A 54,558-nucleotide genomic window follows, 5' to 3' on the forward strand; every position below is an offset into this window, starting at 1 on the left:
ATCGGATGCGTTGGAGATCAGCTCGCGCAGGAATACTTCTTTGTTGGAGTAGAGGCTGTGAGCCATCAGGCTCAGCAGTTGTTTGACTTCAGTCTGAAAGCCGTGGGTTTCGGCATGAACACTTTGGGTCATGGACCAATCCTCAGAAACATCGGGTTGAACATATGCCCAACCTAGATGGGGACGGCCAATCAAATATCAAGGGGGCGAATGTGCAATCCTGCTCATTCGCCCCCTTTTTCCATTCAACTGCCGATTTTCTGATCAAGCCGCAATGATACAGCCCTATCCCGCCCCTTATTTGAGGCGCTGACGCCCCATCAGGGAGTGGGAGAGCGTGGTGCCATCCACCAGCTCCAGCTCTCCGCCCACCGGCACACCGTGGGCGATGCGGCTCACCTCTACCCCGGCAGCACGGGCCATATCAGCGATATACCAGGCGGTAGCATCCCCCTCGATGGTGGGATTAGTAGCGAGGATCAGCTCACTGATGTGCTCTTCCTTCAGACGGCGCTCGAGAATATCGAGCCCCAGCTCCTCCGGGCCGATGCCGTCCAGCGGCGACAGATGGCCCATCAGCACAAAGTAACGACCGGAAAACTGACCGGTCTGCTCGATGGCCGCCACGTCCGCCGGGCTCTCCACCACGCAGAGCAGGCCATTCTCTTCCCGCTTGGGATTGGCGCAGATATCGCAGCGGTCGTTCTCGGTAAAGGTGCGACAGTGGCTGCAGTGACCAATCTCGGTCAGGGCGCGAGAGAGCAGCTGGGCCAGACGCAAACCGCCGCTGCGCTCACGCTCGAGCAGGGTAAAAGCCATCCGCTGGGCAGACTTGGGCCCCACCCCCGGCAATACCTGCAGGGCTTTCATCATCTCATCGAGCAGGGGACTGAACTTCATAACACTCCTTACACGGGCCTGCCCCTCGCCACCACCAGGGCCACGACGGGTCAGCAAAACAGGATAACGCCAATGGCGCAGGACTATACCCGAGCCGGCCCATGACTGCCATTTGCTTTGCTGGCCAGCGCAAAAACGCGGCGCTTATACTTGGTCAAAGACAAACGGGTGGTGTAATAAAAGATCGCTCCCCTCATCAGGACAAGGAGGTTAAATGGAGACACAACATATAAAGCCTCTGGTCCGCCGAAACGGACTAACCCTGATCTGGGCCGGGGGGCTCATCACCAGCCTGATGCTATTACTACTCTGGTTGCTTGTGGAAGGCCGGGTGCTCCCGGCCTATATATTGTTGCTACTGAGTGGCATGATGATAACCTTGATAGGCTGGTTCAAGCTCAATGAGCCCCCGATCAGCCTATCCCTATGCCAGCACTCCCTCCACTATCACCACAAATATGGCGGCTGGGCACTGAAGTGGCACAACATCCAGCGTATCGATCAACCCAGAATCCATGTTGGTTGGGATCTCCAGCCCCTGCCCTATATCGGTTTCAAGATAAAACAGTATGACGAGTTTCTGACACTGATCACTCCCAGACTGGCCGTGCATCTGTTGACAGAGCAGCGCCCTGTGTTGCTGCATGCCCTGCATAATGAGCAGCTCCATGGGCAGCCAGTGCATACAAATGACCCCTTACAAGGCATCGACTGGCTGGAGGAGAGTCACTTTTGCTCCCCGCAAGGGCTGCACTACGATGGCGCATTGGCCATGCTGGCTCAACGGATGATTCGCATGCGCCACTTGCTCGGTTATGACCTGTTGATCCCGGTAGGCAGCCTGGATCGGGAACCGGATGATTTCCTCAAACTGCTGCGCCAATACAGGCAGGAGGCGATCGTCTCTCCACTACCTTCATCAGAGCCACACGCTCAATAACCCCCCTGCCAAGTGGTTGTCGCTACGTCCCAGGCACTAAACGGTGAGCTATCCAACGCGGTTGTAACACCCATTAGACGATTGCAGAGAGTGCTGATGAGAACTACCGATTCCCATAACACTAAATACTCATACCCTGAAGTAACCACCCTTCACCATGTGGTGCGGTGTTTATTTGAACAGTTAACTGCCATGGGTCATGGCAGTTAAAGAGGCTCATTTTTCGACATTGGATGCCAAAACGCTCAAGCGCTCTTGGCAACACGTTTTTATTTGTAATGGCTAACCAAAATCTAATTACCATACAAGTAACCCGAATTGCCGACGCACCTCCTACAGCGAATCATCACTTTTATTTAAGCCTTATTTTTTATACACTTAAATACATGTCGGGAGATTATTGTATGGCTTTACCCTCAGATCACGAAGGATATCGAGCCGAGTAAAACCAATCAGGAAGCAGAACACGTGTCCTCGAGAAGCAAACAAACCGTCAAGCTTGATGATGTCGCGGCCCTGGCCAAAGTGTCCCCCTCGACAGTCTCACTTTATGTACGTCATCCAGACAAGGTAAAAGCCAATACCGGCCATAAAATTCAGCGTGCCATTGATGAATTGGGTTATGTGCACAACAAAATTGCCAGTCAGTTTACTGCCGGGCGAAGCTCGGCAATGGCAATTATCGTTCCTTCCATTTCCAATATTACCTTTAGTACCTTTGTACAACAGATTGAACATATCGTGAGTGATGCAGGTTTTCAGCTCTATATCGCATCTCATGATCACTCCATGGAAAAAGAGGAGCAGCAGATCCGCTCCATTTTACAATGGTCTCCTGCTGCCATAACCCTCACTGGCGCTAAGCACAGTGATACTACGATTCGTATGCTGGAGCACAGTGCGGTGCCTGTGGTTCAAGCATGGCAAATCGGTGAAGCCAGTCCGTTTGTCGCGCAGGTCGGTATCGATCATTTTCAGGTGGGTTACGATGCCGCATCTTACCTGATACGCTCCGGCTGCCATAAAATTGCCTATTTCACGACCCGTTTTAACGATGACGTGCGTGCGCAGAGCCGCTACAGCGGCTTTTGCCAGGCACTTGAGACGGCGGGTATGGATCCCTTGTTGGTCGAAATCCCTTACAGCGACAATATTTATCCCGCCGCGCGCGAGCTACTCATCAAGACACTGCTCAAAGAGCGAAAACTCGACGGCATTTTTGCATCAAACGATACCATTGGTACGGCATTGCTGATGGAGGCGATTGCACGCAATATCCCGGTACCAGAGCAACTCTCTATCATCGGGTTTGGCGATTTTCCAGGTAGCGGTTATCTGGCACCCGTGACCTTGTCCAGTATCAATATCAATATCCACTCTGTTGCCAGCCAGGCTGCATCCATGATGTTGCGGATGGCTCGCGAGCCCGATTATAAGGGCGAGATCATTGATGCCGGATTTGACTTGATCCCCAGACAGAGTACCCGGTTTGTTTTGTGACCAAGCCAATATAGTCACACCATGAACCATCACAAAACCATGGCCTTGATAAATAGCCCATGAAGATAAATGCCCCCCATGTATCTACCAGAACACTATCCGTTGCGTCAGATATTTTTAAGCAGGACACCAGTCACTGCCTGCGCTACAAGGTTTTGGTTAAGTAATATCGTTGATGAAACACCGGGCACTTTTCCAACGTCATGACGACTGAATACCCCCGCGCTTGGTAAAAAGGCTTTGCTTGAAAGCTAAAAGTATCGAGCTGTGAAAAACAGCAGCCGCGCTCGCGGGCAGCCTGCTCCATCGCCGCCAATAACCGGCCTCCTACACCGCGCCCCCGCAGGCTACTGGCCACCCACAGATACTCGATATAGAGCCAGTTACCGTAGGTATGGCCGCTGCATCCTCCGGCACGACGTTGCTGCTCATCCTGATAGAAGATGGCAAGTGGGCGACGTATCTGTTCACCGACAAACTCACGATTGGTTTTGATCAGGTTGTCTCGTAAAAAATCTATGTCGTCCTGGCTGGGGTTTTGCACAACGTCAAGAGTGTCAATCATGCTGCTCTGCTCCTCTGTTGAAACATAATGGCCGTGAACATTGTCACGGCCATGGGTTATCCGGGTCGCATCCTCTATAGCGAACGCCGGTGCGATTTACTCCAGATCCTTTAGCTCGGCAAACAGCGAAGCCCAGGGACTTTTGGCACGATAGAACACCGGGGGCTGGCCAATCGGTGCAGGCAGAGTGACCCGCTGGCCCCCTGTAAAGCGCTGGCCGCTCCAGACATGCGTCCACTGCTCACCTGCAGGCAGGTAAGTTGTCCACTCACGCACATCCCCTTGGTGAACCGGTGCCACCAGCAACTCTGACCCATAGAGGTATTGATCCTGTATGACGTAGGTCTCGGGATCATGTTCAAAATGCAGCATCATGGCACGTTGAACCGGATACCCTTTCTCGGCCGCTTCATCCACCAGGCTACGCAAGTAAGGAGTCAGGTGGCAATAAACTCGGGTCATCCGGGCAAAATGCGCCAACGTGCTGCCATCCTGGTCAAACTGGAAATTCTCATCAGGGCGGTTACCTTCGTGGGTACGCATGACTGGGGTAAAGGCAGCCATTTCAACCCAGCGGTCAAACAGCTCCTTGGTTCGACGGTTGCCAAACAGTGAGGTGTAGCCACCGATATCCGAGTGGTGATACGCGTTCCCCAACATACCGGAGGAGAGCGCCCCCGAGATCACCGTGACCAGACCGTCGTGACGGCTGAAATCGACACATTGATCGCCTGCCCACAGTAGCGGGCAGTATTGCTGCACCCCGGTGTAACCGGCTCGCATAAAGAAAAGGGCATCACCGGTTTGGCCGTTCATCGCGATCGCTTCAGCGTTGCACTGGGCCCACAGAGTCGGCCAGGCATTGTGCATCAGCTTGGCATCGACACCGTTGTGCAGGTAGATGTTATCGGTCGGCAGGTACTCGCCAAAGTCAGCCATCCACCCCTTGATCCCCATATCCAGCATGTTTTTACGCAGCACGGTATCACGGAACCAGGCCATGGCGTCTGGATTGGTAAAGTCGACACAGCCGCAATAGAATTCGCCAAAGTCGACCAGCGCAACCTGACCATCCTTGTCCAGCGCCATATAGCCGAACTCTTTGGCGATTGGAAACAGCTTGCCATCTTCACACAGGTAGGGGTTGACGTAGGCCATGAACTCGATGCCCTGGTCATTGAGCGCCTTGATCCTGGCGGGCAGATTGGGGTAGCGATCCTGATGGTACTGCCAATCCCAGTCCCAGAACAGGCGCTTGCCAAACGAGGTGACCCGCAAGCCGCACCAGTCTTCACTCCACAGACCCGAAACCTTGATACCATGGTCAAGGGCGTTTTCCAGACGACTGAAGGTATTGACCTCCCCCCCCTTCAGACCAAGGATCGCCCCCTTGTAAACCCACTCCGGCAACCTGGGCTGGCGGCCAAACCGGGCGGACAGTTTTTCGATAATGCCCAGATAGCTCTCTGCGGTGCGCAACTCGATGGCCTGCGGGATCGCCCACACTTGCAGCTCATGAAACCCTTCGTGACGAAAATCGAAATCGGCATAAGCGGTGGTGTCGATATGGCAGCTGTATTTGCGAGAGGAGACAAACGTGGGTTGCGGATAGTTGGTGTGGTAGTAATCCCCACCGGCTTTGCCCATCACATCGGCTTTCCATTTGATCTCGCTGTGGGGATGGCGACCAACACCGGGCTCTGACGTCCACAACGGAAAGTGACGGCCACGCAAATCAAAATAGGACATCTGCTCGCCACAACCCCAGACATGCTCTTTACGTTCGGCCGGCAATCTGACCCAAAAGCGGTTATATGCCTCGTCCAGTATGGTCGGATAAAGCATCACATCATCGCCATCACACACCACAGCCACCTGTAGCAAAGCCGGGGTCAAGGCATTCGGGGCAAAAACGAACAGGTTGTTGTCAACCTGTTCGATATGAGTCAATGCGACGCGAGACTCGATGTAGTCTTCGATGTCAAAGTTGCCGCGATAAATTTCCATTTTTTCCCGGCCCTTGCCTATATAAAACGCTGGGGCATCCGCTTGATGAGAAAATAACAACTGCTGCTGGTGCTGAATCGTTAACGCCTGTGACGAAAATTCGAGTTGCATTGCATAAGCTCCTGTTTAGTCGGGCCATCCCCGCTTGCTCGCAAACACAATAATAGCGCTACGATTTCATTTCAATCGCGTAAAACCCAAACAGCGATCTCGATCACCAATCAACACCCGCCACATGAAAAGGTTTGGCTCGCTTGCAAACACTATTTGTAAGAGAATCCTTAACCACCAGCGCAATCTCTCGATCTGGATCCCACTTTTCAACAATCACACTTGCGCCAATAATCGCATCGCTACGATTATTGGGCTGCCGGATGGATTCCACACTATGGAGAATAAAATGGTTGTTCAGGCGCATATCGAAAGCAGACTGCCTTTTAGGGAAAAACTTGCCTATGGCGTCGGCGATTTTGGTTACAACTTTGTATTGAATATCACCACCCTCTACCTGCTTAAATTTCTGACCGATGTAGCAGGTATCAATGCGGCGTGGGCAGGCGTCATCTTTTTGGTGGCGAAAGTGTTCACCGGCTTCACCGACCTGGGCACCGGCATTTTCCTCGACACCCGCAAGAGCTTCGGACCTCGCGGCAAGTTTCGTCCGATGCTGCTCTGGACCATAGTGCCCCTGTTTGTCTGCAACATGTTGCTGTTTTGCAATTTTGAGCTCGACAGCGAGACCAAGACCACCCTGTTCATCGTCTGCTTTATGGCCTTTGGCCTGTTCTTTAGCTTGGGCAATGCCAGCTATGGCGCCATGGTGCCCTCTATGACCAAAAATGTTCAGGATCGCGCAGAGCTGGCAGCATGGCGTCAGGGCGGAGCCAACACCGGCCTGTTGTTAGCCACCGTCGGTTTCATGCCCATCGCCATGTTGTTTGAATCCCAGGAGACCGGCTACATGGTGGCAGCCCTGGCCTACACCTCGGTCGGCTTGGCGGCGGTGCTCTTTTGCTACCTCAACGTCAAAGAACACCACACCATCATAGGTAATGACCCTGACCAGATAGTCGAGAAGCCCACCATCAAGGAGGGGCTCAAGGCGGTACTCAAGAACAACCAGTTGCTGGTGCTGGCAGTAGCCAACCTGCTGACCCTCTCCGCATTCAACGTCAAACTCACCGTGCAGGTCTTCTACGCCCAGTACATTCTGGGTGATGTCTCCATGGTCTCTTACATGAGCTTTGTCAGCATGGGGTGCATCTACCTCGGGGTGTTGTCTGTGCCTGCGCTGGTACGCCGCTTCGGCAAAAAACCTGTCTATCTGGCCGGATTGTGCCTGTGGATCTCCGGCGACATTGCCAACTACCTGTTCGGTGGCACCGTCATGAGTTACGTGCTGTTCACCTCGCTGGCGTTCTTTGGCACCTCTTTCGTCAACAGCCTTAACTGGGCATTTGTCTCAGATACCGTTGAGTACGGTGAGTGGAAAACCGGTACCCGTACCGAAGGCTTGGTCTACTGCGGCATGACCTTCTTTAGAAAGTGTTCGCAAGCTATCGCAGGGTTCGTCCCCGGGTTCGCTCTGGCACTGGTTGGCTATATGCCCAATGTGGAGCAAACCGATGCCGCCAAAGCCGGGATCACCGGACTGATTTTCATCTACCCGGCAAGCCTGGCCATCGTAACGGCACTGGTGATGGCCCTCTTCTACACCCTCAACGAGCAGCGCTATCAAGAGATCATCGCCAGCCTTGGTGCCCACCGTGTGGCGACCACCCAAAGCTGACTCTCATGCAACTGGCAGCGGCGTGCTGGCCACGCTGTTGCTCTCTTCAAGGATGTGATCCCATGACATATCGCAATGTGGCAAGTGACCGTCTGGCATGGCAGGAAAAGATGGCCTACGGAGTGGGTGATCTCGGCTATAACTTCCTGCTCAACTGCACAACTCTCTATTTGCTGATCTTCCTGACCGATGTGGCAGCCATTCCGGCAGCATGGGCCGGAGCAATCTTTCTGGTTTCGAAGTTCTTTACCGCCTGCACCGATCTGGTGACCGGCAGCGTGCTGGATAATCGTTCCGAGCTCGGCCCCAGAGGTAAATTTCGCCCCTTCCTGCTCTGGACCATAGTGCCACTGGCTCTTATCAACACCGCCCTGTTTACCAGCGTTGAGCTCCCGGTCATCGCTAAAACAGTGCTGTTTACCCTGCTGTTCATGATGTTTGGTGCCTTTTACAGTTTTGGCAATGCCTCCTATGGCGCCATGGTCCCGGCCCTCACCAAGCGACTCCAGGACCGAGCCGAGCTCGCCGCCTGGCGCCAGGGGGGAGCCAATACCGGATTACTGCTCTGCTCGGTAGGGTTCATGCCGCTGGTATTGCTGTTTGACAAGCCACAGGTCGGCTATAGCGTTGCGGTACTGATTTATTCGGTCATGGGGGCTGCAGCAGTACTCTTTTGCTACAGCAGAGTTCGTGAACGCCATGTGCTGCCATCGGTTGTCAACGAATCGGGGTTTTCGGCAGTACAAACCAACGCACGGGCCGTGCTGGCAAACCGTCCGCTGGGCATCCTGGCGCTGGCCAATCTGCTGACGCTGGCAGCGTTCAACACCAAGCTGATTGTTCAGGTTTTTTACGCCCAATATGTGATTGGCGACGTATCGATGATCGCCTACATGAGCTTCATCAGCATAGGGTGTATCTACCTGGGGGTATTGCTGGTTCCCTTTGCCGTGCACCGTTTTGGCAAACTACCTGTCTATCTGGCCGGTATTGGCGTGTGGATATGCGGTGACCTGCTCAACTACCTCTACAGCGAGAGCGCTCTCGATTACATCCTCTTTACCTCCCTGGCCCTGTGGGGATCCGCTTTCGTCAACAGTCTCAACTGGGCGTTCATCTCTGACACCGTCGAGTATGGGGAATGGAAAACCGGCATCCGCACCGAGGGGCTGGTCTACTGCAGTCTGACCTTCTGCCGCAAATGCTCGGCCGCGCTTGCGGGCCTCATTCCCGGGCTGGTGCTGGCATGGTCAGGCTATGTTCCCAACGCGACGCAAAGCACCGAGACCCAAAGCAGCATCGCTAATCTGATGTTTCTCTACCCGATCTGCGCCCTGATTTGCGCTGCAGCCTTGATGTTGCTGTTCTACCCGCTCACTGATGCCCGCTATCAACAGATCGTCCGGGAGCTGGCACAACGCCATGCCCTTGCTTCTCCCCGGAGACCCCATCACCGGATACATGAGCAATCTACTCCATCGCCTGACAGCCATCTTCTTCGCGCAGGTCAGAATGGGGGAATTTAACATGCTGTTTTTATTGAATTAATCCTTAATCAAATCAGACAAAGAGAGCGGTATTCCTATGTCATTCAACAGTGAAAACCTGGCCAAGCTCGATATCTCGGCGCTGCGTAGCCAACGCTGGTATGCCCCCGACACCATCCGTGCCTTCGCCCACCGTCAACGCAGTCAGCAAAGTGGCTTGAACCGCGACGAATTCATGGGCAAGCCAGTGATCGGGATCATCAATACCTGGAGTGAAATGAGCCCCTGCCATAGCCACCTGCGTGAGCGCGCCGAGGCCGTCAAGCGAGCCGTCTGGGCCGCGGGAGGCTACCCCGTTGAATTGCCCGCGCTGTCGGTCGGGGAAGTATTGGTCAAGCCGACCACCATGCTCTATCGCAACTTTCTTGCGATGGAGGCAGAAGAGCTGCTGCGCCAGCATCCGATCGATGGGGCTGTGCTGCTCGGCGGTTGCGACAAATCCACGCCAGCCCTGCTGATGGGCGCCATTTCGATGGACTTGCCTGTGATCTTCTGCCCCGCCGGCCCCATGTCGAGCGGCAAATGGCGCGGTCATGTCACCGGTGCCGGTACCCATACCAAGAAGTTCTGGGATCAATTGCGCTTGGGGGCCATTACCCAGCATGACTGGATCGAGCTGGAGGGGGCGATGACTCGCTCCATCGGCACCTGCAATACCATGGGCACAGCATCCACCATGACCTCCATCGCCGATGCCATGGGCTTTATGTTGCCGGGGGCCAGCTCCATCCCCGCCGCTGACTCGCGACACGTCCAGATGGCAGCCCAATGCGGCCAAATCATCGTCGACATGGTGTGGCATGATCACAAACCTTCCCGCTGGCTGACCCGAGCCAACTTCCTCAATGGCGTAGTGGCCTACATGGCGCTCGGCGGCTCCACCAATGCCGCGATCCACATGATTGCGATGGCCAACCGGGCGGGCATCAACCTCACTCTGGAAGACATGGAGTCGGTGGCACGGGAAGTCCCTGTGCTGGCCAATCTGTTTCCCTCTGGTGATCAGTTGATGGAGGAGTTCTTCTTCGCCGGCGGTCTGATGGCCCAGCTGAAAAAGGTGGAGTCATTCCTCCACCTCGATGCGATCGGGGTCACCAATCGTCCCGTTGCACAGTGGATTGCCAACGCGACCTGTTATGACGACAACGTGATCCGCTCGCTAGATAACCCTGTGGTACCGCTCTCCCGTGGATGTGCATTGACAGTATTGCGCGGCAATCTGTGTCCCAACGGGGCTGTGATGAAATCATCTGCCGCCAAACCCGAACTGCGCCACCACAAGGGCCCTGCCATCGTCTTCGACAGCCATCAAGAGCTCTCGGATCGCATCGATGACCCCGCCCTGGAGGTAACCAAGGAATCAGTGATTATCCTGCGCAATGCCGGCCCGGTCGGCGCGCCGGGCATGCCGGAGTGGGGCAACCTGCCGATCCCGAAAAAGCTGCTGCAACAAGGCGTCACTGACATGGTGCGGATTAGCGATGCCCGCATGTCCGGTACTCACTATGGCACCTGTATCCTGCACGTTGCCCCTGAAGCGGCCATTGGTGGCCCACTGGCACTGGTACGTACCGGTGACCTCATCGAGCTCGATATCGCCAATGGCCGCCTCAACATGCTGGTCAGTGATGAAGAGCTGGCCGAGCGCCGCCGCACGCTCAAACCGGTACACAAAGTTTATGAACGCTCTTATGCCGCACTCTATCAACAACATGTGACCCAGGCCGATCAGGGCTGTGACTTCGATTTCCTCCAGGCTGGCAGCAAAGTGCCCGAGCCCCCGATTTTCTAAAGGAGCAAACAATGAATCCGTTCAAACTTGCGATTACTCAAGGTCCACGCCCACTGGGCACCTGGATGATGACTGGCAGCGATACGGTGGCGGAAGCCATGGCGACTGTCGGTTTCGATTTCTTGGTGCTGGACCAGGAACATGTGCCGGTCGATAGCCTGGATGCGATCCGTATCGATCGCGCCATTCGTGCCAGCAACCCGGCCACCACCCCACTCTACCGCCTGGCCTGGAACGACACTGTGTTGATCAAACGGGCGCTTGATGGCGGTGCAACGTCGCTGATGGTGCCGTTTGTCAACAGTGCAGCAGAAGCCCGCAAAGCGGTAGAGGCGGCCTACTACCCTCCCCTAGGCAAACGCGGCTTTGCCGCGGTGCATCGTGCGTCCGGTTACGGTGCCGACCCCGAATTCGTGCGTAAAGCCCGGGAAGAGCTCTGCCTGATCCTGCAAATTGAGACCCCTGACGCCATTGATGCCATGGAAGAGATGGCCATTGAAGGAGTGACCGGCTTCTTTATCGGCCCCGGCGATATGAGCGCAGCCATGGGCCATATTGGCAATCCCTCTCACCCCGAGGTGCAAGCCAAGATCCGTGAAGGGCTGGAGAAGTGCCAGCGCTTGGGATTGCCTTGCGGGATCGTCGGTGGCAACCCCGAGCTGGTGAACAAATATCAAGAGATGGGTTTTAGCTTCGTGGCGCTCGGCTCCGACATGAGTTACCTGCTGGCTCGCGCCCGTGAACAGCTCGCCGCGATCCGGGGGGAACGTCTGAGCATATCCGGTGGCGAGGTTTACTGATGAAGAGGCTTCACCGCCAAAGCGGCCCGCTTGATCTGGAGCTCATCCCCGAGCTCGGTGGCGCTATCAGCAAACTGACCTGGCATGGCAGGGAGATCTTGCGCTCCCTGCCCGATGGTCAGAACGTCACGGTCAACCAGGGGGGCTGTTTTCCCCTGGTACCTTACTCCAACCGTATCGCTCATGGACGGTTTCACTTCGCCGGATGTGATTACGCCCTGCTGCGTAACTTTGGCGATCATCCCCACTCAATTCATGGCAACGGCTGGCAGCAGCCATGGCAAGAAGGGGATGCAGATGATGACTCTGTCGTGCTGACCCTGCACCATGACGCACAGGGAGCATCCGCGGCGCAATGGCCCTGGCCTTATCGGGCAACTCAGCGCTTCACCCTGCAAGAGAATGCGCTGCATATCATACTCACTTACCACAATCTGGCCGATCACGCTGTCCCGGCTGGGCTGGGCTTTCACCCCTATTTTCCCCGTGCGGCGCACGCCGAGATCCAGTTCGACGCAGGCGGTGTGGTACTCAACGACCACAAGTTCCTGCCCACTGGTCTCGCGCCAGTACCGACCCAATGGAACTATCGCACTTGGCGCAAACCTGAACCCGCCAGTGTCGATAACTGCTTCCATCACTGGAGTGGCTGTGCACGGGTGCGCTGGCCAGATGAGAAGCTGATGGTGACCCTGAGCTCACCCGATGCGCCTCACGCCATCCTGTTTCTGCCGCCCGCCGATCGTGACTTCATCGCCATCGAGCCGGTTTCTCATATCAATGATGCCATCAACAACGGTGGCTTTGGTGACCCTGCGCTGGCCATGGCCACTGTGCCAGCCAATGGGCAGTTGCAGATCTCCATGCTGCTTGAGGTTTCTCACTATGCCTAATCCTGCTCTGCTACTTGCCGACTACCGCGGCCATCTGCCCGAGTGCCCGACCTGGAGCACTGATGAACAGGCGCTCTACTGGACCGATATTCTCGAGCGTTGCCTGCACCGCTATCACCCCGAAAGCGGCGCCATGACGACAATCCCCTTCCCCGAAGAAGTGGGCTGTTTTGCCCTGCGCGAACAGGGTGGCTTTATCGCAGCGATGCGCACCGGGATCTATCTGTGTGATCAACACGGGCAAATTGAGCGTAAAGTCGCCGATAACCCCAATAACCCAGCGCTGGCCCGTTTTAATGATGGCGGTACCGATCAGGCGGGTCGTTTCTATGCGGGCACTTACTGGAGCCCACGAGATTACAACGGCGCCCTGCTATGCCGGGTTGATGCCGAGCTGCAGATGTCGGTGATCCAGTGCGACATTCTGGGAGCCAATGGCTTGGCATTCAGCCCAGACATGCGCTGGATGTACACCACTGATACCCCCAACCGCCGCCTTTATCGCACTCCGTTGGCCCGCGACGGTTCACTCGGTCAACGGCAACTGCTGCGCGAGTTTGCAGCCCGCGCCGACGAAGGGCGCCCGGATGGGGCTGCAATCGATGTCGAAGGATGCTACTGGAGCGCCCTGTTTGATGGCCATCGTATCGCCCGCTTCTCTGCAGAGGGGGTATTGCTGGCCGAATATCCCTTGCCGGTACGTTGCCCCACCATGGTCTGTTTTGGTGGTGAAGACATGAAGACCCTCTTCATCACCACCACTCGCGAAAATATGGACGCCGCCGAACTGGCAGCACGTCCGCTCTCAGGTGCGCTGTTCAGCATGCGTGTTGACATCGCCGGTCTTGCTAAACCCACATTTAAGGAAAACAACGGATGAAAACTATCGGCTTTATCGGTCTTGGTCTGATGGGCGAAGCGATGTCAAAGAACATCGTCAAAAAATTTGATGGCAATGTGTTGGTATTCGATATCAATCAGGAGGCTGTCGCCCGGGTGGTCGATGCAGGCGCCATCGCCTCCCCTTCCATTGCCAGGTTGGCAGCCGATGCGGATGTGATCATCTCCATGGTACCGCGCTCCGAACACGTCAAAGCGGTCTATACCGAACTGCTGCCACACCTTGGCCCCGGCAAGATCACCATCGACATGTCCACCATTGACCCGGCAGTGTCAATCGCCTTATCCCGCCAGGTAGCAGAAACCGGTGCCGTGATGCTCGATGCGCCCGTGGTCAAATCGGTCCCTGCCGCCGTGGCTGCCGAGCTCGGGATCTACATAGGTGGCGACCTGTCCGCCTACAAAAAGGTCAAGCCATTGCTAGCCATGATGGGCAGCAACCAGATCCACCTGGGGGGCAACGGCCGTGGTTTGATCATGAAGGTGCTGCACAACACCTTGGTCGCCCAAATTCAGAACAGTGTCAACGAAATGCTGGCCACCGCCGATCATTTCGGCATCGATAAAGAGAGCTTCAACACCGCCGTCTCTTACGGTGGCGGCAGCAACTTCTATCTGACCAGCAAGATAGGTGCCCTGATCGCCGAGAACTACAACACTGTCTTCTCGCTGGAGAACATGGCCAAAGATATCGGCATTATGAAGAACCTCATGGGCGAAGAAGCGCTGACCCTGCCCGGAGTCGAATTGGTGAATAACATTTACCAGCAAGGCCTGAATAACGGTTTGGGCCGTGAGGATTTCTGTGCCACTTATAAGTTGGTAAAGCAAAACATTCAATAGCTGGCTGATAAAAACCATCGCATGAGGTAATTAATTTACCTCATGCCAATCGCTGCACGATTTAATATCAATTTACCATTGGCGAGTCAATCACTATGCGTATCCACCCCAAAATATGCTTAATCCCTCTTATATGCTGCAACGCAGCTTTCGCAGGCGGTTATTTTGAAAGCCGTGAGGCATTTAACTTTGCTACCGACCAACATGAGTTATTGTTGCGACTCGGCTATAACTGGGAATCTGGTGCCGGCATTATGGCCAGCAATGCGTATAATACCGATAAACTAGACAAGCTAAAGCACAGTTATAACGAAATTGAAGGGTGGTATCCGCTATTAAATTTAACCACCAAACTCTCGGTCAATGCCGGTGGTTTGGTTAACTCCTCTAGCTCTGGCTCTGGTGGCTCTGCGTATCTGGATGGAAAGTACAACTTTACCGATAACTTTTCCGTTATTGCACGATACCGTTACAATCATCAAAATTATCTAACTACGGATCTTGATGGTTATGGCGATAATAACGATACCAATGAATACGCACTGTATATTGTCAATAAAATAACACCAGCTTTGACCCATACTTTTGAATCGCACTATTTTTCTCGCGTCAATAATTTCAACAGTGCTAATGGGAAAGATCATCACTGGGAGCTAACCAGTCAAACCCGCTATCGAATCAATCCACAATGGATGCCTTATCTGGAATTACAGTGGTACGATAGAAATATTGCCTATGATGCAGAGGCATACCGGATCCGTATTGGTGTTAAATACTTTTTCTAATGTTGCCAGATGAATTCAATCTATGACTCACGGAGAGCAGTTATGAACTATTCCCAGCAAGTACAATATCACTCTATTGCCGGCAAGGTCGCCGTTATCACAGGTGGCGCCAGTGGCATTGGCGAAGAGTTGGTGCGCGCCTTTGTCAGCCAAGGTGCCAAAGTCGCCTTCCTCGATTTTGATAAATCTGCAGGCGAAGCACTCGCGCATGAGCTCGACTGCCTGTTTCTGTTTTGCGATGTCACCGACCTGACTCTGCTCAAAGCGTGTTTTACGACCATTGAACAACAGCTGGGCAGTGTCGATATCCTGATCAACAACGCGGGCAGCGATGATCACCATAAAATTGAGGATCTGACCGAGGAGTATTTCGAAAACCGCATCAATATCAATCTGCGTCACCAGTTGTTTGCGATCCAAGCCGTGCTGCCAGGCATGGAGCAAAAAGGGAGCGGCAGCATCATCAATATGGGATCCATCAACTGGATGCGGGGCCGCCCCGGGAGAGTCTGCTACTCCCTGTCAAAAGCCGCTATCCATGGTTTTACCCGTACCCTGGCGCAGGAGTTGGGCGCAAGAGGCATTCGGGTTAACAGCCTGGTCCCAGGCGCAATCCGTACCCCCAAACAGGATGCGATGTGGGCGCAACTCGACCCTGCCGCGGTGAACCAGTTTGTCGAACTGCAAGCTCTCAAATTCCGTCTCGATGGCTCACATTGTGCTCGCATGGCCCTCTTCCTGGGTTCTGACGAATCCAATGGCTGTACCGGCCAAGATTTCATTGTTGATGCAGGGCTTACTCTGAACTAGGGCTCTGTCCCAAGGCTGTCTGCTTGAAATGATGAGGTTTGAGCAATATCTGGCTGGCATGGCATTCAACCATGCCGGGCAATCCAGAAGAGGCAAATGCTGCAGATATTGCTTGTTTTTATAGATACGCGCTTGGCTAGATGGGACAGGTCTCGATGCAAATGGGGAAAACGCCATTAATCCGAGCAAGAGTGGTCTCCATGACCCTCTCTTACATCTGAGGGTACCGGAAGAAGATCCCACCATCTTCAGAATGATGCGATCAACTGATATGCAAACCACCAACAGTTGAGATAGTCGGGGCGCATAATAAATCATGCATAAAGAAAAACCCCTGCTCTAAAGCAGGGGTTTACTGTTTGGCGGTGAGGGAGGGATTCGAACCCTCGATACGTTGCCGTATACACACTTTCCAGGCGTGCTCCTTCAGCCACTCGGACACCTCACCAAATTTTTGCTCACTGCTTTATGTGCTTGAGCTGCACATTCGCTTGCGGACCATGCCGCGACGACGGGGCGTAATGTAAGGGATACGATGGCTTTTGGTCAATGCAATTTTTTACTTTTTGCGTTCGTTTGCTCAATATCCGAACCAAGTGACCAAAAATATGCCGTTTCGTATCCCTTTCAATCAATTTACTGCCGCTTCGTGCAAATGTTCACCTTTGAGCGCCTCTTCCAGCGAGCCGTAAAATTCCAGCTTGCCGGGTTGCGGCCGCACCTTGGCACGGGCCAGGGTCTTGAGCGGTTGGAACTGCAACTCGGCCACCCGCAACTCGACACCGGCTTTAGCCATCTGCTTGCCAAAGTGGAGGAAGGCAGACAGGCCGCCCGCATCGAGGATGGAAACCGCCTCCATCTGCAACACCAGCACATGGTGCCCTTTCACTTGCGCTTCCAGCTCGGCAAAGACCCGTTCGGCCGCTGCGAAGAAGAGCGGGCCGTTGATCTTGTAGAGCAGGCCGTTGTCCGGCACCTCGCGGGCATAGCGTTTGTGCTCGGCCAAATCGTGCAGTTTGGTCATCTTGGCGATTTCGCGCATAAAGAGCAGGGAGGCCAGGATCACCCCGAAGGTGATGGCGATGACCATGTCGAAAATGACGGTGAGTGACAGGCAGACCAGCAGCACCAGCACATCGGATTTGGGGGCGCGACGGATCAGCTCCACCACCTTGTGCGCTTCACTCATGTTCCAGGCCACGATGAGCAGCAAGGCAGCCATGGCCGAAAGCGGCAACCAGGAGAGCCAGGGGGCCAGCACCAGAATGGCGGCCAGCACCACCAGCGCATGAACAATCCCCGAGATAGGGGACGTAGCACCGGCACGCACGTTGGCGGCAGAGCGGGCGATGGCAGCGGTAGCGGTAATGCCGCCAAAGAAGGGGGCGAAGATGTTGCCAAGCCCCTGCCCCACCAGCTCGGCGTTGGAGCTGTGTTTGCGACCGGTCATGCCATCGAGCACCACGGCGCAGAGCAGCGATTCGATCGCCCCCAGCATCGCCATGGAGAAGGCGGCAGGCAGCAGCCGCTCAACAGCCGCCAGGTTCCATTCAACTGGCAAGCCATCAGGTCCGGGCAAGGCCCAGGGCATCACCAGGGTCGGCGCGATGGGCGGGATCCCCATCCCTTGGGTGCCGTCGGCCAGGGTATAGCTGAACTTGCTGCCGATGGTGGCCACATCCACCCCAAAGTAATGGAGGCCAAAACCCAGACCTACCCCGACCAGCACCGCGGGCAAGTGGCCGGGCACCGGCAGACGCAGGCGTGGCCAGAGCAGCAGCACGGCCAGCGTTGCGACCCCCACCAGGGTATCGCCCCACTGCCAGCTTGGCAGGGCGGCGGCCAGCGCCTCGACCTTGCCCAGATAGGTATCCGGCATCTCGGGCACGCTTAGGCCAAAGAAGTCCTTGATCTGCAAGGTGGCGATCACGATGGCGATACCACCGGTAAAGCCCAGCGTCACTGACGGGGGAATGTACTCGATAAGGCGGCCAAGACGGGCCATCCCCATCGCCACCAGAAAGAGGCCGGAGATGAGCGTCGCCATCAACAGACCACCGACCCCGAACTGCTGGGCGACCGGATAGAGGATCACTACAAAGGCAGCGGTTGGGCCGGAGATGGAATAACGGGAGCCACCGGTCACAGCAATCACGATACCGGCGATGATGGCGGTATAGAGACCGTGTTGCGGCGGTACACCGCTGGCGATGGCCAGCGCCATGGCGAGCGGGATGGCGATGATGCCCACCGTCACACCGGCGATAAGATCACGGCCGAAGCGGGCCATGCTATAGGGTTCATCAATACAGGACTGGCGTAAGGCTATGGCGAGCTTCACGCTATTTAAAGAGGCTTGCTTGTGCATGTATATCGTAATACCAGAAGAGGGAGATAAAGGCCGGAGAGATCCGGCGCCCGATCATCATCAAGGGCCGGCAGGGCTGTCGACGCGGCGATGGTATCCTGCGTAACCTTACTCCAGACGGGCCATTTTTTCGATGGGCAGGATCAATGAAAAGCACTCTGCCCCATGATTTGGCCCATTTACCGCCAAATCGCCGATCTTGACTCCAGCTCTCCCCCTTTTAGCCACAAAGATTACCATTTGAGCCTCACCTGGTTGCCAGCACGTTCACGACATCATGCTGGCATAATCAGGTTGATGCGAACCGAGCCAATAACCCCTGCGTCGGTTGGGGGCGGCGATGGCAAGAGACTGATTGTGCTGAAAATAAACCGCAAAGCACAACTTTTGGGCAAACAATCCGAAAATCCGGTTTTCGGGAAATTCGCGGGTTGACACCCGCCGCCCTGGTCATTAATATTCGCCCCGTCTTAACGAGACAGGCAATTCCTCCTTAGTTCAGTCGGTAGAACGGCGGACTGTTAATCCGTATGTCACTGGTTCAAGTCCAGTAGGAGGAGCCACTTTTCCCTCGTAGTTCAGTCGGTAGAACGGCGGACTGTTAATCCGTATGTCACAGGTTCAAGTCCTGTCGAGGGAGCCACATTTGAAGCCCAGCTTTCGAGCTGGGCTTTTTCATATCCATCTCTCCATTGTTTCAAGCTGAGCCAGCTCCCCCTCACCGCTTGCTCTGCCACATTCCCCTCGCAGTGAACGATCCACTCTCCCTGTTTTCTCTCAACTCAAATTCGACTAACTTCCAAAACGTCCAACTACAGCCAAGTAGCTGGTTCCTTGTGCCTTGGTTACCTAGCCACCGGCAGGTCCTCCCAGCGGGTGGTGTAGCAGGGGCTCGGGTGCTCTTGTCGCATCATCCACTCAGGCAACCCCGTACCTTGGCTGGCAAAGCCTACGCGCCCCAATCCCTTGGCTTTGATCTGGTCCATCACTGCCATCAGCGCATCTGATTGAGCGGAGGACGGGGCAAAGAGATCTGCCTGTTGTTGCCCCTTGGGGGTGAACTCACTCAGCATGACGCCCCCCTTCTGATAACGGTAACCGTCGCGCCAAATCTGCGGTAGCAGCACGTTCACTTGCTGCAGCAGCAACCGGGTATCATCGCTAGGGCAGACCAGCCGGACGCCAGCCTGCTCACTGTAGTAAGGGGCTCGTTCATCAAAGGGGCTGGTTCGCACGAACAGGTGCACCCGCTGGCAACACATCCCCTCGGCCCGCAGCTTCTCGGCTGCGCGAGCCATAAAGCCTGACAACGCCTGGGCCATTTCTCCACGGTCGGTCACGCGCTCACCAAAGGAACGGCTCGAGAGGATCTGCTGCTTCGCCGCCGGTTCAACGGTCAGCTCTGCGCAAGGCAGGCCACGCAACTCCTGTACGATCCGCTCGACCACCACGCCGTATTGGGCGCGTAACCCTTTGGCGTCGCTAGCCACCAGGTCAGCAACGGTATTGATACCTTGTGCCACCAACTTGGCCCCCAAGCGCCGTCCTATGCCCCACACCTCGTCCACCGGGGTGATAGCCATCAGCCGGGCACGGCGCAGCTCGTCACGCAAGTCCACGACGCCGCCCGTGGCAGGCCACTTCTTGGCTGCATAGTTGGCCAGCTTGGCGAGGGTCTTGGTGGGTCCGATCCCAACCCCTACCGTGAGGCCGGTCCACTGCCACACTCGCTGCCGGATCTGTTGCCCATAGGCTGTCAGGTCCCCGGCAAACGACTCCGACAACGCCATGAACGCTTCATCGATGGAGTAGACCTCAAGCTCAGGGGCCATGGTCTCCAACGTGCTCATCACCCTGCCAGACATATCGCCGTAGAGCGCGTAGTTGGAGCTGAATGCCACACCGCCATGCGCCTCGAACTGCTCGCGGATCTTGAAGTAGGGCCCGGCCATCTTGATACCCAGCGCCTTGGCTTCGGGGCTGCGCGACACCACGCATCCATCGTTGTTGGAGAGCACCACGATCGGGCGGCCACGCAGCTCAGGGCGAAACAGCCGCTCACAGCTGGCGTAGAAGTTGTTTACATCAACGAGCGCTATAGCCATCACGCTGCCTCAGATTGCCAATCACATGGGTGACCACTCCGAACAACTCCAGGGAGAGGCTCATACAAGGGTCGATAGGCGCGAACGCCGGATTGGCTGGCAACAGCCGCAACCTTGGCTTGAGCTGCAAGGTCTTTACCGTGAAGCCGCCATCGAGTAGTGCAATCACCACATCACCATGGCGCGGGGTGAGGCTCTTATCGACCACCAGCAAGTCACCGGGAAGATACCGACCCCGGTCATGCTCTCCCCCTCGGCGCGCAGATAGAAGGTGGCTGCAGGGTGCGCCACGCAATGGGTGTTGAGGTCCAACTTCCCTTCCAGATAGTCGCTGGCTGGGCTGGGAAAGCCGCAAGAGGCGCGGTGCAAGAACAGCGGGATGGTCACCTCGGCGGGTGATGGGTCTGGGGTTAACAGCTTCATAGCAAAAGCCTGTGTTTATATACAGGCATTATAGCGCACCTCCTTTGAACCAGCGCAAGTCCTCATCCACAGATGCATGAATCACACGCACACTCACAGTTCCAATGCTTCCACCAACAAAAGGGCATAGCAGGAAAAGCTCACCGCGTGCTAATTTTTGCTTTCTGGCTAGGAACCCCGTAGATAATACCGTCAAGGCAGAATGTGGTTTCCCAGCCTAACGTGGCATGTTCATTCCCATTTGTGATAGCTGTTAGGGGGCATCTCCATAGATATAAAGGAATCCTGCAGCCAACATTTCACCTTCGAGATGCTGTTTCACTGTGGTGAAACTTGGCAACGCATCCAATGCACAAACTTGCCTGAACAAACCGAGAGCTGGCTGGCCTACCGTGAACTGGCAACGCATATTCTCGATCCGCTGGTAGAAGCATTTGGCCACCCATTGCTGACCTATGGGTTTTGTGGAGTAACACTGCGCAAAGCTATTCTTTCCAACGCCTCCCCCGGTATAGCCCCCACACTCGATCAACATGCGGCCTGTGAACTCAATCAGCGAGGAAGCGTTATCTGTCCTCGGCAAGGGGCCGCGGTTGATCTGATATACCTAGGGAAGAACAGCTATCAGGTAGCCCTTTGGTTGGCGCAACACACCCCGTTTGATCGTCTCTATCTCTATGGCCCAGACCGGCCACTGCATATCAGCTATGGGCACGAACAAAACCGCGCCTTGGTCGAACTCAACACTCACCATGGAAGACGAATGCCCAAGCGGCTGACACTCACCCAACTCAAAGGAATGTGCTGATGCTGACCCCCGAGCGCTTCACGCAACTGGTCGCGGCCCTGCCATACAAAAAAGTGCTGCCCGACGCGGTCTATCTGCACAAAGAGACCCTGGCCACGACCTGCCCACAGCTCTACCGTTTTGTCTGTGCGGTAGCACAAGCGCTCAAACTCCCGGAGTGTGAATGGGATCTGGTCAAGTTGGCAAAGCAGGAGTTTCGGCTGTCACTGCTCAGCTACCCCACCTTCTTCGAAGAGGCCTACCCCAGCCTCAAGCAGAGCGTGACCGTTGATCTGGCCAAACTAAGCCATACCGTTACCCGCTACGACAGCCAGGACAATCCCCCCATTCTGCACCGCAAAGAGTGCATGCTGACCCCCGATCATCCACAAGTAGAGATCTGTCGCCAGATCACCGAAGAGGGGGAGTTGGCGGGACTTTACGATCATCCCCGTATGATTGGCTTCAAAGCATCGTGGGAGCGGCTTATCGCAAGACACGGCTACCAACTGGTTGATGGGCGCCTGTTTCGCATCTCCGCCCTGCCGCCCGAAGAGGGGGGCCCACAAATTGATCGCCATAAAACCGCGTTGGTTCGCCATGAACTCTCGGCCCCCATGAAGATGCTGGCACGCCATGGTTATCTCAACGGCGACTATGCGCTGTTTGATTACGGTTGCGGCCGAGGGGATGACCTGCGGGAGCTGGAAGCACACGGTATTGATGCGCTGGGCTGGGACCCGAACTTTCGCCCGGATGGGGAGAAGGTGGTCTCCCATCTGGTCAATCTCGGTTTTGTGATCAACGTGATTGAGGATCAAGATGAGCGAATGGAGGCGCTGCTCGGCGCCTGGGAGCTGACCCAAACCCTGCTGGTCGTCTCGGCCATGCTGGCCAACGACAGCTTTATTGCCCAGTTCACTCCTTATAAAGATGGCGTTATCACCTCGCGCAACACCTTTCAGCGCTACTACAACCAAAGCGAGCTCAAGCACTACATAGACAGAACATTGGATGAAAATGCCATCGCCGTGGGGCCAGGCATCTTCTATGTGTTCAAAGACAAGCTCGAAGAGCAGCGCTTTTTGGCACAACGTCAACGCCGAAACCACAGCTGGCAACAGCTGACCTCGCCCACGCCCAACCATCAGGCCGCAGCAGCACTACTGATCACTCGCCATCAACCGCTGTTTGAAGCCTTCTGGCAGCGGGCGCTGACCCTTGGCCGAATTCCAGCCACTGACGAGTTTGAACAAAGCGACGAGTTAAGAGAGATAGCAGGCAGTCATCGCAAAGCCATGACCCTGCTTGGCCAGCATTTTGACCTTGCCCAGTTAAAGCAGGCCGAGCTGGAGCGGCAGCAAGATTTGCTGGTCTACCTGGCACTCAACCTGTTTGGCAAACGCCAAACCTATACCCACTACCCCAGCGAGCTGCAGCGGGATATCAAAGCCTTTTTCGGTGGCAACCCGCAGGCACAGCAGGCCGCCAAAGCACTGCTCTACCAGATTGCGGATATCGCCCTCATCAACCAAGCCTGCGAGCTGGCCCATCAACAGCTACCCAACAGCCTGCTCTATCCCAGCCATTCACTGCTGCTACACAAATGCTTTATTGCGCAATTACCGCCGCTGCTGCGTGTCTACCTCGGCGCGGCTTGCCAGCTCTACGGTGACTTGACCGATATCGACGTGATCAAGCTGCACATCCGCTCCGGCAAGGTGAGCCTGATGGGGTATGACGACTTCAGCAAACCCATCCCCCATCTGGTGGAGCGGGTCAAGATCAAGATGGCCGATCAGGAGGTCGACTTCTTTGACTACATCAATGAGCAGACCCGGCCACCGCTGCTCAAAAAAAGCTATCTGATGGCACCGGATGATCCGAGCTTCAAGGCACAACGAGCGCTGGAGCAAAGATTGAGCAAACTGCTTAGGATGGACCTGGAAACGGAGCATCACTTGAGTCGCCAACAATATGAATCAGCTCTCAAAGAGCAAAAAAGGCGAATTTCAGGCTTTCGTATTTGTAGCGTAAAAGAGTAAAATCAGCGCCCCAAAATAACGTAAAAACCACTTATTCCTCGCTAAAACCTAATCGACAGTCTTATAACAACATACAATTACGTTAATTTTGACGTAAAGCACGACTTCAAGTAGGACTAGCCAGGAGCATCATCATGAACCACTTTGACGCTGACTACTGCTACTCATTCCCCGCAGTGCGTGGGATACAAGCCGGTCGCCCCTTCTATATCGCGACCTGCCCGATGCGCATCATCCCCAAAATTTTCAACTTCGATGAGAGCGAAGTCCCCCCTGAATTGCGGGCGCAACGCACATTGAACAAATCCCGGATCCCGGAAATGGTGCGATACCTCTTGGAAAATCCCAAGGATTACGTCTTCTCTGCCTTGACTGCGTCAATAGCTGTTGACGTCGAGTTTGCTGAACATCCCGGCTCCAACAATCTGGGCACTTTACGGGTGCCCATGGATGCACAGATCCTGATCAACGATGGTCAGCACCGCCGCAAAGCTATCGAAGAGGCGTTGGTAGAGCGCCCCGAACTGGGTCAGGACAACATCCCTGTCTTGTTCTTTGTCGACGAAGGGTTAACCCGAAGCCAGCAAATGTTTGCTGATCTCAACAAGTACGCGGTCAAACCCAGTCCGTCACTGTCAACGCTCTATGACCATAGAGATCAAGGCTCTGAGCTTGCTCGCCACCTGGCTACCAGCATGGAGCCCTTCGTCGGGCTTACTGAGATGGAAAAGTCGAGCATCTCCCAGCTCTCCAGCAAACTCTTCACCTTAAGTAGCATCAAGCAGGCAACCCGAGCCCTACTGGGCAAGGGACCTAAAGAGGGCTGCACAGATGAAGAGGCCAAGCTGGCGGCTCTCTATTGGAAAGCGGTCTACGACCAGATGCCTGATTGGCAGATGGCCAGTCGCAAAGAAGTATCGCCAGCCCAACTCCGGCAGGAGTATGTACATGCTCACGGCGTCGGCCTGCAAGCTCTCGGTATGCTCGGCCGCTTTTTGATAAGCGAGCATCCTGATACCTGGCAAGCAGACCTTGGTAAGCTCAAGACCATTGATTGGCGCAAAACCAACCCGGAATGGATTCGCAGAACCATGTCACATGGCAAGCTAAGCAAATCCACCACAGCGCTCCAGCTTACCTGTAACGCCCTTAAAACATCACTCAACCTTCCCCTCACCCCCGAGGAGAAGGTACTTGAAGCTCAGGTTGTCTCTCAATGAACCCCTTGATTCAGGCCCATGATCTGGCCGATTACGAAGATTTCATCAATACCGAGCCCTTTGCCGGCCGCCCACTGGCCGAGTATGTAGCTGAAGTACAACGTATCTACTGCGCTGACAAACGACCCTGGGTCATTGGTTATAGCGGAGGTAAAGACTCTTCTGCTGTGCTGACGCTGGTCTATCTGGCACTGCTGGGGTTACCGCCCGAAATGCGCCACAAAGATGTCTTTGTCGTGTCATCAGACACCCTGGTCGAGACCCCTGTTGTCGTCGATTTGATCATTCGGACCATGGATCAAATCGAAAAGGGCGCCAAACGCGATGCGTTACCCATTACCTCTCACCCTGTCGTACCCAAAACCCATGAGACGTTTTGGGTAAACCTGCTCGGCAAAGGCTACCCTGCCCCGACTCGCAGCTTTCGCTGGTGTACCGAGCGAATGAAGATCAACCCGGTCAGTGACTTTATCAAAGACAAGGTCAGCCAGTTTGAAGAGGTGATCGTTGTGCTCGGCTCTCGCAGCAGCGAGAGTGCTTCCCGTGCCCAGGTCATTGCCAAGCACAAGATTGATGGAACCCGTCTTGCCCGCCATACCACGCTGGCTAATGCCTTCATCTACACCCCTATCGACACTTGGGATGTTGAGGATGTCTGGAAACTGCTGCGCGGCGCCTTCAAATACGCGCCAGATGATGTGGAGGAGTGGGAAAATCCCTGGGGCGGCAATAACCGCCCGCTCTGGACTCTTTATATGGACTCCTCAGGTCAGGGTGAATGTCCATTGGTCATTGATGACAGCACCCCCTCTTGTGGTAATTCACGCTTTGGTTGCTGGACCTGTACCGTGGTCACCAAAGACCGAGCCATGGAGAGCCTGATCCAAAACGGCGAAGACTGGATGCTACCCCTACTCAAGTTTCGTAATCAGCTAGCTCTGACGACAGACCCTGCGCAAAAAGATACCTACCGTAACTACAAGCGCCGCACCGGCAAGGTGAGCTACCAATACGCCAAAGAGGGTGAAGAGCTTAGCGCAGAGCGCAAGCACGTCCCCGGCCCTTATTGGCTGAGATACCGCCAAGAGTGGCTTAAAGAGCTGCTCGAGATGGAGCGTGACCTCAACCTGCGTGGCCACACCATTACTCTGATCACCAAGCCGGAGCTGCATGCAATTCGCCAGGAGTGGTTAACTGACCCTAACGAACCGGATTGGAATGACTCACTGCCAGCTATATATCGGGAAGTGTATGGCGAAGACCTCGACTGGCTAATCGACGATCAGTCACGCTTCAACGCCAGCGATGCCGAGCTGCTGGCACAACTAAGCCAGGGCTATGATGTCGAGCCCGAAATGGTGATGAAGCTGATAGAGCTCGAAATATCCCTTGAAGGGCTTAGCCGCCGCCAGGGCGTTTTCGCCAAAATAGGCACCATTCTGAAACAGGATTGGGGCAGCCTCGAAGCCATTGAGCAGAAACAGGCACAATTACAAAAGCGCAATGAGCGCGATCTCTATCAAGAAGAAGTGGAACAAATTGAACAGTCGCTTGCAGAATTGCAAAAGCAATTGGCACAAGCCGACGATATGGCGGCACTGTTTAGTGAGGCAGTAAAAAATGATCATTAAGAAGTTGGTCTTACATAATTTTCGTGTGTTTCGTGGTCACCACGAAATAGAGCTGACCCCACAAAAACGTGGAAATGAGATCATTGATAGGCCTATCGTGCTGTTTGGTGGCCTCAACGGTGCAGGCAAAACGTCGATTTTGTCAGCCATCCGTTTAGCGCTATATGGACGCCTGGCCTTCGATAACCTGATCCACAATCAGGACTATATTGACCAACTTACTGCACTGATCCATAACGGCGTCAGCGTCTCTCAGCAACCTAAAGATGCCTCGATTGAACTCGTGTTTACCTATAACCAGGGTGGCACTGAGTCTGAATTTACCGTTATTCGCAGCTGGAATCGCAATAAAAAAGATAGACTCAAGCTGCTGCAAAATGGGGTCGAGCTGGACGAGCTTAACTATGAGCAGTGCCAGGGTTTTCTCAATGAGTTAATCCCGCACGGTATTGCTGATCTCTTCTTTTTTGATGGTGAGAAAATCGCCTCATTGGCAGAAGATGAATCGGGCAAGATTCTGCAGACCGCGGTACGCCGCCTGCTGGGCCTTGACCTGATTGCCAAACTGCGAACCGACCTTGGCATCTACTTAAAGCAACAAGGAGCCAAAGAGCTGGGGACCCAACAACAGCACAAATTGGCCGAGCTGGAGCAAAATAAAAAGCTGTTTGCCAAACAGGCTGAACATTATCGATTTGAAGCCGACTTGGTGATGGCAAGGATTGGCCTGATTACCCAGGATATTCAGAAATATGAAGCCATGTTGGCAGCACAAGGTGGTGCATTTGCGCGGACAAAAAATCAGGAGCAGCAGAAAGTTGCTGAACTGGTAAAAGAAAAAGAACAGCTTGAAAAGAATCTGCGCCATGAATGTGATGGCTCCCTCCCCTTTGCGCTGGCCCCCAACACCATGGCCAAACTGCAGCAACAGCTGGCCAAAGAAATAGAGATAAAAAGGGCTCGCAGCTTTTCCCAAGAGCTCAATCTTTTTCTCGAACAGCTTAAAGCCAATATCGGCTTTAAAGGTAAAGAGACGCTGGCCATCACAACCCAGGCGATCGAAGAGCAGCTTGACAGCTTTATGGCCAACAAGCCGCAAGGTGAAGTCCTCTTTGACATCTCTGAGCGCGAGACTCACGTCATCATCGCGGCAATCAGTGAGGATTGCCAACGGGCTTGGAGCAAATTTGATGCACAGCGTCGTGAATTGGCCGAGGTTGAACATCAACTGGAGCAAGCAGCCAGCAATATTGAACGAGCACCTGATGATGAGCAGCTGATGGATATTTTCCAAACCCTGCGAGACATGGACAATCAACGGCAAGAAGAGCGCCACAAATACAAGGCTCTGCTGGAACAAGCCAAACAAGCGGTAATGAATCAACTGGATTGCGCCCGCCAGATCCAGAAATTGCACGATAAAGCCAGAGAGCAATATGGTGCCGTGAGTGCAGTGCAATATGCCAATGAAACCATCAGTTTACTGGATGAATACAGCGATGTATTGACCCAGGCCCGGGTTAAAACGCTGGAGCAGAATTTTGAGGTGGCCTACCGAAAATTGGCCAGAAAAGAAGATCTGCAGATTAAGGCCAGGATCAATCCTCACACCTTTGATGTGGAGCTGGTAGACGAAGCTGGGATTGCTATCAATAGAAAGTCGCTCTCTGCCGGTGAGAAGCAAATTTATGCCATCGCGATCCTGGAAGCCTTGGCTAAAACATCTGGTAGACAACTGCCGGTCATTATTGATACCCCGCTGGGGCGCCTTGACTCACATCATAGAGACAAGCTGATTCATCACTACTTCCCCTATGCCAGTCATCAGGTGATATTACTGTCGACTGATACCGAAGTGGATGAACGCTATTTTGCCAGTGCTCTTGCTGATGATATCTCTCATGCCTATCAGATCCGCTTTGATGCGCTGACCAAGTCATCAAAACTGACCAAGGGCTATTTCTGGAAAGAGAGTCCTGTCCAAGTGCAAGCCAAGGAGGTTTGTTAATGCTCCCGAATCGCATGCAGCTTACCCGCCAAACGGAAGAGCAGCTTAAACGACTTAAAGCCAATACAGGGATCACGCCCAATGTGGCCGCACGTCTGGCTTTTTTCCGCTCAGTGGAAACTGATTTTCGCTACCACCCTGATCATAAAAAGCTGGATGGCAACCTGGTACTCGACAAAATCACCTGGCTGGGAGAAACACTGGTTGTTACCGAGCTCACCCTCCAGATGATTTATCCTGACCTGGATCATAAAGAGTGGATAAAAGCCTGGGCTGCTCATGTGGAAGATGGTATAGCTTCACTACGTAATCACCGTAGTCTAAGCGATTTTACCAAAGCCATATGACTGAAAAAAAAAACGTAAAAATCTTCCATGGACGGAAGATGAATACAGATTAGCCTTGATTGTTTATCAGGATCTTAAGCGTTGTGGAGAGAAAATTAGTGCTAGCAACCCCAAAGTTGTTGCACTTAGTCAACTACTCCAAGTACTCGATATCTATCCAAGATCAGAGAGAGGCGAAAATTTCCGGGAGCCTGATGGTGTCAGGTCCCGGATTTCATATTTTAAGCGAATGGATGATGGTGAATCATATAGTGATCGAGAAATGCAGTTTCAAGTATGGAAAAAATATTACAAGTCGGGATTATGATATTTATAGCATCCATATTTTTGGTGCTGCATTTGCGATCATCTCACCTCTTTCCACGATCCAGGCAACACTCCACATTTGTCCGCTGTTAAATTTTTCATATATTTTCTTGGTTTCTGGGAATACAGAGCCCTTATATTCGATGACTTTATCAATGAAAACTTTATTTTTTATTGATTGATTTATAGATTTATTTAACAGGGTCATATTACCAATGCAATAGATGAAGTCATTTATTTGCGTCCCTTCAGAAGGATGAAAAACCCCCTCTTTTTTCCATAATTCAGGCTGTTGTGGAATAACATGTTCTAAATGTACTTCGGAATAATTAGGGATTGACTCACCATTAGCATGCCAAATATAGAATTTTGATAGAATATATTTTGCCAGCTGGTTATCTTGAGTTTTGAATTTTTTCATCGCCTCAATAAATGCGTCATCACCGATTTTATCTTTATGAGCATAGAAGGGCATTAACACATCATTAAGTGTAGCTTCTTCTTTTTTCATCTCTCGGATAACAGAGTCAAATACCTTTTTTGCACCACCGACAGAATAATCGCCAATTGTGATCCATCTAAAGAGAAATGAAAGACTAACCCGAGTTATTTCCTCTAAAAATTCCGGTCTATTATTTATAGTGTACATAATTAATGGGTAGCAGGTAGTGTACTTCATTGTATTTATTTCACCACAGAACCCAAGATACTTTTCTTTATTATGCTTACATTCAGGAAAAGCAAGATTTTCTGCTGCATATTCTGAAAATTGACTCGCTTTCTCTAACAAATCGCCTGAAAATGAATCAACATCTATATTCTTACTATCAATATATTTGCTAATATACTTGTAGAGTTCTTTCTTAGTTGTATTTATGCCTCTTATTGCCTCCCAATACACTCGAAGAAAATCCACAGGTGATAAACGACTAGACTCTACTAGATTTATCATGTCATCCCAATTTGCAAGCAATCGATCACTCTGCTCTTCATCACCAGCAGACTTCATCAATATTTTGTTTTTAACTAAATCCGATACACTTAAATCCATCCCTTTTGAATTCAATGACTCAAATAATAAAAATGCGTCATAGTCTGTCTTCACTTCTATAGTTATGAACTTTAATTTCTTAACCATATGAACAAGCAGACTATTTAGCTTAGAGATCGCGTCATCTCCAGTAATAGTATCTTTAATTAAAGAAAAGAATGTTTTCTTTGTTTTAATCAATCGTTTATCTGATTTGTTAATTCTTAATTGTTCATCACTATGAAGAACATCATCTAAGTTTCTTACTATATGCTGAAAGCATAAATTATCTTTCTTATTTAATTTTAGGAAATAATTATCAGGTTCACTCGCCTCTCTAAGTCTATTGATCGCAATAGTCGTAATTCTGTTGGCCTTTTCGAGATTTTCCTTATTTCTTGGTGTGTCTTTAAATATTTCTGGATAGCTAGGAAATGCTTTTGATATTGACACAATGACGGCAAATAAAATTGAAAAAGTAGCTAATCGTTGTTGACCATCCACTATGTCAAATAAATCATCTTTAGTATCATTTTTTTTAAGAACTATCGTTCCCATAAAATATTCAGAAGACTGATCATGAGCATTATTAAGATCAACCCAAAGAGTTTCCACCTCATTTGGAGACCAAGAATAATCTCGTTGATAATCAGGAACAACATAACTAGTCTCAAGACCAGATAGGATTTTTTCAAGATTTTTACTTTCAGGTATTATTTCCATTTTTCACACCAAATATTAATTATTAATTATTTCCCAAAACGCTCTATCCCGCATCATAGAAACCTTTTTATCTCCATCGATATAGAGACTAAAGTGCTTATCCAGTTTGCGGATGGTTTCCATTAATTGTTCTTGCTCGGTCTTATCATCTTTATTAAAGATGGCCTTGATATCGGCATTCTTGATCTCGGCGACGCGATGCACCACCCAGGTCAAGATATAAGAGCCGTAGTTGTTTTCCCCGGTTTTAAAGTGACTCAAGTCCTGGGTTGAGAGGATCACCCCTACCCCATACTCACGCCCCTCTTTCAGGATCTTGCGCAGGCTGGGGAAGTCCTGCGACATAAAGTTGTCGGCCTCGTCGACCAGGATCATCTTGGTGATCTGGCGATAATCGCCGTTTACTTGCGGCTTGCCGCGTTTTTGCATCTGCGAATAAAAGAGATCCAAGGTCAGGGCTACCACCAAGTTCTGGATCTGGGGTGAGTAGCCCGCCAGCTCGATCACCGTCACACCATCGAGTAGCTCATACAGGGAGCTCACCTCCTCCGGCATGGTTTCAAAGATCTCGTAAGTGACCAGTGAGTCGAGCGCCGCGTAGAGAGAGTCCTCCTCCACCTTTTCCTGCTCAAGATAGAGATCCCACACCTGAGCCAAGGTGGGCGCAGGCCTTGACCAGGTGCTGGCATCAGCTCTGCTGATCCCCGCCAGCTCATAGGCATCGAGGATTAACTTGCGCAGCCGCAGCTGCTGTTTGGGCCCGAGGCCAAAGGCTTTGGCCAGGGTCTCGGCAAACCCGGTCGCGGTATGCACCGGCAGCATCGGCATATCGCCATAGAGCGAGAGCGGATTGTACGGCAAGCGATACAACCGCAGCCGCTTGCTCTGGTTGGCCTCACTAAAGGCATCATCCACATAGTCAGATTTGTAATCGAAGATCAGCAGACCGATACGTGCCCCCTCGACATTGTTGTCTTGCTGGCGCATCAGCTGGGTGATCAGCGACTTGGTAAACTGGGTTTTGCCGGTGCCCATGGTGCCTATGATGCCGGTATTGGTATTCATAAAGCGGGCGGTATTGGTCGGCTCCCAATAGAGCGGCGTTTGCCGCAGCGCCTCGTGGCCAAACAGGATACGCATAGGTTCTGTCGGCTCGATGGTCAGTCCCGTTTCCACCGCTACTGGGGTAACCGGATCGGTGTTTTGGGTATCAGTGGCTGCTGCCAAGAGCGCCATATCCACCGCCTGATTGCCCCCTTCTTTTGGCTGCGGTTGAGAGCCAGATTCAGGCTCCGCCACCTCTTCTCTAGGCCCCAGCAGATATTGTTTGTCGACATGGCACAGGGTCACCAGCTCATCAAGCGCAGGGGCGCTACAGGCCTGAATAAGGCTACCCAGCAAGGCGTAGGGCAGTTCAACCTGCAATATCCCCCGTTCGGTCATCTGGTAGTGAGGCACAAAGAAGCTGTCGTTTTCGATATGGGCGACCACAAAGCCTTCGGGATAGTCGGGCACGCAGGCCAGGGTATATTCCCCTTTGAGCCACCACTCCCGCTCGGTCAACAGCGGTGCAAGCTGCGCCGGCTGCATCACCTGATAGAGGCAAAGCTTGTCGACCTGCATCAGCACCTGGCGAATAAAGAGACCACGGTAGAGCCGCGCAGCCAGGGTATTGGGACCAAGCACCTCTTCCATCAAGTAACGTTTAAGCTCCAACGCCTGTTGCCCGGCATAGGCAAAGTCAGGTCTGACACCGGTCTTGACCTCCAGAGGCAACAAATAGAGTTGCTTGCCCTTGAAGCCGACAAAGAGCACGTCATCGGAAATGGCCCCTTTGCGATACCCATGCACCTGACGGGAGAACTCGCTGTCGCTCATCTTGAGGCCAACATTGCCGGAGACGCGGATCATCTCGGCCACGGAGAGGGGGACCCAGCAGATATCGGATTGCCGCAACAAGGCCGAGACAAACTTGTAGGCACCTATGATGCCGTTCTTCTCTTTGCGCTCCTTGTCGTTGGCCGTGAGCATCTTGAGCAGCCACTCGCCGTTGAAGGCATTGAATTCGGAGAGCAGCGTCTCCCCTTGTCCGTGACCCTCTTTTTGCAGCAAGCGTTTAAAGAGGTCGACCTGCTTGGTCACCGTGATGGCGTCATAACCGGCCGCACTGGTGTATTGATCCGAGTAGTGGATCAGCACCACATCCTGCTGACTGGTGAAGAAATCGAGAGTCACCTTGGGATCGATGATGGTGGTCCACAGTGCGCTGTCATAAGAGCGGGTCAGCAGAGCCTTGAAATCAGCACTGACCGCCAGCCCCAGACTGGTTTCCAGATACTGGGCATTGCTCTGGCTGGCCGGTTGCCACAGGTTGCCCAGCAGGCGGGCCACCCGCAGCGACTGCACCCCTTGATAGGGCACACCACGCAAACCAAAGGCGGTGAAATAGGCCGCCCCTTTCGTTTCGGCCGCTTCCCCGGCGATCAAGCCATCACACAGCACACCACTCAGAGCTTCATCGGTATTGATAGGATGGCACTCTACCGGCTCCTGGTTGCGGAAGAACGCCAGGTGGGCATAGGCAAACTGCTCGCGCTCATTGGGCAGGGTGAACTTGCTGTAGGTCAGACGACTGCGGATCAGGTCGATCAGCATATCGGCCTCAGCACGCAGCGCAGTGGTGTTCAAGCCAAGCCAGGCTTTCAGCTCGTCATAAGCGGCCGTTTCGGCAAAGCGGTCGAAGTCATTGAATTGCAACCGCTCATCGTAGAAGTTCACATGAATGGCGATCGCCTGCTCTTTGTGCAGCTTGAAGTGTTCGATCAAACCGAGGAAGAGCTCTGCCGCACTCGCCTGATTGATGGCATTGACGATCAGGGTGCTCTTGGCACCGGCACTGAACAGACGAGAATAGGCCTGGGTAAACTCGGCCAGTTTGTCGCGCACCAGACGCTTGATGTAGCTGTAGCTCTCCTGCTTTTGTGGCACCACGTCGAGCCAGAAGCTGTTCTCCCGCACCGGCAGCAGATGAGCGTAGCCAGAGTCATTGTCATAGACGAAAGGCAGCAAGCCAGATGCAACCAGGCGCTCGCGGGTCACCTCTGGCAATTCGGCAAAAGAGCTGACGCCATCTTCATCGCGATCGGCTTTTATTTCGGCCACCAATTGCAGGTGATAGGCAAGTACCAAGGGGTGCAGCGGGCTTAGGCGTTGCCACTCATCCTGGCGGCACAGGCCAATGCGCATCAACTGTTTGTGCTCGAGCGCCAACACCGCATTGGTTGGTATCTCGCTTAGCGCCGCTTCGTAGGCATCCAGCACCCGCTGTACCAGGGCGCAATAGCTATCGCCCCAGGCCACCAGGCTCGGCAAGGTTTTATGGTGTTGCAGATAGTCAAACAGGGCGGCATAAGCGCCATGTAAATCAGGGAACCTTGCACTAATCGCCGCAAGTGGCATTGGTTCGGCAGTCAGACCGATATACAAGGCCCGCTCATCAACCATCCGTGCTTCGAGATTCAGCAGCTGCTGGCGGATACCGGCCACGCCACTTTCGCTGTTATCGAAAATGATCTTGCCTTTGGCCCGCAGATACTCGGCATTACGGTCATCTCTGAGCAGCTTGGAGAAACGATCCCGGTCAAACAGCAGCGGAACGCAGATGCTCTCATCGGCGGCCGGGCCTTCAATATTGATGGGCAAGCGACGCTCGCCATTGACCAGCTCAAACTGGATCTGTTCGCTCTGCTCGGCCAGCGCATCAAAGTTCACCCAGCCACAGGCGCTGCAGTCCACTTCACCCTCATCATCAGCCAGATGCATGATGGCGTTTTGCTCTGGGTTGACCTTGAACTTGTTCTCTTCCAGCAGCAGGGTCAGCCACTTCTTGCCCGCATCTACTCGGAAGCAGTGCAACAACTCATCGAAATAGAAATCTCCCTGCTCTACCACCAGACAGCGGAACTTGTACTCTTCGGAGCGGTTATCGCGTTTGAGCTCAAGGCTAAAAAAGGTGGGTTCTCCTGTGACGGGCAAGGTCACCGTCGCCCAGCAGCGTTTACCACCGACACGGCTGACAGAATAAGTGACCGCATTTTTGAGCGGCCCATTGTGCATCAGTTTGAACTGGCTCTCGTCCAGATCATTACCGATGAAGGTAAAAGAGAGGTTGAGGATTTTCTCCCCCGGCGGGAGCTGGATCAGCAGGCTCAGGTCGCGTTGTCCCGCCTTGCTCTGGCTTTTGGCTCTTTGTTGCAGTGAGCCACTGTCAACGGCCACCTCTTCCAATAGCAACTTTTGCGCTTTGTTGGCTTCAATCTCTTTGAGGTAGGCCTCGAATTCCAGATCACGCCAGCTCTCATCCTGGAAATGCTGGCGGATAAACTTGGCGCTGAACTCTTTCAGGACACTCTCGAGCTGATCGAGATCATAATGCTCAACCGCATCTTCAATCTCGCGTCGCAGCTTGCGGTTTGCTTGGAGCCGCTTGCTGATCTGAGCCTTCTTGCCACTCCAGCTCAAAATGACCGGGTCATTGAATAGCTGGAGCTCATCAAATTCCAGAACACCATCTTGATCAAGTGCACTAAACAGAGGAGCAAAACCAAATACAGTCGCCCCCTCTTCGGTGATGAGGGCCAGTTGCTCTTCAAGCAGGCAGGCTGACAGCTCCTTGTTACTGCTGCCAACATCTATCAGTGCGCCAAGCTGCTGCGAGAGACTATCCGGATGCCAGATAGCACCGGGCGCCCCCAAATCAAGCGCACTGTTGATCAGGGTATCCAACATGCTGTTGTGGATAATGAGCAGGGCTGCTTTTTCAAATTCTGCACTGCGCCCTGCGACCAGATCACGCAAACGGGAAATGTAGTTTTCGGTAAATCCCGGAGCCTCACCATGCAACACAGGTAAAACCCGCACGCCATTGCACTCTATATATGGCAAGTCAATGCCATCGGCCGTAGCCAGAGTATTTGTGGCAGCAAAGGTCACCAGTGACTGATAGAGCACCAGACCGTTTTCTGCACTGGGGGATTTGAACTGGTAACGAGAGCCGGGTTCAATGTCGGCACTGACCCACTCGATAAAACGTTCGGCCAGAAAATACTCAAAGGGTCTTGCGGACATATACGGCGTCTCCACTATCACTCATTCGTTCTACATTGCCCATGCGCTCATAGAAGCTGACCAGTTGCTGCAATGACTGGTTATCAAGATAAAAACCGCGCTGCTCGAAGCCTTTGCGCAGATCGTGCAGGCGCAGCTTGTCGGCCTTGCCGATGGTGAGATTGGTCAACAGCAACAGCTGATCCTGATTCAGTACCAAGGTGCGGCCAGCGGCCCCCCGGGCCTGAATAAAATCACTGAGCAGCTTCTCTTCCAGCTCTTTGACATATTTCTTGTTCACGCCGCCACGGGAGGTATTGGCATCACGGAATTGCTCCAGTGCAAACTCTTTGAGCTGCTCGAAGGCTTCTGCCACGCTGTTTGTGAGAGGACGCTCAGGCCGTAACCCGCGCTTTTCTCTAAAGGCCTGTAGATAGTTGTTCAAATCTTCCAGCAACTGAGTCTGGTCAGCATATTCCGTGGCATCGCGATAAACCTGCCAGAGCGGTCTTTTCTTGGCATCCCCTGGCAACTGCAGCACGTCAAGGGCGGAAAGCAGCGGGAAAACCCGCTCGCTGGCAGCTGCCAGCAGCTTGTAGCCAGAACGCTTTACCGATGTACGTTCAGAGCTGGCCTTTTCCGAATCGAGAATAAAGTAGAGAGGCTTGCTTTGGGGCTCATGTTGCCAATCGGTCACATTCAGTGCCAGCTGAGCACAGTAAGCAAAGGCATACAGCTTGAGCGTGCCAGGCAAGGCTTGCAGCAGATACTGGGGATGCGCAGCCAAAAAGCGAATATCTTCACGAAATACGGCATTCAAAAAAGGTAGATAAGGTTGCTCATCCTCATTTTTTACCAAGCTGCCGCTTTGCAGCCTGCCTTGCAAAACGGACAACAGTTCTTGCTCGACAAAGTTGAGCTTGTCATCGAGCGCATCTTCCAGGAAGAAATCCCCCAACAGACCTGCAAACAATTTGCACAACCGCGTATCTGGTGCGCTGAGATCGGCTTGCCCACTCTTCTTCCCTTTGGCCTTGAACAACAGGAACAGCGGTGAAATATGAAAGAGTGCATCATTTGAAAAATAGGCTCGCTCAAGCACCTGCCAAAAATCAGGATCGTCGAGCTTGCCTGCAAACCGGGCTTTGCACTCCTCCTTAAACTGCTCGAATTCATAGGCAGTCACCTGCTTGCGCAAGGAAAGCCCCAGCAAGACACCTGTCACGGTATCCCAGTCAAACTCATTGCCTTTGTTGCGAATGGGCCAGTAGTTGGTGAGCTTGTTTTTATCAACCGGAGCTAATCCGGCAGGAATTGGATACAGAGACATGACTATCTGGTTCCTTCTACAGTGATCATGCCGTCATCCAAACCAAGACGGTAATGCTGATCACCTTCGTAATAGTGAAGAACAGGGCTCTTTTTAGCGACAGCGCGGATTTGCTCAACCATCTCATCAAGCAACACGATGGCATTCTTGTCGTACTTGTTTGGTCGATAGCCATTGTTGAGCTTGCAGATCAGCTCAAACAGATTGAGGTTGATTGCCATTGGTGCCAAGGGCTGATCATCAACCTTCAGATAGGCGCTGAAATGATCGTGTTTCTCGACATGCTGACGCTGAATTGCGCCGTAATCAGCTTTCAGCTCGACAGGTGCCGCGACATGACACTGGCCAAATTGACCAAGAGAAAGCTCTCGCTTTGACAACTCAGGGGCATTGCGGTTGGCATAGACAAAAATGGCCGGGATCAGCGCTTTCACATAGAAATTGCGCAAGGCCAGCTGGCTTCCACCCTCCCCAAGATACTGACTATGCTGCAGCCAGACAGTGGCATAGTGTTCAAGTACCTGCTCTTCAAAATCGACTTTGAATTGGTGATGGTAGTTATTGCCAAGCTCACAGTCCTTAAGCAGATAAAAAAGGCGCAGAAGGGATGCGGCTTGACCCGCTTTATCACGAGGCTCGTTGAATATGAGCCCCAGTTTTGCCAGCTCGACCATAAAGGCATCCAGCGCCTCATCCGGTAGATTCAGCTCATAACGCAGCACAAACTGGTCTACCGCTTGGGTATGAATCAAGGCAGGATCAAAGTCAGCAAGACGCAGGCTTAGCTCGCTGTCTTTAGCCAGAAACAGGTTGTCAAAGAGGTAATGCTCCCCGGCCAGAAGCTGATGCAACAGATCCAGCAAGGCACGAGTCGTAATGAATTGATCCTTGATCAAACGGGTTTTGAACAGAGTGGTAATGATAATCTCTTGCACGTGCTCATTGGCCAGCAGCCTGAAATTGGCGATGAGGCGCATATCGCGTTGGCGTTGCTCATCTGCAAGGGCAATAGCATGAAACAGATTGTCATCGGTTGGCTGAGTTAACCGCTTGAGCAGTTGACGCATAAAGCTTGAATAGCTGCCAGCGTCATCATTAAAACGAAATTTTGGATAGGACTCGAAATCCAGAAAGTGATATGCCCCTTGCGTTCTCTCGCCACTATCCAAAAAACGCTCGATCACGCCACGCAACTCACTGTGCCGCTCAGCCCCTTCTTTGGCAAAGTTGGCCAGCATACCGATATTGATACCAATCACCAGGGGTTGAGCCCCGTCTCCTGCACGATCAAAGAGTTCGTTTAGCGCATCGATTGCTGATTGATGAGGCGAAAAGCTATGGGTTGCATCCAGATGGAAGGTATATCTGTTTTTATATTGGTCATAGCTACGTGACAATATTTCAGATTTACCATCACCACTGCTGCCGCATAAAAACACGCACTCACCAGGCTGCAATGAACGGAGGCACTTCTCAAAATCATCCTCGATTTCGGGTGTAACGTAGAGATAATCCTTGAGGTCATCAAACAGATCTCTCTGACGTTGTGTTGTCGTCTTGACCGAGAAGGAAGAAGATTTAGCCAAAACCCCGAGGGCCTTGCGAAGGGAGATTGTGCTCACGGTATAACCCTATCATTTCATATCTGACAGATACTAACTGATTGAATCATTGGGAGACTACAAGAAAGGATGAGTCTTTGTATGAATCCTTGACGTTCGTCAAATCTGAACTCACATTTGTTTTTATCTTATACAGGCACATAGTCCACTTATTCAGCTATTAGTCTAAATTTCCCTCAGCACAAATAGCATTACTCTTGAGATTTTCATGCCGTTTTTTCCCAAATCAACCTGTATGTCATTACCTCCTCTCTACCCCAGATGAACGCTACACTTGGTGCTTTCTAGCAGGCTGTAGTGGTCAACTAAATCCGGACACTTGGTTAGTGTCCCGTCCTGAAGGGACAAGGTGTGAAACGGACACAGCGCGATTACTCGCTGACTTTTAAACTGGCACTGGTCGAGCAGATTGAAAAAGGCGAGCTCAGTTGCCAGCAAGCACAAGCCCGATATGGCATTCAGGGCAATTCGACCATTCTGGTATGGTTACGTAAACATGGTCGGCAAGATTGGAGCCAGGGGGCTTCTGTGCGCGCCGGCAGGAGCATCACCATGCCTGACCCCGACAACCAGACGCCCGAACAGCGCATCAAGGAACTTGAGCAACAGCTGGCGCTGATGAGTCAGAAGGCCCAGTTCTTTGAGGCCGTCGTCGATGTACTGAAGAATGACTACGGCGTCTCCATCGTAAAAAAGCGACCCGGCAAGTCCTCTCGCAGCGACAAGTCGAGAGGCTGACCATTGTCAGGGCTTGCCTGTTTCTGGGGATAAGCCGGCAGGCTTACTACAAGCGCAATCGGGTCGCCGACGAGCGCCATGCTCAAGGGCTGCAGGTGGTGCGCTTTGTGCGTCAGGTTCGACTGCGACAACCTCGGGTGGGTACTCGCAAGCTGCATTATCTGCTCCAGGGTCAGGATGATGGCGGGCTCAAGGTCGGGCGGGACAGGCTGTTTCGGATATTGGCCGAGCACAGCCTGCTAGTGCAGCCTAAGCGGGTGTATCACAAGACCACCCACAGTTTTCACCGTTTCTACCGTCATCCCAACTTGCTCAAGGCGGGGCCAGAGCTGGTCACACCGGTGGCCCCGGAGCAGGTCTGGGTCGCTGATATCACCTATCTGCCAGCCAGGAGCGGACCGCTGTACCTGAGCCTGGTGACGGATGCCTACTCACGTAAGATAGTGGGCCATCACGTGCACGAAGGGATGCACGCCGAATCGGTGGCGATGGCGTTCAAGAAAGCGCTGAAGCAACGGTGTGGCAGCGGGGAGCTAATCCATCACTCAGACCGCGGCGTGCAGTATTGCTCGGGGCTGTATCAGTCATTACATGAACGGTACGGGGTGAAATGCTCGATGACGGATGGGTATGACTGTTATCAGAATGCGTTGGCGGAGCAGGTGAACGGGATTTTGAAAGGAGAGTTGTTGTTGCAAAGCCCGCAGGATTTGACGCAAGCGCGGGAAATGGTGCATGAAGCAGTAGATATTTACAACGTGGAGCGGCCGCATCATGCATTGAAATACAGAACCCCCGATGCGGTACATAGGGGTTCTGAGTAGAGAAATGCCAGTTGAAAATGTGTAAACCTATTTCAGGACTAGACAGTCCTTCTCACGTTCGAGCCGGTTGATACGGGCTTCCAGCTCCTGGATTTTCTGCTGCTCCGGAGTCAGCGCTTTGCTGATTGGGGTAGTGCCAATTCGTTAGGATTGAAGCTGCTGAACCCAACGACGCAGTACGGTTTCACCGACATCCAGTGAACGGCTGGCTTCAGGGACAGAATATCCCTGGTCGAGCACCAGGGATGCGGCTTCGAGTTTGAATGCGGCAGTAAATGAGCGACGTAATCTTGTCATTGAACACCTCAGGTCATGGTGGCGACTGTACCACCTAAAATGGTGTCCGGGATGATTAGACCACTACATTGCTTATTGGCGGGTGACCCGGATCTGCAGGGTCTGGCGCTCGCTCTGGCTGCCTCGTCCGCCCTGTAGCTGGGTGCCGAGGCTACTCCCCTGATCTGCCGAGCTGGTCGAGAGCTCCCCCACCGTCAGCCACTGGCCTGGGGCCCCGCTCACCTCGGTGGCACTCTGCCCACGATTGATGGTGCCCTGATCCAGCCTCGCCTGTTCGCTGCTCAGCGCAATCTGCACCCGATCGCCAATCAAGGTGGCCGTGGCATAGAGGCCGTTCACCAACGGCATCATCCCCACCACGGCGCCCCCGTTCCATTGGTAGAAAGTCACCGGCTGATAGGAGCCCATCTGCAGCAGCACGGGACGGCCCGAAAGCCCGCGCACCTGCCAGCTGTCGTTTTGGCTGCGCTGGTACTGCTGGGAGTTGCCATCGAGCAACCACTGCCGCTTGACCTCGTCGCGACTGATTGAGCCTCCCAGTTGCTGACCGCTGGCGGCACCATCGACCCGCCACTCGATAAGCAGGCTTTGCGGTGGCTGGTTGATCTGCGCCAGCGTGGCTTCGGCCTCCTGCAGCTGGGCTGGCGTCCCGCTCAGCACCAGCTGATTACCCATGGCACTCACCCCAAGCTGGGGATAGATCTCCTTGAGGGTCTGCACCGCCGCCTGCGCCTCGAAGACCGGGATCACCTTCACCTCGGCCCACAGCGACGGGCTCCAGAGTCCCATCATGCAGCCAAGCCACAGCAGCGCCCTGCGGTCAACCTTGCCCATCCGAACCATTACGCTCTCCTCGCTCTCTGTTCTCTTCTCTCTGCTTAAGGCGTAGACCCATGCCCGCAGCCAATAGCTCAGCCCTATTCCGCTCACTCGTCGATGATGAACCCGGCGGTTGCCAAAAAACAATCGGGAATGCAGCAACTCCGTGATTTCCCACGGTATGAGGCTCTCATTCCACGCCCGTTATCGCGTAAGATAGCGCCATCATCGTTGCCCAAGCGGAATCCATCATGTTGAAACAGTTGTTGTTACTCCCTCTCGCCCTGCTGCTGGGGGCCTGCTCCCTGACCCAGTACAACGTCAGCGAGGCCGAAATCAACCAGTACCTCAAAGATCAGGTCTCTTTTGAAAAACAGCTGGGGATCCCCGGTATCATGTCGAGCAAGATCCGTCTGGATGAGATGCAGAGCCGTATCGGCCGCAAACAAGCAGATCGCATCGAGCTGGACGCCGCTGGCGACCTGCAGGTGAGCAGTCCACTTGGCAGCCAGCAGATGAAGATCCGCTTTGCCCTGAGCGCACGCCCGGACTATGTGGCCGATCAGGGCGCCATCTATCTGCGCGATCTTGAGCTGCTCTCGGTCAAGACCGAGCCGGCCGATATCGGGGCCGCCCTCACCCCGCTGCTGCCCACCTTCAATCAGTCGCTCTCCCTGTTCCTGTCGCAAACCCCGGTCTATCGCCTCGACAGCAGCCGCAAGAACGAAGCCAGGATCAAGGAGAAGGTCGAAGCCCTCAAGGTAGAGCCGGGCCGTCTGGTCATCCCGTTCAAGCTGCTCTGATCCCCGCCACACTGGCACTTTCAGCGCAATAAACAGATAACCGTCCTCTTCGACAGCGCACATCCGGTTTAACGTGCAGCCGAATGGGGCGGTTTTTTACTTCTCAAGTCCCCCTCAACACAGCATAATGCAGACCATTCTCATTTAGATTCGTCATGAGAAGCGTCAATAATAAAACCAATGGTGAGAAGGGACATGAGAAAAACCGTACTGGTTCAGGCGATCGCCTGCGCACTGATCAGCGGCGCCGCACACGCTGCCGTCAAAGTCGAAGACAAGACATTCAATACCGCCGCCAACATGCTGGCCTATACCGAATTCGAGCTCTCCGGTGAGCCGCTGGCCGAAGCGCTGGGGCTGGATCTGGATGTGCTGGATGCCAACCGTGCCGATGAGCCGACCCCGTTCGACTTCGCTGCCGGCATCGAATCCTACGAATACTCCGAAGAGGCGATGTACGCCCTCAACTACCAATCCGGCATGGGCCCGCATCTGGTGAACGGGCCGCAAAACCTGGCCCGTGGCGGCACCATGGCCTCTCTGGGGCAACGGGTACTGGCCATGGCCGACGCCGTTGGCTTCCCGGCTGATGAAGTGCCACAGGGCATGTATCCCCTCTCCCTGCCCTACGCCTCCGCCAATCCGGAGTTTGCCCAGGCCGTCAACGCCACCCCGGTCAATGGCGACCAGATCACCATCAAGACCGCCAAAGGGACCGAGAAAACCGTCAAGACCCAGGTGCCCGCCTACTTCCGCGACTACAGCACCCTGCGCTGGAGCGGCAGCGACAACCTGCTGGTGCCCGCAGCGGTGGGCGGCATCCTGCTCAAAGAGGTGATGTGGTCGCAAGACTTCCTCGGCGGTATGCACGTGGCCGAAACCGATGAAGAGGTAGAAGCCGCCTCCGCCACCATGGATCAGGATGGCAAGCACAAGCTGGGCGTCTCTGCCGCCGATGGCTTCAACGGCATGATGCTGACCGAGCAATCCATCGACAAGCTGGCCATCATGCAGAACCAGCTTGGCTTCGATGGCAAGCAACTGGGTGCCAAGATTACCCCGCAGTACGATCCGGCCAAGGGCGTGATTTACTTCCCCCATCAGGTGAAAGTGACCGAAACCAGCAGCAACGATGCCGGTGCCATCGGCAAGCTGGAAGTGATGGATGGCTCCGCCCAGTTGCGCGATGCCTGGATGATGCTGTGGCCGCTCTCCGAGTTCTATGCCTTCAGCGATCAGCGCAGCGCCAACACCAACCAGAACCCGGCCTTCCACGCCGTGTTTGACGGTGCGCCGTTTGCCGCCGCACCGGCTGCCAACAAGACCAATGACCTGGGCAAAGCGGTCGCGGGCAGCGATGCCTTCTCGCTGGCGATAAATCTCTCCAACCTCACCTTCAAGAACCTGGCAGCCCTGCACTTTGATACCAAGGCTGGCACCCTGGTCGACAGCTGGCAGGCAGGCAAACAGGGCAAGCACGTCACCACCTTTGACGCCGCTTACGCACTGGTCGCCCTGCAGATATTCCAGCGCGCTCAGGACGCGCTGCCGGTCGGTTACGCCGCCGGTGACAATGGCGAGCTGAACCTCAAGACCAAGCAGGGTCAGCAAGCGCTTGAGCTTATCCGCAAGCAGGCCGATTTCATCCTTGCCAACCTCAAGGGCAAAAATGGTCTGGTGCATGATGGCATCACCCTGGGTGGCAAACTCGATGCCGGCCACTCCATCGATGCGCAGTTCGCCGCCATCCGTGGTCTGACGGCTGCGTTCCTCGCCACCTCCGATGCCAAGTACCGCACTGCCGCCCGCGAGCTGTTTATCGCTGCCGACAAGGCCTACTTCAATGACAAGGCGGGCACCTGGCTGGCGGGTAAACAGGGTGAATACACTCCCTGGACCCAGGCTGCCATCTCCGGCGCCCTGCGCTCTGCCATGCTGAACCTGCGCAACGAAGGGGCCGAGAAGGCGCCCGAGCTGGAGCTGGCAAAGCTGACCGGTCAGTACGTCAGCTGGTTCCGTGGCACCGTCAACGGTGGCATGCAGATGGCCGAGTGGATTGGTGACTCCGGCGAGAACATCATCGAAGGTGCCGGCAGCGACACCGATGAAGATGGCGTACCGCAAGTGACCGCCGCCGGTGGCAAGCACGGCACCGCCATGGTGATGGCCGCCAAAGCGGTGGTTAGCGAATAATCCTCGCCATTCACCAGCATGAAAAAGGGAGCCAACTTGGCTCCCTTTGCATTACAGCGTCTGACACAGTTTCAAGGACTTTCCTCAAACCAGCTTGTCCAGCATCTCCTTGGTCACCAGCACAATCCCCTGTTCGGAGCGGTAGAAGCGGCGGCTATCCTCATCGGCATTCTCGCCCACCACCAGCCCATCGGGCAGCACACATCCCTTGTCCACCACCACCCGGCGCAGACGGCAACCGGCGCCGATCTCGACCCCGGGGAAAATAATGGCCTGATCCAGGGTGCAGAAGGAGTGCACCCGCACATTGGTAAAGAGCACCGAGTTGAGCACAAACGACCCGCTGACGATGGTACCGCCCGAGAACATGGAGTTGATGGTCATGCCGTGCTGGCCATTGCGGTCCTGCACAAACTTGGCCGGTGGCGTCAGGGTCTGGCTGGTCCAGATGGGCCAGTTCTGATCGTAGATGTCGAGCTCGGGCAGCACGGAGGCGAGATCCATGTTCGCTTCCCAGAAGGAGTCCAGCGTACCCACGTCACGCCAATAGGGCTTTTGCCCCTCGCGCGCCCCGACACAGGACATGTTGAAGGGGTGAGCAAATGCCATCCCCTCCTCCACGATGCGGGGGATCACGTCCATCCCGAAGTCGTGTTTGGAGTCCTGATTGTGAATGTCCTCCTCCAGCAGTTGGTAGAGATACTCCGCCTCGAAGATATAGATCCCCATGGAGGCCAGCGAGCGATCTTCGCAACCTGGCATGGCGGGCGGATTGGCCGGTTTTTCGACGAAGGCGCGGATCTTGCGCTGCTCGTCGATATCCATGATCCCGAAGGCGGATGCCTCGGCCCGCGGCACCTCGATACAAGCCACAGTCACCTTGGCGCCAAGGCGCACATGGTCGAGCAGCATGGCAGCGTAATCCATCTTGTAGATATGATCCCCCGCCAGCACCACCAGGTATTTGGGGCCGTAGTCGCGGATGATATCGACGTTCTGGTAGATGGCATCGGCGGTGCCGCGATACCAGTGCACCTCGTCCACCCGTTGCTGGGCAGGGAGCAGGTCGATGAATTCGTTCATCTGGTAACGCAGGAAGGACCAGCCCGATTGCAAGTGACGCAGCAGACTGTGAGATTTGTATTGGGTGACTACACCAACGCGGCGGATCCCCGAGTTGATACAGTTGGAGAGCACAAAATCAATGATCCGGAATTTGCCACCGAAATGGACGGCAGGCTTGGCACGGTTGTCAGTCAACTGCTTTAGGCGACTGCCACGTCCACCTGCCAGCACCAGTGCCATACTCTGGTTCAACAATTGTCGTGCTTTGGCACTATTTTCTGGCTCTAACAACATGATTTACCTCTGCCTTGTTTGATCTGTTTTCAACTCATCTTCGCCTGTTTCGGTACCTGTGAAAGTGGTTTCACTCACATTTAACCGATTTCAATTGACCCTTTTCACCGAGTTGCGAGGAATAGCATGCTTTGCACCGCAAGCTTGGTTAAAATTCCCTCATAAAGCAGCCACTTCAAGGATAAAAAGATGGTTCACAAGCTTGGACGCCCCCTCTTCATGATCGCCACCATAGTGACCATACCCCTGCTGCTCCTGCAAGCAGTTTGGTTGGCCCTTCAGAGCACACCGCTCACTCTGACAGTTATTCTGGCCACCACACTGCTCGGCATGATCCTGTTGTTAATGCTGGCCATGCGCACCATGGACGGCATGGTCCAGCATCAGGAGCTCACCTGGGTCAAGGCCATCAGGAGCCGGGATCCCTCACTGCTTGATGAGCCCGCCTCCCGGGAAGTGCTGCAACAGCTGCTGGAACAGTTCGAGAGTGCCGAACAGAGTGCCCATCGTCAGCTGACCGAACTGAGCAATCTGGCCACCACCGACGAGCTGACTCAACTACTCAACCGCCACGCCTTTCGCCGCGACATGACCGAGTTGCTGCAGCGGGATCAGGACACCCAGACCGCAAGTCTGGTGCTGATCCGCGCCACCGAGCTTGGCAAGATCAACGCCCAGCGCGGCTTCCAGTCTGGTGATGCCTACATCAAGGACATGGCGGCCCTTATCAAGCGGGTGGTGAGCCGCTTCCCGGGCAATCAGGTCTATCGCATTTCGGGGGCTGATTTCGCCGTGCTGGTGCAACCGGTGGCCAATATTCCCCCCCATCTGCTGGGACAGGATTTGAAAGTGGCTTTCGATCACTATCAGGCTCAACACGAGCTGGAGAGCACAGGTTACTCGGGGTTGACCAAGCTCAGCAGCGGCCAGAAAATCGAAGCCGTGCTGGCCAGGGCGGATTTGGCGCTGGCACGCGCCCAGACCGAAACCATCAATGGCTGGGCCATCCAGCAGGATGACAACGTCTCCGATCTGCAGGGACAGCATCACTGGCGCGAGGTGCTGACTGAAGTGCTGGCACAGGAGCGACTCAGCTTCACCTATCAGCCAATCCAGCCCCTGCACCGCAGCATGCTGGCCTACAACGAAATCTACACCCGTTTCAGCGGCAGCGATGGTACCGCCCTGCCCACCGACACCCTGTTTGCCATGGCCCAGCGGCTCGATATGGTGATGCGGCTGGAGCAACTGGTGATTGTTCATATAATGCGTCAATACCGGGCTTTTGGTGCCAATCAGAGTCGCTGGGGAGTCAATCTCTCCCCCAACCTGCTGCAAAACAGCGCCTTCCTGATCTGGCTTGACCGCCAGTTGCTCAAAGATCCCAATACCAGCGCCAATCTGGTGTTCGAGCTGGATGAAGAGCATCTGGAACGCAATCTGACCGGTGCCAAGCGGGTATTTGAACTGCTGCGCCGCAACGGCAGCCGCTCGGCGATCGCCAATTTCGGCAAGGGGATCGGCTCCTTTACCCTGTTTCGCGAGCTCAAGCCCGACTACATCAAGCTGGATCCTGCCCTTATTACCGGGCTGGAGCAGGATCAGACCAACCAGCAGTTTGTGCGGATGATCGTCGATGTATCACATCGGATGGGATGTCAGGTGATTGCTGAGGGGGTAGAACAGCTTGGCCAGAAACAGCTGCTGCAGGGGATGTATGTGGATGGCTTGCAGGGCTATCTGATCGCCCGGCCGCAACCGCTGCGACCGGATATCAGCCAGCTGGGGCTCTTTACTGAGGATGCTTCAGCTTCAACAGGGTCAGAATGATGTCATTGAGCTGGCGATAGCGCTCCAGCTCTTTCTGATCGTAACGGGTCGCCAGCGTGGTGGGGTTGTGGCGATTTTTGAGGTAACGGTTGATTTGCAGGCGATTGAACCCCGCCACCTGATAGACCTGGCCAAGCAGGGTATTGAGCTCATCGTGCTCCAGACCGGCTCTGGCCAGATAGTCCCCATCGGCGGGACTCTCGGTCTGGTGGCTCCACTTGCCAATGCGACCGCTCTCTTGCAGATAGCTGAGCCACTGCTCGATATAGAGCGGTTTGCACCCCGCCAACAGGTTGAAAAAGCCCACCGCATCGCAACGACAACCGCTCAGGAGCACGACCGCCAGCTGATCATCATCGCACTGGAAGGTCACTGGTCCGGCTTGCGCCCAATCCAGCGCCTGCACCCGAATGCTGGCCTTCTCACCCGCAGCTCCCGTTACGTCGAATACAAACATGGCGCTCCTCCCTTGGCAAAAGGTTGATGATGGACCATCCCCCTGACAGGTGCAAAGGCAAATCGGCTTTTAACTCATCAATCGGGCCATTCGACCATAAAAAAGACCGGCACCTTCGCGGATGCCGGTCTTTGTCCCGATGGCCTGTGCGTTCATGCCATCAATGGAGGCGCTTTCAGGCGTCCAGTTCAACCAGTGCCTTGGCCAGCTCGATGGGTTCGAGCTCCTGACCTTCCAGATCGGCGTTCCAGTTCGGGCCAACCAGTACATCATCTTCATCCAGATCGTTGATCCAGATATCGAGAAACTCTTCCAGATCGATCACTTCCGGCTCGTAATCGGCCCACTCGTCAACACAGTGCAGACGAGCGTCCTCTTCGGCAGACCAGAGCGGCATCACGTCGGCATCTTCAAATTCGGCTGAGCGGCAGACAACCCAGTCTTCCCCATAGCGCAGTCCCCACACCTGACCCGACTCGCGGACTTGTTCGATAAACAGTTGGAAATTGGCGTCAAGATTGTCGTTAAGCATGCTCATGGGGTTCTCTCTTTCTTTCGGGTGCTGCGGCATTGTCGGGCGACAATACGATGGCCAAATGGTGTCGCAAAAGTGACATGGACTCAAGCATATTGGGGTTATTCCGGCAAAAAAGCCGGGATAACCCCCATTAGCCTGCAAAAACGCCTCCCGATGGAGGCGCCTTGCAGATTAGGAGATCAACGCTCCCAGTAAACCTCTTCCAGGCTGTCCTCTTTCTCCGGCAAACCGCGGGAGAGACGGGGACTACTCTGGGCCAACACCTCGTAGCTGACGCGGTTGGCGTATTTGCACACCTGGGCCAGTGAGGAGTAAGTCAGGAACTCGGAGATGTGTTTGGCGGAGTTGGGCACATTCATCCGGTGATAGGAGTTGGCCACCATGTCGTGCAGCACGGCGGAAAGCGCGCCATCCCCTGCCCCGTTGGTGTTCTTGATCTTCTCCGGGCCACCCATGTACGGGGAGATGTGGGAGTAGATCCGGGTCGGTTTGCGGCACTTGGCGCGGGCCATCGGACGGCTGAACTCATACATGTTGAACTCGGGGATGACGCCCGGCAACAGGGTATGAGTGGTCTCGCGCTTGTAGTCCTCGTCGGTGTAGCTCGCCATGTAAAGACCGATGGGGCCTGCGGTACAGAGCACCATGTCGGCCCAATCGAGCGCCTTGTCGGCCGCACCGAGCGGATCTGCGATGCCGGTCAGGGCTTCACCTTCGTCTTCGTTCATCGCCAGCACAGTCACGTTCTCGGCAATGAAGTCGCGCCACCACTGGGGGTTTTCGTCGATGACGAAACGGGTGCCCAGGGTCAGCACCACGGGAATACCGGCCTCGCGGGCATAACGCACCGCGGTCATGGCCGCCTCTTTCATCGGATCACCATCGTCACCACGCACCAGATAGGCGGTGATCACCAGGGCAGATGCCCCTTTGATCACATCCTCCGGGATGTGCTGCACATCCAGCTGGTTCATCTTGCCGGCGTTGATGCCGAAGCTGCGCTCGCCGCACTCGGTGATGAAGGTGAAGCAACGACCGATGGGGCCATCCACCGGCTGCAGATAGTCCAGATTGACGCGGGAAGAGGTGTTGCACAGATAGCGGTAGGCGTAGCAGCCGATGCGAATATCCTGACTCATCACACCCAGCAGGATGGAGTGGGAGTCGGCCAGTACCGAGTAGTTGTGTACCGTGTTGCCAATGGTGCCACCGGCAAACTCGCTCACTACCATGTTGTTGGCCTTGAGCTCGTCATAAATCCGTTCGGCCACGTCGTCGTTGATGACGACGGAGTGCCCCTTGCTCAGACCATAACGGGTCAGAAAGTCTTCATCCACATGGGCTTCAATATCAACCAGGGTCTGATCAATCCCGACCACGTAGGCTTTGCCCAGTTCGGTTAACAGGGGATTTTGCGGCACCAGGGGATCGCGTCTGTCGACAGGGAAGTAGTGTTTGGACTTGCGCTGACCGGGAAATTTCATGGCAATGTTCTGTGCTCTGGGGGAAAGAGGGGCGGGATTTTAACACAATCCGCCGCCCCGAAAAGTCGCCCTGTTTAAATAATGGAGTCAGTATAGACAAGGCCCGCAAGGAAAAACGTTTGCTTTTTCACCATGAAAAACCACCCCGCCCGAGGTGGTTCAATAGCATACAAAGCGCCGGTTTTCAGGCGGCCGCCATCCCCTGCAACAGAGCCAGCACCGAGAAGAGGCCGAGGGCGAGCCAGAACAGCAAGGTGCCCAGAAAACGGGGCACATTGGGGGCTTTGGGGATCTGGATGCCGATGGCATGCAGGATGCGGCCGACCAGCAGCATGGCGCCACCGGCATGCAGCCAGAGCGCACCGGCACCGGAGAGCTCGCACAGCGCCATCAGCAGCAGGGTCAGCGGCACATACTCGGCAAAATTACCGTGGGCCCGGATCGCCGCCAGCAGCTCGGGGACTTCCCCCTGCCCTATCATCACCCCGAACTGGGCGCGGCGTCTGACCACCCAGAAGGAGAGCCCCAGAAACAGCAGCCCAAGCAGGCCTGCGTAGATCAGCGTGATATGTACCATGACTCGACTCCTTGTTTGACTGACTGCCGGTCACTCATGCCAATTCGCGGCAGATGAGCGAGACCATCATCCTGATGTGGGCCTGATCGCTGTTGAGGGCCGGAATATATTCAAACCGCTCGCCACCGGCCTCCATGAAGATCTCCCGATTCTGTACCTGAATTTCCTCAAGGGTTTCGAGGCAGTCGGCGGCAAAGGCAGGACAAATTACATCGAGCCGCTTGACCCCGGCGACCGGCAGGCCAGCGATGGTCACGTCTGTGTAGGGCTTGAGCCACTCCTCCTTGCCAAAGCGGGACTGGAAACTGGCTGTCCACTGCCCGGCTTCCAGCCCGAGCGCCTCGGCCAGCAGAGTGGCGGTGTGGCGACACTGGTGACCATAGGGGTCCCCTTCGTTCTCGTAGCGCTCGGGAATGCCGTGGAACGACATCAGCAGGTGATCACCCTGACCGTGCTGCTCCCAGTGACGGCGCACGCTCATGGCTAGCGCCTGTATATATTCGGGATGGGCGTGATAATCACGAATGAGCCGTACCACCGGCAGATTGCGTTCTCTCTTCATCGCCTTGCTCCAGGCATCGAAGACCGAGGCGGTGGTACTGACCGAATATTGCGGATAGAGCGGCAACAGGATCACCCGGTTGACCCCTTTGGCCTTGAGCGCCTGCCAGCCATCATTCACTGACGGGGAACCATAGGTCATCGCCAGCTCCACCGGCACATCGACCCCCTCCCGCTTGAGCTCCTGCTCCAGCGCAGCGCGCTGCTGCTTGCTTATCACCATCAGCGGCGAGCCCTGCTCGGTCCAGACCTGCTGATAGAGCTTGGCCACTTTGGGCGAGCGCGTCGGCAAGATGATGAAGTGGAGCAGCGGACACCAGAGGTAACGGGGCAGGTCCACCACACGGGGATCGTGCAGGAACTGGCTGAGGAACGCTTTGACGGCAGCGGTGGTCGGTGCGGCTGGGGTACCCAGATTGACCAGCAATATTCCGGTTTTCGTGGTCACGTTGGCTTCCTGTCTATCTGTCATTATGCAAAAAGGGCCCGACAGGGCCCTTCTCTTTATTTATCTGATGGCACGGGAAACAGTGCCGGCAGCAAAGATCAGCCCAGAATGGTGGCAAGCTGCTTGCTGACCAGATCAACCGGCTGGGTGCCGTCGATCTTGACGTAACGGGTGTGGCCCGCTTCCGCCTCTTTGCCGTAGAAACCGATCAGCGGCGCGGTCTGCTGATGATATACATCCAGACGCTTGCGTACTGTGGTCTCTTCGTCGTCGGCGCGGATCACCAGATCTTCACCGGTCACGTCATCCTTGCCTTCCACTTTCGGCGGATTGAACACCACGTGGTAGGTACGGCCGGAGCCGGAGTGAACGCGACGGCCGCTCATGCGCTTGACGATCTCTTCGTCCGGCACATCGAACTCCAGCACGAAATCAACCACGACACCGGCGTCCTTCATGGCTTGCGCCTGGGGAATGGTGCGCGGGAAACCGTCCAACAGGAAGCCTTTGGCGCAGTCCGGCTGAGCGATGCGCTCTTTGACCAGACCGATGATGATGTCGTCAGAGACCAGCTGACCTGCGTCCATCACAGCTTTGGCTTTCAGACCGAGCTCGGTGCCCGCTTTGATCGCCGCACGCAGCATGTCGCCGGTGGAGATCTGGGGAATACCGTGTTTTTCCATGATGAACTGAGCCTGGGTACCTTTGCCGGCGCCCGGAGCCCCCAACAGAACAATGCGCATACACGCTCCTATTGATTGGTTATTCAAATCTTGCGAAGGCAAAAAAGTACACGGTTTCGCCCGTTTCTACAAGGGTGAGCCACCTGAATGAGCACTTTATCACCACAATAACCGGCTGTTCGAACAGGATTTCATCGCAAGGGGAAGACGCAAAAATAGCCAGGGATTCAGCATAGAGCGCCAAAAGCAGGAAGGAGGTACGACAGAAAAAAAGATCCCGGCTCAGGGCCGGGAATTGCGCTCAAAAGTAACTACTTGTCGCTCGTAGTAGGAACAGGGCAATAGTAGTTTGCCCCCTGTGCGTCAACAACTGTCAGATGTGACAGGCAGGCCGCTATGAAACCGGAACTGGGGATCCGGCGAGCAGATTAGCTCGGCTTCCAGCTTGCCAAAGAAGGCCACCCGCTCGCTGATATCCTCCCCTGCGTACTGTTCGGCCAGGCTCAGGTAATCCTGATAGTGACGCGCTTCGGAGCGCAGCAAAGAGACATAGAAGCGGCTCAGCTCTTCGTCCAGATGGGGCGCCAGCTTGGCAAACCGCTCGCAGGAGCGGGCCTCGATATAGGCACCGATGATCATCTTGTCGACTATGGTGGCCGGTTCATGGGTGCGCACATGCTGCATCAACTGACGGGCATAGCGGGAGGCCGTCACCGGCCCGTATTCGATGCCGCGGGCCTGCATGATCTCCAGCACCTGCTCGAAGTGGTGCAGCTCCTCCTGAATGAGTCGCACCATGGGAAACAGCAGTGGATTGCGCTCCAGCTCGGCAAAGACGGTGCGATCAGACTCCCCCATGCTGCGTTTGCCCAGGATCTCGGCCTTCTCCGGAATGGCATCCAGCTCGCGATAGAACTCCAGCTTGGGCAGCAGATGGCGCTTGCCCTTGGGCAGGCAGTAGCGGCGCACCAGACTGTGGGCAGTGAGTGCGGCCTTGGTCTCGCAGTTGGCGTGATCGATGAGCAGGGTCGGCAAACGGGCCGGATCTCGCGCCATCTCCACCCACTCATCCGGGGTCTCGCACTGCAAAAACTGGCGCACTGGGGCTAGCAGATCATCCATCTGAACTCTCGTCTCTTAAAAGCGTATCGGTCATATATGTTGCCGCCTATGCTAGCGGATCCTGCTGGCCATGCCCATATCCGGCAAGATAAGCGGATGTTTTTCAAACAGATATCTCCTCCCCCTTCTGCCTGTGTGAGGCAAAAACGACAATGGGGGCAACAGGCCCCCATCTCGCTATCCCATCCGGCAAAACCGCAAACGTTTAACTTCCTTCGTTAAAAATTTCCAGATTGCTGGTGCCTTCCTGCCACTCACGCACCGCTTTGGTGTCATCGTTGCGCAGGGCATTGAGGTGATCCAGATAGGACTGGTCCACGTCGGAGGTGACGTAGTGGCCATTGAACACCGAGGTCTCGAAGTGACGCAGATCCGGGTTGATCTCCCGTACGGCAGCTTCCAGATCTTCCAAATCCTGGAAAATCAGACCGTCAGCGCCAATCAGCTTGCACACCTCTTCCACTTCACGGCCGTGGGCGATCAGCTCGTTGGCGGTGGGCATATCGATGCCATAGACGTTGGGGAAGCGAATTTCCGGCGCCGCCGAGGCGAAGTAGACCTTGGCTGCCCCCGCTTCACGGGCCATCTGGATGATCTGCTCGGACGTGGTACCACGCACGATGGAATCGTCCACCAGCAACACCTTCTTGCCCTTGAATTCGGAGCTGATGGCGTTGAGCTTGCGGCGCACCGACTTCTTGCG

40 protein-coding genes, 3 tRNA genes and 3 pseudogenes are annotated in these 54,558 nt (G+C 54.5%); 23 read left to right on the forward strand and 23 right to left on the reverse strand.

Going from position 1 to position 54,558, the window contains the following annotated elements; translation table 11 throughout:
• Positions 1–297: 297 nt before the first annotated feature.
• Positions 298–900, reverse strand: a complete 603-nt coding sequence (recR, locus tag G5358_RS03570; RefSeq protein ID WP_019444931.1) for a recombination mediator RecR — start codon at positions 898–900, stop codon at positions 298–300.
• A 367-nt stretch (positions 901–1,267) separates the two neighbouring features.
• Here recR and G5358_RS03575 point away from each other — a divergent pair, with 367 nt between their 5' ends.
• A complete protein-coding gene (locus tag G5358_RS03575; RefSeq protein WP_421323618.1) occupies positions 1,268–1,840 on the forward strand; it encodes a DUF2982 domain-containing protein in 573 nt (190 codons plus the stop codon).
• Positions 1,841–2,308: 468 nt separating this feature from the next.
• Entirely contained in the window at positions 2,309–3,340 is a 1,032-nt protein-coding gene (locus G5358_RS03580; protein WP_005346285.1) for a LacI family DNA-binding transcriptional regulator, read from the forward strand.
• 145 nt (positions 3,341–3,485) lie between these two features.
• Here the strand turns inward: G5358_RS03580 and G5358_RS03585 are convergent, their stop codons facing one another.
• The 3 genes from G5358_RS03585 to G5358_RS03595 form a co-directional block, all read right to left on the reverse strand.
• Positions 3,486–3,905 (reverse strand): GNAT family N-acetyltransferase, encoded by a 420-nt coding sequence (locus tag G5358_RS03585; RefSeq protein ID WP_421323619.1) that lies wholly within the window; start codon positions 3,903–3,905, stop codon positions 3,486–3,488.
• A 96-nt stretch (positions 3,906–4,001) separates the two neighbouring features.
• Positions 4,002–6,023, reverse strand: coding sequence for an alpha-glucosidase (locus G5358_RS03590; RefSeq protein ID WP_421323620.1), 2,022 nt, complete (start codon positions 6,021–6,023; stop codon positions 4,002–4,004).
• A gap of 103 nt (positions 6,024–6,126) precedes the next feature.
• Positions 6,127–6,330: a hypothetical protein gene (locus G5358_RS03595; protein WP_421323621.1), complete on the reverse strand. Its 204-nt coding sequence runs from the start codon at positions 6,328–6,330 to the stop codon at positions 6,127–6,129.
• On the opposite strand from G5358_RS03595, the gene G5358_RS03600 reads away from it, so the two are divergent.
• The 9 genes from G5358_RS03600 (at position 6,313) to G5358_RS03640 (ending at position 16,071) form a co-directional block, all read left to right on the forward strand.
• The gene (locus tag G5358_RS03600; protein WP_421323622.1) at positions 6,313–7,701 is read left to right on the forward strand and encodes a glycoside-pentoside-hexuronide (GPH):cation symporter; all 1,389 of its coding nucleotides are present in this window, start codon (positions 6,313–6,315) and stop codon (positions 7,699–7,701) included. The genes G5358_RS03595 and G5358_RS03600 overlap by 18 nt on opposite strands.
• A gap of 62 nt (positions 7,702–7,763) precedes the next feature.
• On the forward strand, positions 7,764–9,227 hold the full coding sequence (locus G5358_RS03605; RefSeq protein WP_216978943.1) for a glycoside-pentoside-hexuronide (GPH):cation symporter: 1,464 nt from the start codon (positions 7,764–7,766) through the stop codon (positions 9,225–9,227).
• A 58-nt stretch (positions 9,228–9,285) separates the two neighbouring features.
• Positions 9,286–11,040 carry an L-arabinonate dehydratase gene (gene araD / locus G5358_RS03610; protein WP_216978944.1) on the forward strand — a complete coding sequence of 585 codons (1,755 nt, stop codon included), beginning with the start codon at positions 9,286–9,288 and terminating at the stop codon, positions 11,038–11,040.
• Positions 11,041–11,051: 11 nt separating this feature from the next.
• Positions 11,052–11,840, forward strand: a complete 789-nt coding sequence (locus tag G5358_RS03615) for an HpcH/HpaI aldolase family protein (RefSeq protein ID WP_069556388.1) — start codon at positions 11,052–11,054, stop codon at positions 11,838–11,840.
• Positions 11,840–12,733 (forward strand): aldose 1-epimerase, encoded by an 894-nt coding sequence (locus G5358_RS03620; RefSeq protein WP_421323623.1) that lies wholly within the window; start codon positions 11,840–11,842, stop codon positions 12,731–12,733. The genes G5358_RS03615 and G5358_RS03620 overlap by 1 nt, the downstream gene beginning before the upstream one ends.
• Complete coding sequence (locus G5358_RS03625; protein WP_421236283.1) at positions 12,726–13,613, forward strand: SMP-30/gluconolactonase/LRE family protein; 888 nt, start codon at positions 12,726–12,728, stop codon at positions 13,611–13,613. The genes G5358_RS03620 and G5358_RS03625 overlap by 8 nt, the downstream gene beginning before the upstream one ends.
• Positions 13,610–14,476 carry an NAD(P)-dependent oxidoreductase gene (locus tag G5358_RS03630; RefSeq protein ID WP_069556391.1) on the forward strand — a complete coding sequence of 289 codons (867 nt, stop codon included), beginning with the start codon at positions 13,610–13,612 and terminating at the stop codon, positions 14,474–14,476. The genes G5358_RS03625 and G5358_RS03630 overlap by 4 nt, the downstream gene beginning before the upstream one ends.
• Positions 14,477–14,571: 95 nt before the next feature.
• Entirely contained in the window at positions 14,572–15,261 is a 690-nt protein-coding gene (gene ompL, locus G5358_RS03635; RefSeq protein WP_216953422.1) for a porin OmpL, read from the forward strand.
• A 42-nt stretch (positions 15,262–15,303) separates the two neighbouring features.
• On the forward strand, positions 15,304–16,071 hold the full coding sequence (locus G5358_RS03640) for an SDR family NAD(P)-dependent oxidoreductase (protein WP_216953421.1): 768 nt from the start codon (positions 15,304–15,306) through the stop codon (positions 16,069–16,071).
• 360 nt (positions 16,072–16,431) lie between these two features.
• Here the strand turns inward: G5358_RS03640 and G5358_RS03645 are convergent.
• Positions 16,432–16,519 (reverse strand) — tRNA-Ser (locus tag G5358_RS03645).
• 183 nt (positions 16,520–16,702) lie between these two features.
• Positions 16,703–18,439, reverse strand: a complete 1,737-nt coding sequence (gene dauA / locus G5358_RS03650) for a C4-dicarboxylic acid transporter DauA (RefSeq protein WP_421320174.1) — start codon at positions 18,437–18,439, stop codon at positions 16,703–16,705.
• Between the two features lie 487 nt (positions 18,440–18,926).
• Here dauA and G5358_RS03655 point away from each other — a divergent pair.
• Positions 18,927–19,002, forward strand: a tRNA-Asn gene (locus G5358_RS03655).
• Positions 19,003–19,006: 4 nt separating this feature from the next.
• Positions 19,007–19,082, forward strand: a tRNA-Asn gene (locus G5358_RS03660).
• A 202-nt stretch (positions 19,083–19,284) separates the two neighbouring features.
• Here G5358_RS03660 and umuC read toward each other — a convergent pair.
• Positions 19,285–20,544, reverse strand: coding sequence for a translesion error-prone DNA polymerase V subunit UmuC (gene umuC, locus G5358_RS03665; RefSeq protein ID WP_421320172.1), 1,260 nt, complete (start codon positions 20,542–20,544; stop codon positions 19,285–19,287).
• Positions 20,525–20,967: pseudogene (gene umuD / locus G5358_RS03670) on the reverse strand (translesion error-prone DNA polymerase V autoproteolytic subunit). The gene umuC and the pseudogene umuD overlap by 20 nt, the downstream one beginning before the upstream one ends.
• 358 nt (positions 20,968–21,325) lie before the next feature.
• Here umuD and G5358_RS03675 point away from each other — a divergent pair.
• From G5358_RS03675 to dndE, 6 genes are all read left to right on the forward strand, one after another.
• Complete coding sequence (locus G5358_RS03675; protein ID WP_371177731.1) at positions 21,326–21,775, forward strand: hypothetical protein; 450 nt, start codon at positions 21,326–21,328, stop codon at positions 21,773–21,775.
• A complete protein-coding gene (locus tag G5358_RS03680) occupies positions 21,775–23,799 on the forward strand; it encodes a DNA phosphorothioation-associated putative methyltransferase (RefSeq protein ID WP_421323624.1) in 2,025 nt (674 codons plus the stop codon). The genes G5358_RS03675 and G5358_RS03680 overlap by 1 nt, the downstream gene beginning before the upstream one ends.
• A 134-nt stretch (positions 23,800–23,933) precedes the next feature.
• Positions 23,934–25,019: a DNA sulfur modification protein DndB gene (gene dndB, locus G5358_RS03685; RefSeq protein WP_041209432.1), complete on the forward strand. Its 1,086-nt coding sequence runs from the start codon at positions 23,934–23,936 to the stop codon at positions 25,017–25,019.
• Complete coding sequence (gene dndC, locus G5358_RS03690; RefSeq protein ID WP_421323625.1) at positions 25,016–26,650, forward strand: DNA phosphorothioation system sulfurtransferase DndC; 1,635 nt, start codon at positions 25,016–25,018, stop codon at positions 26,648–26,650. Before dndB ends, dndC begins: the two co-directional genes overlap by 4 nt.
• Entirely contained in the window at positions 26,640–28,658 is a 2,019-nt protein-coding gene (gene dndD, locus G5358_RS03695) for a DNA sulfur modification protein DndD (RefSeq protein WP_421323626.1), read from the forward strand. Before dndC ends, dndD begins: the two co-directional genes overlap by 11 nt.
• Positions 28,658–29,005, forward strand: coding sequence for a DNA sulfur modification protein DndE (dndE, locus tag G5358_RS03700; protein ID WP_216979222.1), 348 nt, complete (start codon positions 28,658–28,660; stop codon positions 29,003–29,005). The genes dndD and dndE overlap by 1 nt, the downstream gene beginning before the upstream one ends.
• A gap of 310 nt (positions 29,006–29,315) precedes the next feature.
• On the opposite strand, the gene G5358_RS03705 is transcribed toward dndE, so the two are convergent.
• Genes G5358_RS03705 through dptF form a run of 4 tightly spaced genes read right to left on the reverse strand, consistent with a single transcriptional unit; the run spans position 29,316 to position 39,122 of the window.
• Entirely contained in the window at positions 29,316–31,064 is a 1,749-nt protein-coding gene (locus tag G5358_RS03705; RefSeq protein ID WP_421323627.1) for a DUF262 domain-containing protein, read from the reverse strand.
• A gap of 15 nt (positions 31,065–31,079) precedes the next feature.
• Positions 31,080–36,191 carry a DNA phosphorothioation-dependent restriction protein DptH gene (gene dptH / locus G5358_RS03710; RefSeq protein ID WP_421323628.1) on the reverse strand — a complete coding sequence of 1,704 codons (5,112 nt, stop codon included), beginning with the start codon at positions 36,189–36,191 and terminating at the stop codon, positions 31,080–31,082.
• A complete protein-coding gene (gene dptG, locus G5358_RS03715) occupies positions 36,172–37,500 on the reverse strand; it encodes a DNA phosphorothioation-dependent restriction protein DptG (RefSeq protein ID WP_421323629.1) in 1,329 nt (442 codons plus the stop codon). Before dptG ends, dptH begins: the two co-directional genes overlap by 20 nt.
• A gap of 2 nt (positions 37,501–37,502) precedes the next feature.
• Positions 37,503–39,122, reverse strand: coding sequence for a DNA phosphorothioation-dependent restriction protein DptF (dptF, locus tag G5358_RS03720; RefSeq protein ID WP_421323630.1), 1,620 nt, complete (start codon positions 39,120–39,122; stop codon positions 37,503–37,505).
• A gap of 336 nt (positions 39,123–39,458) precedes the next feature.
• Here dptF and G5358_RS03725 point away from each other — a divergent pair.
• Positions 39,459–40,684 (forward strand): IS3 family transposase gene (locus G5358_RS03725; RefSeq protein WP_421323631.1). Its coding sequence is split into 2 segments (ribosomal slippage): positions 39,459–39,810 and positions 39,810–40,684, totalling 1,227 coding nucleotides; the frame shifts between segments, so codons are not numbered across the junction.
• Between the two features lie 39 nt (positions 40,685–40,723).
• Here G5358_RS03725 and G5358_RS03730 read toward each other — a convergent pair.
• Both G5358_RS03730 and G5358_RS03735 read right to left on the reverse strand, forming a co-directional pair.
• A pseudogene (locus G5358_RS03730) lies at positions 40,724–40,981 on the reverse strand (transposase); the annotation flags it as partial.
• 72 nt (positions 40,982–41,053) lie between these two features.
• The gene (locus tag G5358_RS03735; protein WP_410489650.1) at positions 41,054–41,773 is read right to left on the reverse strand and encodes a hypothetical protein; all 720 of its coding nucleotides are present in this window, start codon (positions 41,771–41,773) and stop codon (positions 41,054–41,056) included.
• 278 nt (positions 41,774–42,051) lie between these two features.
• On the opposite strand from G5358_RS03735, the gene G5358_RS03740 reads away from it, so the two are divergent.
• On the forward strand, positions 42,052–42,603 hold the full coding sequence (locus G5358_RS03740; RefSeq protein ID WP_042055713.1) for a lipoprotein: 552 nt from the start codon (positions 42,052–42,054) through the stop codon (positions 42,601–42,603).
• Between the two features lie 195 nt (positions 42,604–42,798).
• Positions 42,799–44,796 (forward strand): hypothetical protein, encoded by a 1,998-nt coding sequence (locus G5358_RS03745; protein WP_139493822.1) that lies wholly within the window; start codon positions 42,799–42,801, stop codon positions 44,794–44,796.
• A gap of 84 nt (positions 44,797–44,880) precedes the next feature.
• On the opposite strand, the gene glgC is transcribed toward G5358_RS03745, so the two are convergent.
• A complete protein-coding gene (gene glgC, locus G5358_RS03750) occupies positions 44,881–46,155 on the reverse strand; it encodes a glucose-1-phosphate adenylyltransferase (protein WP_005337070.1) in 1,275 nt (424 codons plus the stop codon).
• 189 nt (positions 46,156–46,344) lie between these two features.
• Between glgC and G5358_RS03755 the strand changes: the two genes are divergently transcribed.
• Positions 46,345–47,985 (forward strand): EAL domain-containing protein, encoded by a 1,641-nt coding sequence (locus G5358_RS03755; protein ID WP_421209174.1) that lies wholly within the window; start codon positions 46,345–46,347, stop codon positions 47,983–47,985.
• On the opposite strand, the gene G5358_RS03760 is transcribed toward G5358_RS03755, so the two are convergent.
• The 8 genes and pseudogenes from G5358_RS03760 to G5358_RS03795 form a co-directional block, all read right to left on the reverse strand.
• Positions 47,948–48,442, reverse strand: a complete 495-nt coding sequence (locus G5358_RS03760) for a hypothetical protein (RefSeq protein ID WP_042055706.1) — start codon at positions 48,440–48,442, stop codon at positions 47,948–47,950. The genes G5358_RS03755 and G5358_RS03760 overlap by 38 nt on opposite strands.
• Positions 48,443–48,617: 175 nt before the next feature.
• Positions 48,618–48,980 (reverse strand): DUF2750 domain-containing protein, encoded by a 363-nt coding sequence (locus G5358_RS03765; RefSeq protein ID WP_005337077.1) that lies wholly within the window; start codon positions 48,978–48,980, stop codon positions 48,618–48,620.
• 179 nt (positions 48,981–49,159) lie between these two features.
• Complete coding sequence (locus G5358_RS03770) at positions 49,160–50,464, reverse strand: inosine/guanosine kinase (RefSeq protein ID WP_216953402.1); 1,305 nt, start codon at positions 50,462–50,464, stop codon at positions 49,160–49,162.
• Positions 50,465–50,648: 184 nt separating this feature from the next.
• Positions 50,649–51,041: an MAPEG family protein gene (locus G5358_RS03775; RefSeq protein WP_421209173.1), complete on the reverse strand. Its 393-nt coding sequence runs from the start codon at positions 51,039–51,041 to the stop codon at positions 50,649–50,651.
• Positions 51,042–51,075: 34 nt separating this feature from the next.
• The gene (gene hemH / locus G5358_RS03780; RefSeq protein WP_421209172.1) at positions 51,076–52,050 is read right to left on the reverse strand and encodes a ferrochelatase; all 975 of its coding nucleotides are present in this window, start codon (positions 52,048–52,050) and stop codon (positions 51,076–51,078) included.
• A gap of 98 nt (positions 52,051–52,148) precedes the next feature.
• Positions 52,149–52,793, reverse strand: coding sequence for an adenylate kinase (gene adk / locus G5358_RS03785; RefSeq protein ID WP_005337083.1), 645 nt, complete (start codon positions 52,791–52,793; stop codon positions 52,149–52,151).
• Between the two features lie 303 nt (positions 52,794–53,096).
• A complete protein-coding gene (gene miaE, locus G5358_RS03790; RefSeq protein WP_005346385.1) occupies positions 53,097–53,855 on the reverse strand; it encodes a tRNA isopentenyl-2-thiomethyl-A-37 hydroxylase MiaE in 759 nt (252 codons plus the stop codon).
• 205 nt (positions 53,856–54,060) lie between these two features.
• Positions 54,061–54,558: pseudogene (locus G5358_RS03795) on the reverse strand (amidophosphoribosyltransferase); the annotation flags it as partial.

The organism is Aeromonas sp. 604176 (assembly GCF_049170755.1).
Taxonomy (GTDB): Bacteria; Pseudomonadota; Gammaproteobacteria; order Enterobacterales; family Aeromonadaceae; genus Aeromonas; species Aeromonas veronii_A.

Bases quoted from the DNA above. Each gene is read 5' to 3' on its own strand.
- G5358_RS03775 (WP_421209173.1), bottom strand. From the start codon at position 51,041: ATGGTACATATCACGCTGATCTACGCAGGCCTGCTTGGGCTGCTGTTT.
- ompL (WP_216953422.1), top strand. From the start codon at position 14,572: ATGCGTATCCACCCCAAAATATGCTTAATCCCTCTTATATGCTGCAAC.
- G5358_RS03615 (WP_069556388.1), top strand. From the start codon at position 11,052: ATGAATCCGTTCAAACTTGCGATTACTCAAGGTCCACGCCCACTGGGC.
- G5358_RS03755 (WP_421209174.1), top strand. From the start codon at position 46,345: ATGGTTCACAAGCTTGGACGCCCCCTCTTCATGATCGCCACCATAGTG.
- G5358_RS03765 (WP_005337077.1), bottom strand. From the start codon at position 48,980: ATGAGCATGCTTAACGACAATCTTGACGCCAATTTCCAACTGTTTATC.
- G5358_RS03640 (WP_216953421.1), top strand. From the start codon at position 15,304: ATGAACTATTCCCAGCAAGTACAATATCACTCTATTGCCGGCAAGGTC.
- G5358_RS03620 (WP_421323623.1), top strand. From the start codon at position 11,840: ATGAAGAGGCTTCACCGCCAAAGCGGCCCGCTTGATCTGGAGCTCATC.
- dauA (WP_421320174.1), bottom strand. From the start codon at position 18,439: ATGCACAAGCAAGCCTCTTTAAATAGCGTGAAGCTCGCCATAGCCTTA.
- dndE (WP_216979222.1), top strand. From the start codon at position 28,658: ATGCTCCCGAATCGCATGCAGCTTACCCGCCAAACGGAAGAGCAGCTT.
- adk (WP_005337083.1), bottom strand. From the start codon at position 52,793: ATGCGCATTGTTCTGTTGGGGGCTCCGGGCGCCGGCAAAGGTACCCAG.
- miaE (WP_005346385.1), bottom strand. From the start codon at position 53,855: ATGGATGATCTGCTAGCCCCAGTGCGCCAGTTTTTGCAGTGCGAGACC.
- G5358_RS03735 (WP_410489650.1), bottom strand. From the start codon at position 41,773: ATGATGGGACTCTGGAGCCCGTCGCTGTGGGCCGAGGTGAAGGTGATC.
- G5358_RS03760 (WP_042055706.1), bottom strand. From the start codon at position 48,442: ATGTTTGTATTCGACGTAACGGGAGCTGCGGGTGAGAAGGCCAGCATT.
- G5358_RS03605 (WP_216978943.1), top strand. From the start codon at position 7,764: ATGACATATCGCAATGTGGCAAGTGACCGTCTGGCATGGCAGGAAAAG.
- G5358_RS03770 (WP_216953402.1), bottom strand. From the start codon at position 50,464: ATGAAATTTCCCGGTCAGCGCAAGTCCAAACACTACTTCCCTGTCGAC.
- G5358_RS03625 (WP_421236283.1), top strand. From the start codon at position 12,726: ATGCCTAATCCTGCTCTGCTACTTGCCGACTACCGCGGCCATCTGCCC.
- G5358_RS03630 (WP_069556391.1), top strand. From the start codon at position 13,610: ATGAAAACTATCGGCTTTATCGGTCTTGGTCTGATGGGCGAAGCGATG.
- G5358_RS03705 (WP_421323627.1), bottom strand. From the start codon at position 31,064: ATGGAAATAATACCTGAAAGTAAAAATCTTGAAAAAATCCTATCTGGT.
- G5358_RS03745 (WP_139493822.1), top strand. From the start codon at position 42,799: ATGAGAAAAACCGTACTGGTTCAGGCGATCGCCTGCGCACTGATCAGC.
- G5358_RS03590 (WP_421323620.1), bottom strand. From the start codon at position 6,023: ATGCAACTCGAATTTTCGTCACAGGCGTTAACGATTCAGCACCAGCAG.
- recR (WP_019444931.1), bottom strand. From the start codon at position 900: ATGAAGTTCAGTCCCCTGCTCGATGAGATGATGAAAGCCCTGCAGGTA.
- G5358_RS03600 (WP_421323622.1), top strand. From the start codon at position 6,313: ATGGTTGTTCAGGCGCATATCGAAAGCAGACTGCCTTTTAGGGAAAAA.
- dptG (WP_421323629.1), bottom strand. From the start codon at position 37,500: ATGTCTCTGTATCCAATTCCTGCCGGATTAGCTCCGGTTGATAAAAAC.
- dptH (WP_421323628.1), bottom strand. From the start codon at position 36,191: ATGTCCGCAAGACCCTTTGAGTATTTTCTGGCCGAACGTTTTATCGAG.
- G5358_RS03680 (WP_421323624.1), top strand. From the start codon at position 21,775: ATGCTGACCCCCGAGCGCTTCACGCAACTGGTCGCGGCCCTGCCATAC.
- G5358_RS03595 (WP_421323621.1), bottom strand. From the start codon at position 6,330: ATGCGCCTGAACAACCATTTTATTCTCCATAGTGTGGAATCCATCCGG.
- glgC (WP_005337070.1), bottom strand. From the start codon at position 46,155: ATGTTGTTAGAGCCAGAAAATAGTGCCAAAGCACGACAATTGTTGAAC.
- umuC (WP_421320172.1), bottom strand. From the start codon at position 20,544: ATGGCTATAGCGCTCGTTGATGTAAACAACTTCTACGCCAGCTGTGAG.
- G5358_RS03585 (WP_421323619.1), bottom strand. From the start codon at position 3,905: ATGATTGACACTCTTGACGTTGTGCAAAACCCCAGCCAGGACGACATA.
- dndB (WP_041209432.1), top strand. From the start codon at position 23,934: ATGAACCACTTTGACGCTGACTACTGCTACTCATTCCCCGCAGTGCGT.
- araD (WP_216978944.1), top strand. From the start codon at position 9,286: ATGTCATTCAACAGTGAAAACCTGGCCAAGCTCGATATCTCGGCGCTG.
- dndD (WP_421323626.1), top strand. From the start codon at position 26,640: ATGATCATTAAGAAGTTGGTCTTACATAATTTTCGTGTGTTTCGTGGT.
- G5358_RS03740 (WP_042055713.1), top strand. From the start codon at position 42,052: ATGTTGAAACAGTTGTTGTTACTCCCTCTCGCCCTGCTGCTGGGGGCC.
- G5358_RS03575 (WP_421323618.1), top strand. From the start codon at position 1,268: ATGATGATAACCTTGATAGGCTGGTTCAAGCTCAATGAGCCCCCGATC.
- dndC (WP_421323625.1), top strand. From the start codon at position 25,016: ATGAACCCCTTGATTCAGGCCCATGATCTGGCCGATTACGAAGATTTC.